The sequence below is a fragment of the Streptomyces sp. NPDC088812 genome, assembly GCF_044750285.1.
Classification (GTDB): domain Bacteria; phylum Actinomycetota; class Actinomycetes; order Streptomycetales; family Streptomycetaceae; genus Streptomyces.
In genome coordinates, this window is sequence record NZ_JBIVJP010000004.1 from 240,941 (window position 1) to 296,282 (window position 55,342).

At 73.3% G+C, this 55,342-nt stretch carries 52 protein-coding genes (1 of these 52 only partly in view); 24 read left to right on the top strand and 28 right to left on the bottom strand.

Annotated features, from left to right (window positions below):
- On the top strand, nt 1–187 hold the final stretch of the coding sequence (locus ACIP67_RS09435; RefSeq protein ID WP_401689853.1) for a hypothetical protein. The gene continues 299 nt to the left of window position 1, outside the view; the window shows 187 of its 486 coding nt (coding positions 300–486); the start codon falls outside the window, past its left edge; its stop codon occupies nt 185–187.
- Between the two features lie 153 nt (nt 188–340).
- Here ACIP67_RS09435 and ACIP67_RS09440 read toward each other — a convergent pair whose 3' ends face one another.
- Nucleotides 341–808 carry an ATP-binding protein gene (locus ACIP67_RS09440; RefSeq protein ID WP_401689856.1) on the bottom strand — a complete coding sequence of 156 codons (468 nt, stop codon included), beginning with the start codon at nt 806–808 and terminating at the stop codon, nt 341–343.
- A gap of 125 nt (nt 809–933) precedes the next feature.
- Here ACIP67_RS09440 and ACIP67_RS09445 point away from each other — a divergent pair, with 125 nt between their 5' ends.
- Complete coding sequence (locus ACIP67_RS09445) at nt 934–1,728, top strand: helix-turn-helix domain-containing protein (RefSeq protein WP_401689859.1); 795 nt, start codon at nt 934–936, stop codon at nt 1,726–1,728.
- On the top strand, nt 1,721–1,945 hold the full coding sequence (locus ACIP67_RS09450; RefSeq protein ID WP_401689862.1) for a DUF397 domain-containing protein: 225 nt from the start codon (nt 1,721–1,723) through the stop codon (nt 1,943–1,945). The genes ACIP67_RS09445 and ACIP67_RS09450 overlap by 8 nt, the downstream gene beginning before the upstream one ends.
- 3 nt (nt 1,946–1,948) lie before the next feature.
- Here the strand turns inward: ACIP67_RS09450 and ACIP67_RS09455 are convergent, their stop codons facing one another.
- A complete protein-coding gene (locus ACIP67_RS09455; RefSeq protein WP_401689865.1) occupies nt 1,949–2,296 on the bottom strand; it encodes a MazG-like family protein in 348 nt (115 codons plus the stop codon).
- A gap of 21 nt (nt 2,297–2,317) precedes the next feature.
- On the bottom strand, nt 2,318–2,863 hold the full coding sequence (locus ACIP67_RS09460; protein ID WP_401689868.1) for a DoxX family protein: 546 nt from the start codon (nt 2,861–2,863) through the stop codon (nt 2,318–2,320).
- 124 nt (nt 2,864–2,987) lie between these two features.
- Between ACIP67_RS09460 and ACIP67_RS09465 the strand changes: the two genes are divergently transcribed.
- A complete protein-coding gene (locus ACIP67_RS09465; protein ID WP_401689871.1) occupies nt 2,988–3,314 on the top strand; it encodes a nuclear transport factor 2 family protein in 327 nt (108 codons plus the stop codon).
- A gap of 156 nt (nt 3,315–3,470) precedes the next feature.
- Here ACIP67_RS09465 and ACIP67_RS09470 read toward each other — a convergent pair whose 3' ends face one another.
- From ACIP67_RS09470 to ACIP67_RS09480, 3 genes are all read right to left on the bottom strand, one after another.
- Entirely contained in the window at nt 3,471–4,157 is a 687-nt protein-coding gene (locus ACIP67_RS09470) for an ABC transporter ATP-binding protein (protein WP_401689874.1), read from the bottom strand.
- A gap of 44 nt (nt 4,158–4,201) precedes the next feature.
- The gene (locus tag ACIP67_RS09475) at nt 4,202–5,671 is read right to left on the bottom strand and encodes an ABC transporter permease (protein WP_401689876.1); all 1,470 of its coding nucleotides are present in this window, start codon (nt 5,669–5,671) and stop codon (nt 4,202–4,204) included.
- A gap of 561 nt (nt 5,672–6,232) precedes the next feature.
- Entirely contained in the window at nt 6,233–7,006 is a 774-nt protein-coding gene (locus ACIP67_RS09480; RefSeq protein WP_401689879.1) for an SDR family oxidoreductase, read from the bottom strand.
- A 145-nt stretch (nt 7,007–7,151) separates the two neighbouring features.
- Between ACIP67_RS09480 and ACIP67_RS09485 the strand changes: the two genes are divergently transcribed.
- Entirely contained in the window at nt 7,152–8,792 is a 1,641-nt protein-coding gene (locus ACIP67_RS09485; protein WP_401689882.1) for an alkaline phosphatase D family protein, read from the top strand.
- 92 nt (nt 8,793–8,884) lie between these two features.
- Here the strand turns inward: ACIP67_RS09485 and ACIP67_RS09490 are convergent, their stop codons facing one another.
- The 3 genes from ACIP67_RS09490 to ACIP67_RS09500 form a co-directional block, all read right to left on the bottom strand.
- Nucleotides 8,885–9,874 carry a small ribosomal subunit Rsm22 family protein gene (locus ACIP67_RS09490; protein WP_401689885.1) on the bottom strand — a complete coding sequence of 330 codons (990 nt, stop codon included), beginning with the start codon at nt 9,872–9,874 and terminating at the stop codon, nt 8,885–8,887.
- Between the two features lie 392 nt (nt 9,875–10,266).
- On the bottom strand, nt 10,267–11,331 hold the full coding sequence (locus tag ACIP67_RS09495; RefSeq protein WP_401689888.1) for a serine hydrolase domain-containing protein: 1,065 nt from the start codon (nt 11,329–11,331) through the stop codon (nt 10,267–10,269).
- A gap of 56 nt (nt 11,332–11,387) precedes the next feature.
- Complete coding sequence (locus ACIP67_RS09500) at nt 11,388–12,812, bottom strand: multidrug effflux MFS transporter (protein ID WP_401689891.1); 1,425 nt, start codon at nt 12,810–12,812, stop codon at nt 11,388–11,390.
- An 84-nt stretch (nt 12,813–12,896) separates the two neighbouring features.
- On the opposite strand from ACIP67_RS09500, the gene ACIP67_RS09505 reads away from it, so the two are divergent.
- The 3 genes from ACIP67_RS09505 to ACIP67_RS09515 all read left to right on the top strand — a co-directional run bounded on the left by ACIP67_RS09505 (nt 12,897) and on the right by ACIP67_RS09515 (nt 15,565).
- Nucleotides 12,897–13,898 carry a Gfo/Idh/MocA family protein gene (locus ACIP67_RS09505; RefSeq protein WP_401689894.1) on the top strand — a complete coding sequence of 334 codons (1,002 nt, stop codon included), beginning with the start codon at nt 12,897–12,899 and terminating at the stop codon, nt 13,896–13,898.
- A gap of 177 nt (nt 13,899–14,075) precedes the next feature.
- Complete coding sequence (locus ACIP67_RS09510; RefSeq protein WP_401689897.1) at nt 14,076–14,699, top strand: TetR/AcrR family transcriptional regulator; 624 nt, start codon at nt 14,076–14,078, stop codon at nt 14,697–14,699.
- A gap of 128 nt (nt 14,700–14,827) precedes the next feature.
- Complete coding sequence (locus tag ACIP67_RS09515) at nt 14,828–15,565, top strand: bifunctional DNA primase/polymerase (protein WP_401689900.1); 738 nt, start codon at nt 14,828–14,830, stop codon at nt 15,563–15,565.
- 17 nt (nt 15,566–15,582) lie between these two features.
- On the opposite strand, the gene ACIP67_RS09520 is transcribed toward ACIP67_RS09515, so the two are convergent.
- The 3 genes from ACIP67_RS09520 to ACIP67_RS09530 all read right to left on the bottom strand — a co-directional run bounded on the left by ACIP67_RS09520 (nt 15,583) and on the right by ACIP67_RS09530 (nt 19,063).
- Nucleotides 15,583–16,608, bottom strand: a complete 1,026-nt coding sequence (locus tag ACIP67_RS09520) for a hypothetical protein (protein ID WP_401689903.1) — start codon at nt 16,606–16,608, stop codon at nt 15,583–15,585.
- A gap of 158 nt (nt 16,609–16,766) precedes the next feature.
- The gene (locus ACIP67_RS09525) at nt 16,767–17,588 is read right to left on the bottom strand and encodes a heme ABC transporter ATP-binding protein (protein ID WP_401689906.1); all 822 of its coding nucleotides are present in this window, start codon (nt 17,586–17,588) and stop codon (nt 16,767–16,769) included.
- A 368-nt stretch (nt 17,589–17,956) separates the two neighbouring features.
- Nucleotides 17,957–19,063 (bottom strand): FecCD family ABC transporter permease, encoded by a 1,107-nt coding sequence (locus ACIP67_RS09530; protein WP_401689908.1) that lies wholly within the window; start codon nt 19,061–19,063, stop codon nt 17,957–17,959.
- A gap of 174 nt (nt 19,064–19,237) precedes the next feature.
- Here ACIP67_RS09530 and ACIP67_RS09535 point away from each other — a divergent pair, with 174 nt between their 5' ends.
- From ACIP67_RS09535 to ACIP67_RS09545, 3 genes are all read left to right on the top strand, one after another.
- Nucleotides 19,238–19,597, top strand: a complete 360-nt coding sequence (locus tag ACIP67_RS09535; protein WP_401689910.1) for a hypothetical protein — start codon at nt 19,238–19,240, stop codon at nt 19,595–19,597.
- A 52-nt stretch (nt 19,598–19,649) separates the two neighbouring features.
- Nucleotides 19,650–20,306, top strand: coding sequence for a PhzF family phenazine biosynthesis protein (locus ACIP67_RS09540; protein ID WP_401689913.1), 657 nt, complete (start codon nt 19,650–19,652; stop codon nt 20,304–20,306).
- A 279-nt stretch (nt 20,307–20,585) separates the two neighbouring features.
- Nucleotides 20,586–21,071 (top strand): hypothetical protein, encoded by a 486-nt coding sequence (locus ACIP67_RS09545; RefSeq protein ID WP_401689916.1) that lies wholly within the window; start codon nt 20,586–20,588, stop codon nt 21,069–21,071.
- Nucleotides 21,072–21,133: 62 nt separating this feature from the next.
- On the opposite strand, the gene ACIP67_RS09550 is transcribed toward ACIP67_RS09545, so the two are convergent.
- A complete protein-coding gene (locus tag ACIP67_RS09550; protein ID WP_401689918.1) occupies nt 21,134–21,781 on the bottom strand; it encodes a heme oxygenase (biliverdin-producing) in 648 nt (215 codons plus the stop codon).
- Between the two features lie 193 nt (nt 21,782–21,974).
- Nucleotides 21,975–22,832 (bottom strand): type I methionyl aminopeptidase, encoded by an 858-nt coding sequence (map, locus tag ACIP67_RS09555; RefSeq protein WP_401689921.1) that lies wholly within the window; start codon nt 22,830–22,832, stop codon nt 21,975–21,977.
- 57 nt (nt 22,833–22,889) lie between these two features.
- Here map and ACIP67_RS09560 point away from each other — a divergent pair, with 57 nt between their 5' ends.
- Nucleotides 22,890–23,123, top strand: coding sequence for a hypothetical protein (locus ACIP67_RS09560; RefSeq protein ID WP_401689924.1), 234 nt, complete (start codon nt 22,890–22,892; stop codon nt 23,121–23,123).
- 290 nt (nt 23,124–23,413) lie between these two features.
- On the opposite strand, the gene ACIP67_RS09565 is transcribed toward ACIP67_RS09560, so the two are convergent.
- Nucleotides 23,414–24,013, bottom strand: coding sequence for a hypothetical protein (locus tag ACIP67_RS09565; RefSeq protein ID WP_389511753.1), 600 nt, complete (start codon nt 24,011–24,013; stop codon nt 23,414–23,416).
- 175 nt (nt 24,014–24,188) lie between these two features.
- Between ACIP67_RS09565 and npdG the strand changes: the two genes are divergently transcribed.
- Nucleotides 24,189–24,917, top strand: a complete 729-nt coding sequence (gene npdG / locus ACIP67_RS09570; protein ID WP_401689927.1) for an NADPH-dependent F420 reductase — start codon at nt 24,189–24,191, stop codon at nt 24,915–24,917.
- Nucleotides 24,918–25,006: 89 nt separating this feature from the next.
- The gene (locus ACIP67_RS09575; protein ID WP_401689930.1) at nt 25,007–25,186 is read left to right on the top strand and encodes a hypothetical protein; all 180 of its coding nucleotides are present in this window, start codon (nt 25,007–25,009) and stop codon (nt 25,184–25,186) included.
- Here ACIP67_RS09575 and ACIP67_RS09580 read toward each other — a convergent pair.
- A complete protein-coding gene (locus tag ACIP67_RS09580; protein WP_401689932.1) occupies nt 25,176–25,976 on the bottom strand; it encodes a site-2 protease family protein in 801 nt (266 codons plus the stop codon). The two genes, ACIP67_RS09575 and ACIP67_RS09580, sit on opposite strands and share 11 nt — an antisense overlap.
- A gap of 198 nt (nt 25,977–26,174) precedes the next feature.
- Here ACIP67_RS09580 and ACIP67_RS09585 point away from each other — a divergent pair, with 198 nt between their 5' ends.
- Nucleotides 26,175–29,831, top strand: coding sequence for an AfsR/SARP family transcriptional regulator (locus ACIP67_RS09585; RefSeq protein WP_401689936.1), 3,657 nt, complete (start codon nt 26,175–26,177; stop codon nt 29,829–29,831).
- 62 nt (nt 29,832–29,893) lie between these two features.
- On the opposite strand, the gene ACIP67_RS09590 is transcribed toward ACIP67_RS09585, so the two are convergent.
- The 3 genes from ACIP67_RS09590 to panB all read right to left on the bottom strand — a co-directional run bounded on the left by ACIP67_RS09590 (nt 29,894) and on the right by panB (nt 33,013).
- Complete coding sequence (locus ACIP67_RS09590) at nt 29,894–30,724, bottom strand: ABC transporter permease (RefSeq protein ID WP_401689939.1); 831 nt, start codon at nt 30,722–30,724, stop codon at nt 29,894–29,896.
- Nucleotides 30,721–31,746 carry an ATP-binding cassette domain-containing protein gene (locus ACIP67_RS09595; protein ID WP_401689942.1) on the bottom strand — a complete coding sequence of 342 codons (1,026 nt, stop codon included), beginning with the start codon at nt 31,744–31,746 and terminating at the stop codon, nt 30,721–30,723. The genes ACIP67_RS09590 and ACIP67_RS09595 overlap by 4 nt, the downstream gene beginning before the upstream one ends.
- Before the next feature lie 400 nt (nt 31,747–32,146).
- Entirely contained in the window at nt 32,147–33,013 is an 867-nt protein-coding gene (gene panB / locus ACIP67_RS09600; RefSeq protein WP_401689945.1) for a 3-methyl-2-oxobutanoate hydroxymethyltransferase, read from the bottom strand.
- Between the two features lie 169 nt (nt 33,014–33,182).
- Between panB and ACIP67_RS09605 the strand changes: the two genes are divergently transcribed.
- The 4 genes from ACIP67_RS09605 to ACIP67_RS09620 all read left to right on the top strand — a co-directional run bounded on the left by ACIP67_RS09605 (nt 33,183) and on the right by ACIP67_RS09620 (nt 38,013).
- Entirely contained in the window at nt 33,183–34,775 is a 1,593-nt protein-coding gene (locus ACIP67_RS09605) for an MFS transporter (RefSeq protein ID WP_401689947.1), read from the top strand.
- Nucleotides 34,776–34,838: 63 nt separating this feature from the next.
- Entirely contained in the window at nt 34,839–35,474 is a 636-nt protein-coding gene (locus ACIP67_RS09610; protein ID WP_401689950.1) for a TetR/AcrR family transcriptional regulator, read from the top strand.
- A 174-nt stretch (nt 35,475–35,648) separates the two neighbouring features.
- A complete protein-coding gene (locus ACIP67_RS09615) occupies nt 35,649–36,695 on the top strand; it encodes an endonuclease/exonuclease/phosphatase family protein (protein ID WP_401689953.1) in 1,047 nt (348 codons plus the stop codon).
- Nucleotides 36,696–36,792: 97 nt separating this feature from the next.
- Entirely contained in the window at nt 36,793–38,013 is a 1,221-nt protein-coding gene (locus ACIP67_RS09620) for an MFS transporter (protein ID WP_401689956.1), read from the top strand.
- Nucleotides 38,014–38,350: 337 nt separating this feature from the next.
- Here the strand turns inward: ACIP67_RS09620 and ACIP67_RS09625 are convergent, their stop codons facing one another.
- From ACIP67_RS09625 to ACIP67_RS09635, 3 genes are all read right to left on the bottom strand, one after another.
- A complete protein-coding gene (locus ACIP67_RS09625) occupies nt 38,351–40,105 on the bottom strand; it encodes an NAD+ synthase (protein ID WP_401689959.1) in 1,755 nt (584 codons plus the stop codon).
- Between the two features lie 93 nt (nt 40,106–40,198).
- Complete coding sequence (locus tag ACIP67_RS09630) at nt 40,199–40,819, bottom strand: DUF305 domain-containing protein (RefSeq protein WP_401689962.1); 621 nt, start codon at nt 40,817–40,819, stop codon at nt 40,199–40,201.
- Entirely contained in the window at nt 40,816–41,484 is a 669-nt protein-coding gene (locus ACIP67_RS09635) for a DUF3105 domain-containing protein (RefSeq protein ID WP_401689965.1), read from the bottom strand. Before ACIP67_RS09635 ends, ACIP67_RS09630 begins: the two co-directional genes overlap by 4 nt.
- Nucleotides 41,485–41,648: 164 nt before the next feature.
- Here ACIP67_RS09635 and ACIP67_RS09640 point away from each other — a divergent pair, with 164 nt between their 5' ends.
- A complete protein-coding gene (locus ACIP67_RS09640) occupies nt 41,649–42,089 on the top strand; it encodes an RrF2 family transcriptional regulator (RefSeq protein WP_401689968.1) in 441 nt (146 codons plus the stop codon).
- A gap of 193 nt (nt 42,090–42,282) precedes the next feature.
- On the opposite strand, the gene ACIP67_RS09645 is transcribed toward ACIP67_RS09640, so the two are convergent.
- Nucleotides 42,283–43,470, bottom strand: coding sequence for a globin domain-containing protein (locus tag ACIP67_RS09645; protein ID WP_401689971.1), 1,188 nt, complete (start codon nt 43,468–43,470; stop codon nt 42,283–42,285).
- A 328-nt stretch (nt 43,471–43,798) separates the two neighbouring features.
- Here ACIP67_RS09645 and glnA point away from each other — a divergent pair, with 328 nt between their 5' ends.
- The gene (gene glnA / locus ACIP67_RS09650) at nt 43,799–45,160 is read left to right on the top strand and encodes a type I glutamate--ammonia ligase (RefSeq protein WP_385062255.1); all 1,362 of its coding nucleotides are present in this window, start codon (nt 43,799–43,801) and stop codon (nt 45,158–45,160) included.
- Between the two features lie 157 nt (nt 45,161–45,317).
- Here the strand turns inward: glnA and ACIP67_RS09655 are convergent, their stop codons facing one another.
- Genes ACIP67_RS09655 through ACIP67_RS09665 form a run of 3 tightly spaced genes read right to left on the bottom strand, consistent with a single transcriptional unit; the run spans nt 45,318 to nt 47,081 of the window.
- The gene (locus tag ACIP67_RS09655; RefSeq protein WP_401689975.1) at nt 45,318–45,995 is read right to left on the bottom strand and encodes a DUF3618 domain-containing protein; all 678 of its coding nucleotides are present in this window, start codon (nt 45,993–45,995) and stop codon (nt 45,318–45,320) included.
- Complete coding sequence (locus ACIP67_RS09660; RefSeq protein WP_401689977.1) at nt 45,971–46,393, bottom strand: phage holin family protein; 423 nt, start codon at nt 46,391–46,393, stop codon at nt 45,971–45,973. Before ACIP67_RS09660 ends, ACIP67_RS09655 begins: the two co-directional genes overlap by 25 nt.
- A gap of 1 nt (nt 46,394) precedes the next feature.
- The gene (locus tag ACIP67_RS09665; protein ID WP_401689980.1) at nt 46,395–47,081 is read right to left on the bottom strand and encodes a hypothetical protein; all 687 of its coding nucleotides are present in this window, start codon (nt 47,079–47,081) and stop codon (nt 46,395–46,397) included.
- A gap of 467 nt (nt 47,082–47,548) precedes the next feature.
- On the opposite strand from ACIP67_RS09665, the gene ACIP67_RS09670 reads away from it, so the two are divergent.
- Together ACIP67_RS09670 and ACIP67_RS09675 are read left to right on the top strand one after the other, a co-directional pair.
- A complete protein-coding gene (locus ACIP67_RS09670; protein ID WP_401689983.1) occupies nt 47,549–48,172 on the top strand; it encodes a lasso peptide biosynthesis B2 protein in 624 nt (207 codons plus the stop codon).
- Nucleotide 48,173: 1 nt separating this feature from the next.
- Complete coding sequence (locus ACIP67_RS09675; RefSeq protein ID WP_401689986.1) at nt 48,174–49,991, top strand: asparagine synthase-related protein; 1,818 nt, start codon at nt 48,174–48,176, stop codon at nt 49,989–49,991.
- Here the strand turns inward: ACIP67_RS09675 and ACIP67_RS09680 are convergent.
- Nucleotides 49,975–51,192, bottom strand: a complete 1,218-nt coding sequence (locus ACIP67_RS09680) for a hypothetical protein (RefSeq protein ID WP_401690315.1) — start codon at nt 51,190–51,192, stop codon at nt 49,975–49,977. The two genes, ACIP67_RS09675 and ACIP67_RS09680, sit on opposite strands and share 17 nt — an antisense overlap.
- Nucleotides 51,193–51,411: 219 nt before the next feature.
- Nucleotides 51,412–51,858 (bottom strand): VOC family protein, encoded by a 447-nt coding sequence (locus ACIP67_RS09685; protein ID WP_401689989.1) that lies wholly within the window; start codon nt 51,856–51,858, stop codon nt 51,412–51,414.
- A gap of 375 nt (nt 51,859–52,233) precedes the next feature.
- Between ACIP67_RS09685 and ACIP67_RS09690 the strand changes: the two genes are divergently transcribed.
- Entirely contained in the window at nt 52,234–55,230 is a 2,997-nt protein-coding gene (locus ACIP67_RS09690; RefSeq protein WP_401689992.1) for a bifunctional [glutamine synthetase] adenylyltransferase/[glutamine synthetase]-adenylyl-L-tyrosine phosphorylase, read from the top strand.
- Nucleotides 55,231–55,342 lie beyond the last annotated feature (112 nt).

Below are 55,342 nucleotides of genomic sequence, written 5' to 3' on the forward strand. Positions count from 1 at the left end.
GCGCATCGGCACCGCTCTGGGGCGGGCGGCCCTGCCGGCGAAGAAGCGGCCGGACGCGGTGGACGCCTGGGTGGCCCTGGCGGCCGCCCGGCACGGCAGCGCGGTGATCTTCACCACCGATCCGGGGGACATCCAGGCCTACCTGACGGTCCTCGCGCCGACGGACGTACACGTGGTTGCCGTCTGACGATGGCCGTGGGGCTGGAAGCGGGCACTCGTCGGTAGTTCAGCCGCCACCGACAACAGGCAATGATCACGAAGCGGCTGGTGTGATCAGGGCGTCAGAGCCGTCAGGAACAGTGTGCTGCCGTGCGGGCACCCCTCCTGGAGGCCGGCTTCGTCATCGGGACACGTCGGCCCACACGGTCTTGGTGAAGCCGTCGCCCGTCTCGCAACCCCAGCGCGTGGCGAAGGCGTCGACCAGGAGCAGGCCGCGGCCGTTCGTCGCCGTGTCCGGGGGTGGCGAGGCGGCAGGGGCCGTGCCGTCGGGGACCGGTGGCAGGCGGTCCGGGCGGGTGTCGCCGACCTCGACGCGGGCTCGCGCCGGGGAGAGGGAGAGGCATACCTCGAAGTCCCGGCCGGGGGTGCGGCCGTGCGTGACGGCGTTCGCGGCGAGTTCGGCGGTGATGGCGGCTACGGCCCGTGCGACGGGATCGGTGCGGGGGAGGCCCCACTCCTCGAACTGCCGCTCCACGAGGAGGCGTGCGAGACGCGCACCTCGACGGGTGGAGCTGAGCTGGGCCCTGAAATGGAGTTCGGGGGCGGGTGTGGGTGTGGGAGCGGAAGCGGTTGCGGGGGAGGGCAGCACGTTCGTCGGACTCCGGTCGGTCGGTGGGCATCGCTGTGTAGCGATCCGCTTACAGAGTGAGACGAAGCGGCTACGCTCGCCAGAGGTCAGCAGGTGACATCGCTTCTGTCGCGCGGGAGATGACGTTGAGCAACATCTACGGTGAGTGGTTGAAGGCCCAGCGGGAGGCGGCCGGACTGACGCAGCAGGAGCTCGCGGACCAGGCCATCATGACCCGTTCGCACATCTCGCACATCGAGGCCGGCCGCCGCATCCCGTCCAAGGAGGACGCGCGACGGCTGGACCGGGCACTGAACACCGGGGACGTGCTGAGCAGCTTCCTGCCGGACGGGGGCGCGGCGGTCGCGGAGTACTTCGAGGCGGCCCGGCTGCTCGAACAACAGGCGACCGAGATCCGCGAGTTCGCGCCGTCCTTCGTCCCGGGCATCCTCCAGACCGAGGCGTACGCGCGTGCGGTGCTGAGCACGTCCTACCCTTCCGTGAGCGACGAGGAGTGCGACAGGCTCGTCGTCACACGCCTCGACCGCGCCAAGATCCTCGACGACGAGGCCAGGCCGACCGTCTGGGCGCTGCTCGACGAGTCCGTGCTGCGTCGTGTCGTGGGCAGTCGCGAGATCATGGCCGAACAGATCACGCACCTGGTCCGGCTCGTGGAGCGCCGACGTGTGCGCGTGCACGTGATGCCCTACGACGTCGGGGCGTACCAGCTCCTCCAGAGCCTGCTCACCCTGATGTGGTTCGAGGACCAGCCGCCGGTCGCGTACTCGGAGGGCGTCCAGGTCGGCAAGGTGCACGACTCTCCGGCCGTGGTCACACGCCTTCAAGGCGTCTACGCTCTGGCACTGACCGACGCACTGTCGCTGAAGGAGTCGTTGGGCATGATGCGGGCGATAGCAGAGGACCACGGACGCCGTGACTGAGCACACCATCCCGGACAGCTCCGCGTTGCGAGGCTGGCGCACGTCGTCGTACAGCGGTCCCGAAGGCGGCAGTTGCGTCGAAGTGCTCGACGGTTACCGGGCGGGCGTCCCCGTCCGGGACTCCAAGTCGCCCGCCGGGCCCGCGCTGGTGTTCTCGGCAGCCGGTTGGTCGGCGTTCGTCATGGCGGTGGGGACCGGCGGCCTCCCGGGGGCCTGAGGTTCAGCCCAGCGACCTCTTCGCCACCCGGCGCAGATGCTGCCCGAACACCTCCCGGGCGTCCGGTGTCAGCGTTCGCAGGGCCACCAGGGCCGTGATGACGACGTCGCAGAGTTCGGCCTCGACGTCCTGCCAGGTGTGGCTGGTGCCCTTGCGGGGGTTCTGGCCGGTCGCGCCGATGACCGCCTGGGCTGCCTCGCCGACCTCCTCGGAGAGTTTCAGCATGCACAGCGTCAGGCCCTCCCGGCCGGTGAGCGGCTGATCGGCGTCCAGCCAGGCCCACAGGGCGTCGACGGTCGCCCAGAGGTCGGGGGGAACGGGCGCCGGTGCGTGCGGGGTGCTGTCGTTCATGCGTGCAGCCTGCCCCGGCGGTCACTCCTCGAACAACGTCTCCTGCTCGCCCTCCCGCCGGCGCCGCAGCCGTCGGGTGCGCAGGCCCACGACCACCGCTGTGGTCGCCGCCGCCACCGCGAGGGCCGTCGGGACCATCCAGCCGCGGTTGACGGCGTGGCCGAGGGCGTGGTCGAGGGAGAGGCGGCCGGGGCCGGTGATGGCGAGGGACGCGCCGGTGAGGCCGAGGGCCGCCGCGTACTCGTAGCCGCCCTCTTGGGCGAAGAAGCCGTTCGGTACGTGCACCGCGGCCGCGCCCGCCATCGCGCCGGCCGCCGCCGCGCCCGCCGCCGGGGTGGCCAGGCCCAGCGCCAGCAGCGCACCGCCGCCGGTCTCCGCCAGGCCCGACGCCGTCGCGCTCGCCCGGCCCGGTGCGTAGCCGACGGACTCCATGAACTGGCCTGTGCCCTCCAGGCCGTGTCCGCCGAACCAGCCGAACAGCTTCTGCGTGCCGTGGGCCATCAGCACTCCGCCGGTGCCCAGCCGGAGCAGCAGCAGGCCCAGATCACGTCGGTCGAGACAGGTCACAACAACTCCTGGAGCGGACGGAAGGGGTGATGGCCGTTCCACCGTCGCATTCCTCGGGCCGCACCGCCCCGTCCGGGCGCCGTTCGGGTGGCGGGGTGCGGAGGGCGGTGTGAAGGTGAGCCGTATGACGATCCAGACCGGAAGACTCACCGACCCGGCCGTCCGGGCCTTCGTCTCCGCGGTGAACGCGCATGACCGGGAGGCCTTCATGCGTCTGCTCACGGCCGACGCGACCATGGCGGACGACGGAGTGGACCACGACCTCGCCGAGTGGACCGAACGGGAGATCTTCTCCTCCCACGGTCACCTGGAGGTCGACAACGAGTCCGGTGGCGGCCGGGTCCTCCTCGCCCGCCACAGCAACGACACCTGGGGCGAGATGCGCACCAAGTGGCGGTTCGTGGTGGAGGACGACGGGCGGATCTCCCGGTTCGAGACCGGGCAGGCGTAGCCGCCGGGCCGGTGCGGCCTCCGGAGGGCGGGGACACGTGTGAACGCACGCGAACGCGCACGGGCCGCCCACGGCCCGGCAGTCGGCCGGGGTCGGCCGGCTGCTCGGGCGGTGAGCGGCCCGTGGTGAGGTCGTGTCAGGGACCGACCGGGAGGGTCAGCGGCTGACCGCCTGCTCCTTCAGCGTCAGCCGCCCGGCCTTGATGGTGGCCAGGCGCGGGGCGCGGCGGGCGATGGACGAGTCGTGGGTGACCATGATGAACGTCAGCCCGTACTCCTGCCACAGCCCTTCCAGCAGGGTCATGATGTCGTCGCGGGTGCCCTCGTCGAGGTTGCCGGTGGGCTCGTCGGCGAGGAGGACCTTCGGCTTCTTCACCAGCGCGCGGGCGATGGCCACGCGCTGCTGCTGGCCACCGGACATCTCGGACGGGACGTGCGACAGCCGCTCGCCCAGGCCGACCGACCGGAGCGCCTCCGCCGCGCGCTCGCGCCGCTCGGCCGGCTTCACGCCGAGCGGCACCAGGGCCGTCTCGACGTTCTCCTGGGCGGTCAGGGTGGGGATGAGGTTGAACGCCTGGAAGATGATGCCGATGTTCTCGGCGCGCACCCGGGTCAGCTTCGCCTCGCCGAGGCGGGCCAGGTCGACGCCGTCGAGTTCGACGCTTCCCTCGGACGGTCGGTCCAGGGCGCCGATCATCTGGAGCAGCGTGGACTTGCCGCCGCCGGTGGGACCCTGGATGACGAGCTGGTCGCCGTCCTCGATGGTGAGGTCGATGCCGCGCAGCGCCTCGACCGTCTCCTTGCCCCGCGTGTAGCGCTTGGTCACGCCGGTGAGCTTGTACATGGATTTCTCCGTGATCCGTAATCCGTGAGGGAGGTGGCGGCCGGTCAGGAAACGCTGCGCAGGGCGTCCGCCGGGCGCATCCGGGAGGCGCGCCAGCCGCCCATGGCACCGGCGATGAGACCGCCGGCGACCGCCAGGCCGACCGCGAGCGCGATGGTGGTGAGGGAGACGGGCGCGGAGAGCGCGATCTCCAGGGTGTTGGCGGCCGACTGGCCGCCGCCCCCGCCGCCCGGGCCGCCGCCCATGCCGCCGCCGCCCATGCCGCCACCGGTGTTGCCGAGCTCGGCCGTCAGCGTCGGGCTGATCGCCGTCACCGTGTACGCCGCCGCCAGGCCGAGGCCGATGCCGAGGACACCGCCGAGGAGGCCGTTGACGATGGACTCGCCGACCACCTGCCGGGTCACCCGGCGGCTCGTCCAGCCCAGCGCCTTCAGCGTGCCGAACTCGCGCACCCGGCGGGACACCGCGGAGGAGGTCAGCAGCGCGGCGACCAGGAACGCGGCCACGAGCACGGCGATGGACAGCCACTTGCCGACGCCGGCCGCCAGGTTCGAGGCGGTGGAGAGGGAGCCGGAGACCGTGTCCGCGAGGTCGGCGGAGGTCGTCACCGTCGTACCGGAGATGTTCTTCTGGATCGCCGCCTTGACGGTGTCGATCTTCTTCGAGTCGGTCGCCTTGACGTAGATCGTGGTGACCTGGTCGGCGGCGTCGGCGAGGGTCTGCGCCTGCTTCAGCGGCAGGTAGACGTCCGTGGTGGACTCGCTGCTGTCGGGCGTCGCGACGCCGATGACCTTGTACTTGGTGCCGGAGATGGTCAGCGTGGAGCCGACCTTGTAGGAGTTCTCCTTGGCGTACGAGGCGCTGACGAGCGCGACCGCGGCATTGGCCTGCGCCGACGTGAAGGTCTTGCCGGAGGTGATCTCCGTGCCGGCCAGCGGGCCGAGGTCCTGGTCGGTGACGTCGACACCCGCCACGGAGTACGAGTTGACGTCGAAGGAGGCGCCGCCGCCCTGGACCTGCGGGGCCGCGGTGCTGTTGCCGCCGCTGCCGCCCGGGCCGCCCTGGCCCTGCGACTGGCCGCCGGAGGAGCTCTGCGCCTCGCCCCGGGTGAAGGAGCCGTCGACCTTGGTGACGTTCAGGGTGAGCGCGCCGACCGCGGCCGCCACGCCCTTCTGCTTCGCGACCTTCGTCACGAGCGACGACTTCAGGGCCTGACCTCCCTGCGTCATCACGCGGTCCGAGCTCTGCTCCTCGTCCTCGTCGGAGGAGGCGTCGAACTCGAATCTGGGACCCTGGGAGCTGTTTCCGGTGGGCGCCGTTCGTGCCTTGGTGACGGTCATGTCGGTGCCGAGGCCGTACAGCGACTGCAGGACCTTGTCCTGTGCCTGCGTCATGCCGGCCGACACCGAGTTGACGGTGATGACCAGCGCGATACCGAGCGCCAGACCCAGTGCGATGACCAGGGCCGCCTTCTTGCGCCGACCCAGCTCGCGCTTGAGATAGATGCCAAACATCCCGTTCCTCATGAGGTTCTTGGCGCCCGCTGTGGGCGCGGCATCAAATTAGGGAGAAACCTTTGAGTCGGCATGGGTAAAGGATGTGCATGGCCTGGGAATACCGGGGTATGGGATGAGAATTCCCTGAGCGTGCCCGAAGTGCCCCGAGGGGGCCCGAAGTGCCCCTGTGGCGCGGGCGGGTGCCCCGGTGTGCGGCAGCCGTTCCACGGTCCGGTGCGTACCCCGCGGCTCCGCGCAGGGTCCACCCCCACCCGGCGCCGTGGAACGGCTGCCCCTCCCCCCTCGATGTGGCTCGGTGGAACGCTCGTGCCTCACATGTGAACGTTCGGTGGAGGTGGGTCGAGCATAAGTCCGCTACCGGGCGCAATGGGGTGGAAGGGGAAGATCCGCTTGTGCAGGTCGACGGGACGGGGTGACGGGACGGGTCGATGAGACGGGTCGATGAGACGGGTGAGAGGCGGGTCGACGGGACGGGGCGGTGAGGCGGGTCGACGGGACGGGTCGGTGAGGTGGGTCGACGAGGCAGGTCGGTGAGGTGACGGTCTGTCGGGCGAGCGGTCAGCCCCGGCCCACGTACGGCATCGCCGTCGCCAGGACCGTCGCGAACTGCACGTTCGCCTCCAGCGGCAGCTCCGCCATGTGCCGCACGGTGCGGGCCACGTCGGCGACGTCCATCACCGGCTCCGGCACGGTCCTCCCGTCGGCCTGGAGCGCGCCCGTCGCCATCCGGGCCGTCATGTCGGTCGCCGCGTTGCCGATGTCGATCTGCCCGACCGCGATGCGGTACGGCCGCCCGTCCAGCGACAGCGACTTGGTGAGGCCGGTCAGGGCGTGCTTGGTCGCCGTGTAGGCGACGGAGTGCGGACGGGGCGTGTGGGCCGAGATCGAGCCGTTGTTGATGATCCGTCCGCCCTGCGGTGCCTGCTCCTTCATCTGCCGGTACGCCGCCTGCGCGCACAGGAACGCCCCGTTGAGGTTGGTGTCCACCACGTGCCGCCAGGCGTCGTAGGGGAGGTCCTCGACGGGCACGCCGCCGGGGCCGAACGTGCCCGCGTTGTTGAACAGCAGGTCGAGCCGGCCGAACCGGGCGCGCACGGCGGCGAACAGGGCCGCCACGTCGTCGGGGCGCGAGACGTCCGTCCGTACGGTGAGCGGCTCGGTCTCGGGCGCGGCCAGTGCGGCCGTCTCCGCCAGGGTCTCGGCGCGGCGGCCCGTCAGGACCACCGACCAGCCCGTGCGCAGCAGTTCCACGGCCACGGCGCGGCCGATGCCGGAACCGGCGCCGGTGACCACGGCGATCTTCGACTGTACGTCAGTTCGCTCGGCGTTCATGGGCCCGCAGCGTACGGCAGGGCCCGCGACACGGAATGCTTCCGTCCGCCACCCGACTGTTGTCCACGCGCCCCTCCGGCGTCTTCCCCGGGTCGTCCCCGGCCACTCCAATGCCTCCTGCATCCATTTTTTGGGGAGGACCGGAATGACACCCGCAGCTCGCCCGTCCCAGCACGCCCCCGAACTCCGCGCCGCCGCCCGCCACATCGGCCGCCGCCGCTTCCTCACCGTCACCGGAGCGGCCGCCGCCCTCGCCTTCGCGGTCAACCTGCCCGCCGCAGGCGCGGCGGCCGCCGCCGAACTCGACCCCGCCCGGATCGCCGACGACCCCTTCACCCTCGGGGTGGCCTCCGGCGACCCGCTGCCCGGCTCCGTGCTCCTGTGGACCCGCCTCGCCCCGGCCCCCTACCAGCCCGACGGCGGCCTGCCCGCGGAACGCGTCACCGTCCGCTGGGAACTGGCCCACGACGAGCACTTCCGACGGGCCGTCAGACGCGGCACGGCCACCGCCCACCCCGAGTTCCACCACACCGTCCACGTCGAGGTCGGCCACCTGGACCCCGACCGCGTCTTCTACTACCGCTTCCGCGTGGGCGACTGGACCAGCCCGACCGGCCGCACCCGCACCGCGCCCGCCACCCGCTCCCGCGCCGCGGGCCTGAAACTCGCCGCCGTCTCCTGCCAGGCCTACGCCGACGGCTACTACACCGCGTACGGCCACCTCGCCCAGGACGACGTCGACGTCGTCTTCCACCTCGGCGACTACCTCTACGAGTACGCGGTCAACGCGGTCGGCAACTACCGCAACTACACCGACCGCACGCTTCCCGACCTGTTCAACCACGAGACGGTGACCCTGGAGGACTACCGCCTGCGGTACGCCCTCTACAAGTCCGACCCCGACCTGATGGCCGCGCACGCCGCGCACCCCTTCGTCGTCACCTGGGACGACCACGAGACCGAGAACAACTACGCCGGCGACACCCCCGAGAACACCGTCCCGCCGGAGGAGTTCCTGCTGCGCCGCGCCTCCGCCTACCGCGCCTACTGGGAGAACCAGCCGCTGCGCCGCCCCCAGCTCCCCGACGGCTCCGACATGCGGCTCTACCGCCGCCTCCACTGGGGCGACCTCGCCCAGTTCGACGTCCTCGACACCCGCCAGTACCGCTCCGACCAGGCCTACGGCGACGGCGCCCAGCTCCCCGGCCCCGACATCGACGACCCGTCCCGCACCATGACCGGCGCCACGCAGGAGCGCTGGCTGCTCGACGGCTGGAGCACGTCACGGGCGCTGTGGAACGTCGTACCGCAGCAGGTCACCTTCTCGCAGCGGAAGCTGGACCTGAACCCGGTCGCCAAGCTGTCGATGGACGCCTGGGACGGCTACCGCGCCTCCCGCCGCCGCGTCCTGGACGGCGCGGGGGCCGCCGGCGTCGACAACCTCATGGTCCTCACCGGTGACGTGCACGTCGGGTACGCCTTCGACATCAAGGACGACTTCGACGACCCGGCGTCCCGGACGCTGGGCACGGAGATCGTGGCCACCTCGATCGCCAGCGGCCGCGACGGCTCCGAGAAGCCCGCCAACTGGGCCACCTACACGGCCGCCAACCCGCACCTGAAGTTCTACAACGGGCGGCGCGGCTACGTCACCGTGGACCTCGGCCGCGACCTCGCCCGCGCCGACTTCAAGACCGTCCCCTACGTCACCCGCACGGGCGCGCCGCTCACCACCGCCGCGTCCTTCGTCACCGAGGTGGGCGACCAGGGACTCAAGCCGGCCTGACCCGGCCGGGACCCCCTAGGGACCGCCCTGCCCGGCCGGGACCGCCCTAGGGACCGCCCTGCCCGGCCGGAACCCCCTAGGGACCGCCCTGCCTACGGGGCCGGCGGCGGCCAGGCGTCGCCCCAGTCGGCGTCCCGCGCCGCCCGGTACAGCTCGCCGTGGCGTTTGGTCACCGTCGTCCGCTCCAGCCGCTCCTCGGCCCCGCACAGGTCGAGGAGCACCTGGCCCTTGCGGATCTGCGGCCGCCGGACCACCCGGGCGGACGCCGGGGCGACGGGGAAGCGGGCGGCGGCGACGTAGGAGAACTTCTCGTCCTCGTACGCCAGCGAACCGCCCTTGACCTGCCGGTGCAGCGAGGAGCGGCTGACCCGCGCCGAGAAGTGGCACCAGTCGGTGCCCGGCACGATCGGACAGGCGGCGCTGTGCGGGCAGGGCGCGGCGATGCGGAAACCGGCGGCGACGAGCCGGCCGCGGGCCTCGATGATCCGCGCGTAGCCGTCCGGGGTGCCCGGCTCGACGATCACCACGGCCTGCGCGGCGGCCGCGGCGGCGTCCACCAGGGCGGCGCGGTCGGCGGCGGACAGCTCGTTGAGGACGTAGGAGACGGTGACCAGGTCGGTGGCGTCCAGGGCGAGCGCCGCGCCGATGCGGGCGCGCTGCCAGCGGACGTCCCGCAGCGCCGGGTTCGCGTCCGCGATCTCCCGGCCCAGGGCCAGCGCGGGCTCCGCCCAGTCCAGGACGGTCACCGGGCGCTGCCCGCTCCAGGTCGCGCCGACCGCCCAGGTGGCCGCGCCGGTGCCGCCGCCGACGTCCACATGGCCGCCGGGCACCCACCCGGGCACGGCGTCCGCGAACGCCTCCAGCGCCGACCGGACCGCCTCGAAGGTCGCCGGCATGCGGTACGCGGCGTACGCGGCCACATCGGCGCGGTCGCGCAGGATGGGCGCGTCGGTGGGCGTGGCCCCCCGGTAGTTGGCGATCAACCGGTCCACGGCCTGCGCGGCCTGCTTGGGCGGGAGCCCGTCGAGGAGATCCGTGAGGGCGCCACGGAGCAGCTCGGAGGCGGATACGGAGACGTTCACCCCACGATTTTCTCAGGTCCCGCACCCGCCCCCGACCCGCCGGCCCCCACGGTGCGATCGGCGCCCGCCTGTCCCCGGGCCGCGGGGTTCCCCGTATCGGGCCGTCGGCCCCTATGGTGCGATCGGCGCCCGCCTGTCCCCGGGCCGCGGGGTTCCCCGTATCGGGCCGTCGGCCCCTATGGTGCGATCGGCGCCCGCCTGTCCCCGGGCCGCGGGGTTCCCCGTATCGGGCCGTCGGCCTCTGCGGTGCGGTCGGCACTCGCCTGTCCCCGGGCCGCGGGGTTCCCCGTATCGGGCCGTCGGCCCCTACGGGGCGAACGGCGCCCGCCTGTCCCCGGACCGCCGGGTTCCCCGTACCCGACCGGCGGGTTCCCCGCCTCAAGCCGCCGGGCTCACCGCATCGCCCTCGCCAGTCGCGTCCCCGCCCGGGCCCGTGGCGTGCTGTCCGGTGCCCGGCGCACCGGATGCACCGTGTTCGCCAGCAGGACGAGGAAACTGTCCGTCGCCGGGTCCAGCACCAGCGACGTCCCCGTGAACCCCGTGTGGCCCGCGGCACCCCGGCCGGCGAGCTCCCCCATGAACCACGGCTGGTCCACCGTGAACCCCAGCCCCGGCCGCGTCAGCAGCAGTTCCGCGAAGTCCGGCCCGAGGACGCGGGCGGGCCCGTACGCGCCGCCTGCGAGCAGGGCCCGGCAGAACACGGCCAGGTCGCGGCCCGTGGAGAACAGGCCCGCGTGACCGGCCACCCCGCCCAGCGCCCAGGCGTTCTCGTCGTGCACCACGCCCCGCAGCGGGCCCCGGTCGGCCTTGGCCCACGGGCGCCGCTGGTCCTCGGTGGCCGCCGCGCCGGGGCAGGGCCCGAAACCGGTCGACGTCATGCCCAGCGGCCCGGTGATCCCGTCGCGCACGAGGACGTCCAGGCCGCGCCCGGTCAGCCGCTCCAGGAGCTGCTGGAGCAGCAGCATGTTCAGGTCGGAGTACCGGTACGTGCCCGGCTCGTCCACCGGCGCCTCGGCACGCAGCAGCTCCAGGCGCTCCGTGTCGTCCGCGCAGTCGTACAGCGGCAGCTCGGGACGGAGGCCGGAGGTGTGGGTGAGCAACTGGCGGACGGTGACGCCGTGGGCGGCGGCCGCGCGGAAGTCCGGCAGGTAGGCGCCGATCCGCGTGTCGATGCCGAGCGTGCCCCGTTCGATCTGCTGGACCGCCGCGACCGACGTGAACAGCTTGGTGAGGGAGGCCAGGTCGAACGGCGTGTCCACGGTCATCGCGACGCGTCTGCCGGGCGGCAGCTCCACGCCCGCGCCGGCCTCGGGGTCGTACGCCGCGTAGCGCACCGCCCAGCCGGCCGCCCGCTGGACGGCGATCACCGGGCCGCGTCCGGCGACCACGACGGCGCCCGCAGCCCAGGGGCGGCCGCCACGGGTGAGGCCCTCGACGTCCCACGCGAGGTGCCGCATCTCCTCGGGGTCGAGCCCGGCCCGCTCCGGGGTGTCGACGCGCAGCCGCGGTGCGCTCAGCTGTCCGCTCCCCGGTGCCCGGCGCCGCCCGTGCGGGCGGCGCCTCCGCTCTCCACCGCCGCCGGGCCCCTCCGGGGACGGCACAGGCCGGCGAAACAGGCCAGCGCCACCAGCGTGGCCACCAACTGCACGACGGCCATCGGCACGGCGGTGTCCTCGCCGGCGATCCCGACCAGCGGCGAGGCGATCGCGCCGATGAGGAAGGACGACGTTCCCAGCAGGGCGGACGCCGAGCCCGCGGAGTGGCGGACCCGCATCAGGGCGAGCGTCTGGGCGTTGGGCAGGACGACGCCCATCGCGGACATCAGGACGAACAGGGCGGCGGCCACCGGGACCAGCCCCACCTCGCCGACCACGCCCGACGCCATCAGCAGCAGCGCCGACGCCGCCAGTACGACGACCACCAGACCGGCGACCAGCACCCGGTCCAGGCGGACCCGGCCCACCAGCACCTTGCCGTTGACCTGGCCGACCGCCACCAGCCCGATCGAGTTCAGGCCGAACAGCAGGCTGTACGTCTGCGGCGAGGCGCCGTAGAGCTCCTGGACGACGAACGGCGAGGCCGAGATGTAGGCGAACAGGGCGGCGAAGGCGAAGCCGCCGGTGAGGAGGTAGCCGGTGAAGGGCAGGTCGGCGAGGAGGGCGCGCATCGAGCGCAGGGCCTCGCCCACGCCGCCCGAGTGGCGTTGGGCGGGCGGCAGCGTCTCCGGGAGCCGCGCCGCCACCAGGCAGGCCAGCAGCGCCCCGACCACCGTCAGGACCACGAACACGCCCCGCCAGTCCGTCACCCGCAGGATCTGCCCGCCGATCAGCGGCGCCACCACCGGGGCCACCCCCGAGACCAGCATCAGGGTGGAGAAGAAGCGGGCCATCGCCACACCGTCGTACAGGTCCCGCACCACCGCCCGCGCGATCACGATGCCCGCCGCGCCCGCGAGGCCCTGCACCAGCCGGAACGCGATGAGCAGTCCGACGGTGGGCGCCAGCGCGCACAGGGCCGTGGCCAGGACGTACACGGCCAGTCCGCCGAGCAGGGGACGCCGGCGCCCCCAGCGGTCGCTCATCGGCCCGACCACCAGCTGCCCCAGGGCCATGCCGGCCAGACAGGCGGTCAGCGTGAGCTGGACGGTGGCGGCCGGCGCGTGCAGGGAGCGGGTGACCTCCGGGAGCGCCGGGAGGTACATGTCCATCGCCAGCGGGGGAGTGGCGGTCAGACCGCCCAGGAGGAGGACGACGAGCAGCCCGGTCCGCCGCTCGGCGGGCGACGGCCCCGCCGGGCGTCCCGAGGAGCCCGTCCGGCCCGCCCGGCCTGCCCGGTCGGCCCGTCCCGCCTGCCCTGTCCGTCCCGCCCGTCCCGCCCGTTCCGTCTCCGTGTCGACCGTGTCCGGCCCGCCCGTTATCGGCGCCCCACCCTCGGGCATCTGGCCGCCCCTCCCTCTCCGACGTCTTCGCGACCTATGCTCTCAGCTCGAACGCACCGATGGGACGGCACGAGGGTGGGCGGGATGACGACGGACAGCGTGCGGTGGGGGATCCTGGCGACCGGCGGGATCGCCGCCGCCTTCACTGCGGACCTGATCGACCTGCCCGACGCGGAGGTCGTGGCGGTCGCCTCGCGCACCGAGACCTCGGCGCGGGCCTTCGCCGAGCGCTTCGGGATACCCCGCGCGTACGGCGACTGGGAGTCGCTCGCCTGGGACGAGGACATCGATGTCGTCTACGTCGCCACCCCGCACTCCGCGCACCGGTCCGCCGCCGGCCTGTGCCTCAAGGCCGGGCGGAACGTGCTGTGCGAGAAGCCGTTCACGCTGAACGTGCGGGAGGCCGAGGAACTCGTCGCGCTCGCCCGCGACAACGGGCGCTTCCTCATGGAAGCCATGTGGATGAACTGCAACCCGCTGATCCGGCGCCTGAAGACGCTCGTCGACGACGGCGCGATCGGCGAGGTGCGGACCGTGCAGGCCGACTTCGGCCTCGAAGGCCCCTTCCCGCCCTCGCACCGGCTGCGCGACCCCGCCCAGGGCGGCGGCGCCCTCCTCGACCTCGGCGTCTACCCCGTCTCCTTCGCCCAGCTCCTGCTCGGCGAACCCTCGGGCGTCTCCGCCCGCGCCGTCCTCTCCGCCGAGGGCGTCGACCTCCAGACCGTCGCCGCCCTGTCCTGGGACTCCGGCGCGCTCGCCGCCCTGCACTGCTCCCTCGTCGGCGGCACCGGCACCTCCGCCTCCGTCACCGGCTCGCGCGGCCGCATCGACATCCCGTCCGGCTTCTTCCACCCCGACCGCCTCGTCCTGCACCGCGCCGGCCGGGACCCCGAGGAGTTCACCGCCGACCCGGCCGACGGGCCCCGCACCACCATGCGCCACGAGGCCCGCGAGGTCATGCGCGCGCTGCGCGCCCGGGAGACCGAGTCGCCCCTTGTGCCCCTCGACGGCACCCTCGCCGTCCTGCGCACCCTGGACACGATCCGCCGCGACATCGGCGTCCGCTACCCGGGAGAGCCCGCGTAGCCGAGTCGGCTACCCGGGAGAGCCCGTAGCCGAGTCGGCTACCCGGGAGAGCCCGCGTAGCCGGCGCCCGTCCCGCCCCGTGCCCCTTTCCCGGCGGGCACGGGGCGAGGCGCGGCGTCTCGTCCCGGCGGGCACGGGGCGAGACGGGGCGTCTCATGTGCTTGGTACCGTCGTCGCATGGTCACCCAGCCCGGAAAGCCGGCCCCCGACACCGCCCGCCGCAGTGAGAAGTCCCGGCGGGCCATCTACGAGGCCGCCCTCGCGCTCGTCGGGGAGGTCGGGTACCCGAGGACCACGATCGAGGGCATCGCCGCCCGCGCCGGCGTCGGCAAGCAGACCATCTACCGGTGGTGGGGCTCCAAGGCCGACGTGCTGCTGGAGGCGTTCCTCGACCTGGGCGAGCAGGCGGCCGAGGCGGCGGGGCAGGTGCCGTACGCCATCCCGGACAGCGGGGACCTGGCCGCCGACCTCAGGGCCGTCCTGCGGGCCACCGTCGACGAGCTCCTCGACCCCCGCTTCGAGGCCCCGTCCCGCGCGCTGACCGCCGAGGGCCTCGTCAACGAGCAGCTCGGCCGCGAGTTCGTCACCAAGCTCCTCGAACCCAGCCTCCGGCTGTACGCCGACCGCCTGCTCTCCGCCCAGGCCGCCGGGGACGTCCGCGCGGACGTCGACCCGCGCATCGCCCTGGAACTCTTCGTCTCCCCGCTCGCCCAGCGCTGGCTCCAGCGCACCGGCCCCCTGTCGTACGAGTACACCGACACCCTCGTCGACTACGCCCTCCACGGACTCGCACCGCGATGACTTCCCCGGGCCGGCCCCATCCGTCCCGCTGGTCCCACCTGCCCCGATTGGGTGCTCCGGACCCCCGATGCGCAAGATGGTGGGACCATAGGGCATGCTGTCCGCACCACGGCGAGGCAAGGGGATAGATGAGCGCGGAGTACGGCGGCCGCACCGGCCGGCAGGGCAAACTCTCCCAGTGGCTGCGCGGACGCCGCCCCAAGGAGGCCGCCGACGACGGCGGCCGTGAGGCCCTGCTGCTCGCCGCCGCCGGAGCGGGACTGCCGCTCGCGCCCGCCGCCCATCCGGCCCCCGGCTACCGCTGCTCCTGCGACCGGGTCGGCTGTCCCACCCCCGCCCGGCACCCCGTGTCGTTCGCCTGGCAGACGCAGTCCACCACCGACCGCGCCCAGATCGAGCGCTGGGCCCGCCATCAGCCGCTGGCCAACTTCATCACCGCGACCGGCATGGTGCACGACGTCCTCGACGTGCCGCTGGAGGCCGGCCGGGAAGCACTCGACCGGCTGCTCGACGCGGGCGTCGAGGTCGGCCCGGTCGCCGCGAGCGACGACGGCCGCATGCTCTTCTTCACCCTCACCCGCGGCACCCCCGAGGACGAGGACGAGTGGTGGCCCTGCGAGCTGGACTGCCACCCCGAGACCATGGACGAGCACCCCGGCCTGCGCTGGCACTGCCGCGGCTCCTACGTCCTCGTCCCGCCCGCCCGCCTCCCCGGCGACGACGACCGCGCGGTGCACTGGGTCCGCGGCCTCGAGCACGCGCTGCCCGACCCGCTCACCCTCCTCGAGGTCCTCACCGACGCCTGCGCCCGCCACGTCGGCCAGGAGACCGGGCACCCGTCCTCGGCCTGGCCGCTGCGCCACTGAGAAGCGCGCCGAGGGAGCTACTCGCCCTTCGCCGCCGTCAGCCCCTCCAGCCGGCTGAGCAGCGACACCTTGCCGTTCCCGGAGCCCTTCGCCGGGTCCAGGGCCACCTCGTTGGCGACGAACTCCATCGTCAGGGACTGCTTGACCTCCCCGGTCGTCAGCGCCTGGACGTTCTCGTTCTGCGTCGGCACCGTCGCCCCCGCCGCGGCCGTCTGCTTCACGTAGTGGTGCGTGGTGAAGAACACCAGCGCCCCGCCGTCCGCGGTGCGCAGCGCCAGCGGCGCGAAGTCACCGCTGGTCAGGGACTGGTCGACGTACTGCGTGGCCAGTCCCGGCTTGCTGGAGTTCTTCTCCCGCGTGGCGCGCAGCTCGCTGGTGTACGTGCCGTCCGCGAAGGCCTCCCCGCCGTCGTGCAGGTAGGTCGCGTAGTCCTTGCTCAGGTCCTCCGGGGAGCGCGTCAGTTCCCCGGAGCCGGCGGGCACCGCCTCGGCCCAGCCGTCCTTGTCCTTGCTGAACTCCGGCAGCGCCCCCGGCGCCACCAGCGTCAGGTAGGCCGCCTGCCAGGGGTCCGCCAGGCGGTTGCGGGTGAACACCAGCAGCCAGCGCACGTCACCGCCTTTGTTGGCCTGCGCGTCGGCGACGAACCAGCGCGGCCAGCCCGCTTTCTTGGGGATGGTGTACTGCACGTCCGTCAGCACCAGCGCCTTGTGCTGCGGGTTGCCGTCCGGGTGGTTGACCCGCCCCGCCTTCAGCCGCGCCGCGTCGATGGCGCCCAGCGCCCCGGTGGTGTGCTCGGCGTCGAGGGAAGCGTCGTACGCCGCGTCGGCCTTGTTGTACGCGGTCGTGAACTGCTCGACCGCCTTCGCGGCCTCGGCCCGGGTCGCCGCGGGGAGCACCACGCGCTCCCCGTGGACCACCACGCAGCCGCTCGCCGTCAGCGAGACGGCGGTGAGCGAGACCGCTATGACTGCGTTCCGGTCACGCCTGACGGGCCGTCGACGGCCGGTCGTCAGGCTGCGTTCCCCGGTGCGTTCCCTGGTCATCAGGTGTCTTCACCTTCCCCTTCCCGGAGGCGAACCCTACCGGGGCGGTGAACGGCGCGGACGCCGGGACCGGGTACAGCGGCCACACCGTGACCTGGCCGGCCACCGGGCCCGGCCGGCCGCCCGACTCGCCGCGGGGCAGGGGCGTGACGGCCGGCTCAGGGGCTCCGCCTGGGGTTGACGAGGAGGGCGCCCGTCTCCGGATGCGGCAGCACCTCGACCGGCTGGTCGTACACCTCGGTCAGCAGCGGCTCGGAGAAGACCTCGGCGGGCGGGCCGTCCGCCGCGACCCGCCCCGCGCGCAGCACCGCGACCCGGTGTGCGTAGGCCGCGGCGAGCCCCAGGTCGTGCAGGACGACGACCACCGCGTCGCCCGCCGCCGCCCGCTCCCGGCACAGCCGCAGCACCAGCTCCTGGTGCCGGAGGTCCAGGGCGGCGGTCGGCTCGTCGAGCAGCAGCAGCGGGGCGCGCTGGGCGAGGACCCGGGCGAGCGTGACACGGGCCCGCTCGCCGCCGCTGAGCGCGGAGAAGGGGCGCGCGGCGAAGGCGGTCACCTCGGTGGCGGCCATCGCCCCGGCCACCGCCAGGTCGTCCTCCGCGGGGGAGGAGGCGTGCGGCGCCCGTCCCATCCGGACCACGTCCGCCACGCAGAACGGGAAGGAGAGCGCCGCCGCCTGCGGCAACACCGCCCGCCGCACGGCAAGTTCGGGTGCCGTCCACTCCGTCGCCGGACGCCCGTGGATCCGTACGACACCCCGCGCGGCCGGCAGGTCGGCGGCGAGCGCGGCCAACAGGGTCGACTTGCCCGCGCCGTTGGGGCCGACGAGCGCGAGGACCTCACCGGCACGGACCCGTACGTCGACACCCCGCAGGACCTCACGGCCGCCCAGCCGGACATGGAGGGCGTCGGCCTCGGCGAGGACGTCGCCGGGGGCGGCGGGGGACGGTGGTGGGGTCGGCCGGGGGCGGAGGAGTCTCATACGGGGTTCCTCGGGGGTTCCTTGAGGGAAGCGGACGGGGACGGCGGAGCGGGACGACGGCCGACCGAACCGGCACGCGCACCTGCATCGGCATAGGCACGGGCACGGGCACGGGCATGGGCACTGGGGGTGGTGCCGGGACCAGCACGGGCACGGGCACGGGCACGGGCACTGGGGTGGTGCCGGGACCAGCACGGGCACGGGCACTGGGGTGGTGCCGGGACCAGCACGGGCACGGGCACTGGGGTGGTGCCGGGACCAGCACGGGCACGGGCACTGGGGTGGTGCCGGGACCAGCACGGGCACCGGCACCGGCACCGGCATCGGCGCCGCGGGCGGCGACGGGACCGGCGTGGGGCGGGCGGCCGTCAGGCCCACCCGCCCTGCTTGCGGCGGGTCCTGCGCAGCAGCCAGAAGAAGAAGGGGCTGCCGAGGAGGGCGGTGAGGACCCCTAGGGGGAGTTCCGCGGGGACGGCGACCGTGCGGGACACCAGGTCGGCGGCGAGCAGCACCAGAGCGCCGAGCAGGGCGCTGCCCGGGACCAGGAACCGGTGTCCCGGCCCCGCCGCCATCCGCAGCAGGTGCGGCACGACCAGGCCGACGAAGCCGATGATCCCGGACACGCTCACCGCGGCCGCGGTCAGCAGCGCGATGACGAGGATCAGCACGATCCGCAGCCGCTCCACGTCCACGCCCAGGTGCCTGGCCGGCCGTTCGCCGAGCGCCAGCAGGTCCAGGCGCCGGGAGTACAGGGGCGCGAGCGCCAGGCCGGTCACCGCGCACGGCAGCACCGCGAGCACCTTCGGCCAGGTCGCCTGGGAGAGGGAGCCGAGCTGCCAGAAGGTGATCTGCTGGATCGCCGCGGTGTCCGCGAAGAAGAGGCACAGCCCGATCAGCGCCCCCGCGAAGGCGTTCACCGCGATCCCGGTGAGGATCAGCGTCACCACCTCCGTGCGCCCACCGGACCGCGACATCACGTACACCAGCAGGACCGTGCCGAGACCGGCGGCGAAGGCGAAGGCGGACACCGTCCAGGTGCCGAGGAAGTTCACGCCGAACGCGATCGCGGCGACCGCGCCGACCGCCGCGCCGGAGGAGATGCCGATGACGCCCGGCTCGGCCAGGGGATTGCCGAACACGCCCTGCATCAACGCTCCCGCGCACCCCAGCGAGGCCCCGACGAGCAGCGCGAGGACGATCCTCGGGAACCGGACGTTCCACAGCACCGACTCCGCGACCCGGTCCAACTCCCCTCCACCGAGCCCGATCCGCTGCTGTACGGAGGACAACACGTCCCCGACGGGCACCGGATACGCCCCGAGTCCGGCGGCGACCGGCACGAGGACGAGCAGGCCCACGACCAGTCCGGCGGTCAGCAGTCCGGCCGTCCCGCGCCGCCCGCGCGGGGCCGTGGCCGTGCCCGGGGCCGCGGCGGCGGGCTCGACCGGCTCGACGGCCTCGTCCAGGACGGTCATACGGCACCCTCCGGGGCGTACCGCTGTCCGACGTCCGGTCTCGGTGAGCGTCGCACTGTCCTGTCCGTCCTTCCGGTCCGCCGATGGTCCCGGGCAGTGAAGAGCCGGGCAGGACAGAGCTTAGGTTAGCCTTACCTTTACTCGCTACCGGTTGTCGCCCCGGAGGACCCCCTCATGCCCGCGCACCCCCGCGCCCTGGTCACCGCCGTGACCACGGCCCTCGCCGTGTTCTGCGCGGCCCTGTCGGCGGTCCTGCTCCCGGCCGGCGCCTCCCGCGCCGCGACCCGCGCCCCGCAGGGTGTCCCCTCCTACGCCGTCACCGACGGCCTCCGCCGGACGCTCGCCGACGTCCGCGTCACCGTGCGGCGCGGCGGGGGCGGCGATGCCGGCGCGACGGGCGGCGCGATCGGCGGCGGCACGGGCCCCGCCGGTTCCGACGTTCCGGTCGGCGCCCTCGGAACGGCGTCCGCGGCGACGGTCCTCGCGGGCGCCGGGGTGGTGTTCGCGGTGCGCAGGCGCTCCTCGGACACCTGACCTGCTCCGACCTGGGGCGCCCCCGTAGCCCGCGCGATGCTTCAATTCCCCCGTGACTGACTACGACGTGCTCCGCGTCTTCTGCGCGCCCAACGGCGGATACGGCAACGAGCTGGGTGTCGTCCGTGACGGCTCCCGCGTGCCCGAGCGGAGCGACCGGCAGGAGATCGCGGCGAAACTCGGCTTCAGCGAGACCGTGTTCGTCGACGACCCCGAGCGCGGGATCATCGACATCTACACCCCCACCCTGCGCCTGCCCTTCGCCGGCCACCCCTGCGTCGGCACGGCCTGGCTGCTCGACGTACCCGAACTCGTCACTCCCGCCGGGGTCGCCGGCGTCCGTCTGGACGGCGAGTTCAGCTGGATCGAGGCGCGCGCGGAGTGGGCCCCGCCGCGCACCCTCCGCCAGTACGCCACCGCCGCCGAGGTGGACGACCTGCCCGTACCGCCGCCCGGCGAGTGGGTCTACGCCTGGGCGTGGGAGGACGAGGCGGCCGGGCGGATCCGCGCGCGGGCGTTCCCCGGCCGCGACGACGGCATCGAGGAGGACGAGGCGACCGGCGCGGCGGCCCTCCTCCTCACGGAACGGCTGGGCCGGGCCCTCAACATCACCCAGGGCGCGGGCTCACAGATCCTGACGGCCCCTCAGCCGCACGGCTGGGTCGAGATCGGCGGACGGGTCTACCTGGAGCGCTGTCCGGAACGCTGACCGGAGCACCGGACCGGGGCACCGGACCGGTGACGATACCGGTCCCGTGGCCGGTGCCGTGGCCGGTCCCGGTGCTGGTCGTGAGGTCGGTCCCGGCACCGGTCCGGCAGCGGTCGTGATGCCGGTCGTGAGGGCGGTCGTGATGCCGGCGCGGCCCGGAGGGCGGCCGCTCGGCGGTCCGTGGTCATTCGCACCTCCGTACGGGTGGTCCCGCGTGTGCGTGCCGTGGCGAGCGGGGACCGATGGGCGTGACCACTCAGCCTCCGTGAGAGGAGCATCATGCGTATCCGATCTGCCCTGGCCGCTGCCGCCCTGGGCGTCGCCCTGACCGCCGCGGGCGTCACGAGCGCCACCGCCGACGACGGGCACCGCACCTCGGACAAGGGCGACCACGCCTCCTGCAGCTCGTACATCGGCGGGATCGACACGGTCTCCAGCGACATCTTCTGGGCGGGCGTCAACTGCCACGACGGCCTCGGCTTCCTCCCCGGGAGCCGCCGCTCCGCCGACCACGAGCGCTCCTCGGACCACGAGCGCTCCTCGGACCACGACCGCTCCTCGGGCCACGACCGCTCCTCGGACCACGGCTACTCCTCGGACCACGACCCTCGTTCCGAGCACGGTCGTCACCCGGACGGCAAGCGTCCTTCGGGCCACGAGGGCTCCTCGGGTCACGAGGGCTCCTCGGGTCACGAGGGCTCCTCGGGTCACGACCGTCCCGCGGACCACGACGACTCCTCCGGCTACGGCCACCACCAGGACTGAGACGACATCGGGCCCGCCCCTCCCCCGTGGAGGTGCGGGCCCGGTCGTGTCCTCGCCGGCCCTCACGCCGACAGCGGGAACTCCTCGCCCAGCGCCCGGAACACCGCCGTGTTCAGGGCGAACGCCCGCTTGCACTCGGCCACGATCCGCTGCTTCTCCAGGTCGTCCGCGTCCACCGCGTCCAGCAGTTCCCGGTAACCCCGCTTGAACGCGGCCGGGTTGGCGACGTCCTCGAAGACGTAGAACCGGACGCCGTCGCCCTTCTTCTCGAAGCCCCAGGTCCGCTCCGCCCTGTCGCGGATGATCTGCCCACCGGAGAGGTCCCCGAGGTAACGGGTGTAGTGGTGGGCGATGTACCCGGCGGGCCACCGCTCGGCGCACTCGCGCACCCGCTCCGCGTACGCCCGTGTCGCCGGGAGCGCCGACAGGCCCGCCCGCCACCCGGGGCCCCGCAGATGCGCCAGGTCCCGCTCCAGCGCGGTGAGCCGGAACAGCTCCGGCTGGACGAACGGCCCGGCCACCGGGTCCGACGCCAGCCGCTCGGTCCCGGTCTCCAGCGCCTCGTAGACGAACCACAACTGCTCGGTGTAGCGCGCGTACGCGTCGACGCCGAGCCGGCCGCCGAGCAGATCGCCCATGAACGTCGAGGTCTCGGCCTCCACGTGCTGCTCGTGGGACGCGGTGCGGATAGCTGTCGAGAAGGAGTCCATACCCCAGATCTTCTATGGTTAGGCTTACCTAAGTCAACGTCTTGCCGACCTTCTGTCGGTAAGTTTACCGACGGTGGGTCGGTAAAAACCTCCGTCCCGAACTTACCCCGGCAACGCGGAACCCGCCCTCCGGGGGAGAGCGGGTTCGCACGAGGTCGGGTCGGGGGGCGGCGTCCGGTCCCCGCGGGGCGGGTCAGGGCAGCGTGAGGATCTCCGTGCCCGTCTCGGTCACGACCAGCGTGTGCTCGAACTGGGCCGTCCGCCTGCGGTCCTTCGTCACGACCGTCCAGCCGTCGTCCCACATGTCGTACTCGTGGGTGCCCAGCGTCAGCATGGGCTCGATGGTGAAGGTCATCCCGGGCTGGATCACGGTCGTGGCGTGCGGGCTGTCGTAGTGCGGGATGATCAGCCCGGAGTGGAACGACGAGTTGATGCCGTGGCCCGTGAAGTCCCGGACGACCCCGTACCCGAACCGCTTGGCGTACGACTCGATGACCCGGCCGATGATGTTGATCTGCCGGCCCGGCTTGACCGCCTTGATCGCGCGGTTCAGGGACTCCCGGGTCCGCTCCACCAGCAGCCGGCTCTCCTCGTCGACGTCCCCGACGAGGTAGGTGGCGTTGTTGTCGCCGTGCACCCCGCCGATGTACGCGGTCACGTCGAGGTTGACGATGTCGCCGTCGCGCAGCACCGTCGAGTCGGGGATGCCGTGGCAGATGACCTCGTTGACGCTCGTGCACAGCGACTTGGGGAAACCGCGGTAGCCGAGCGTCGAGGGGTAGGCGCCGTGGTCGCACATGTACGCGTGCGCCACCTTGTCCAGCTCGTCGGTGGTGACGCCCGGCGCGATCAGCTTCGCCGCCTCCGCCATGGCCCGCGCGGCGATCCGCCCGGCGACGCGCATGGCCTCGATCGTCTCGGGCGTCTGCACCTCCGGCCCGGTGTACGGGGTCGGCGCGGGCTTGCCGACGTACTCGGGGCGGCGGATGTTTCCGGGCACGGAACGGGTGGGGGACAGCTCCCCGGGGACGAGCAGCGACTGGGCGGACATGCCGCGAGTCTAACCAGCGGGCATGGGGGAACATGACGGTGGCGAGAGGAGCTGGTCATGCCCCTGTTCAAGAAGCGGACCGTCGGCAAGCCGGGCGAGTGGTACTACTGCCTGGAGCACAAGAAGGTCGAGGAGGGGCCGGACTGCCCGGCCAAGGACCGCTTCGGCCCGTACCCGACCCGCGGCGAGGCCGAGCACGCGATGGCGACCGCCCGCGACCGCAACCTCCAGTGGGAGAACGACCCCCGGTGGCACGACGCCCCGGCGGGCGGCACCACGGACGACGACTGACGCGTCCGCGCGGGTTCGGGCGTGGCGTTCACGCGGGTTCGTGCGTCGCGTTCGTGCGGGGCCGGCGAGGCGCGTCCGCACGGACCGTCCGGCAGGCGCGTCCGCGCCGTCCGGCAGACGCGTCCGCGCCATCCGGCAGGCGCGTCCGCGCGGGGGCGGCAGCGCGTCCGCGCGGGGGCGGCAGCGCGTCCGCGCCGGACCGGCAGCGCGTCCGCGCCGGACCGGCGACCGGCAGCGCGTCCGCGCGGGACTGGCGGAGAGCCTTGGAGCCCGGGACCGCCGCCCCGCGATCACCAGGAGGCGGGCGGTGGTGCGGTCAGGGACTCCGCCAGGCGGGAGAGGCGGTCCCGGAAGCGCCGGCGCCCGCGCGGGGAGGGCACCGTGTGCTCACCCGCCGCCGCGCTCACCAGGTGCTGCACGGTGTCCAGGTCGAGCTCCGCGCCGTCCGGCACGGCCAGCGCCTCGTGCGCCAGCGCCGTCAGCTCCGCCCCGCCCGGACCGAGGGCCAGCACGGTCACCCCGGCCCGCCGCGCGTCCGCCACCCGCTCCAGCAGCGGCGCGTCCCCCTCCGGCGACACCACCAGCAGGGTCTCGCCGCGCCGGGCGGCGTCGATCCGGCCCGGGCCGACCGCGAGGTGCGCCGGGTCCGTGGGCCGCGCGTCGAGCCGCACCAGGGTGGGGGCCAGCTCCGGCGTGCCCGACCAGGCGGCCTCGTCGACCAGATGGGCCGCCAGGTGCCACGGTTCGTACGCCGCGCTGCCCACCAGCAGCAGCCCGCCCCCGTGTTGCACCACGGACCCGCGCAGCACCGCGGCGAACCTGCGCGTGGCCCCCAGCCACTGCGTCCCGGCGAGCACCTCGCGCAGCAGCGCGACCCGTACGGCGTCCATGCGACCGCATGGTGCCGCAACCCGCGCGCCCCCGCCCGGTGTTCGCCGCGGATTCCCCCGACCCGGGGAACGTGACGGCCGCCACGCCCGGCGTGTCGCGGGGATCACCCCGGGGCCGCGCCCCCACCACGCCCCGCGCCCCGTCGGAGCGCCGCCGCGCACGTACAGTCGGCCCATGACCTCTACCGACAGCGCACAGACCGCCCCCGCGAAGGCCCCCGCGAAGGCTCCCGCCAAGGACCCGTGGGACCTCCCCGACGTCTCCGGGCTCGTCGTCGGGGTGCTCGGCGGGACCGGGCCGCAGGGCAAGGGCCTCGCGTACCGCCTCGCCAGGGCCGGACAGAAGGTGATCATCGGCTCCCGGGCCGCCGACCGCGCCCGGACCGCCGCCGACGAGCTCGGCCACGGTGTCGAGGGCGCCGACAACGCCGAGACCGCGCGCCGCAGCGACATCGTGATCGTCGCCGTGCCGTGGGACGGTCACGGCGCGACCCTCCAGGCCCTGCGCGAGGAGCTCACGGGCAAGCTCGTCGTCGACTGCGTCAACCCGCTCGGCTTCGACAAGAAGGGCGCCTACGCGCTGAAGCCGGAGGAGGGCAGCGCCGCCGAGCAGGCCGCCGCCCTGCTGCCCGGCTCCCGGGTCACCGCCGCCTTCCACCACCTGTCGGCCGTGCTGCTCCAGGACCCGGAGATCGACGAGATCGACACGGATGTCATGGTCCTCGGCGAGGACCGCGCCGACGTCGAGACCGTGCAGGCCCTCGCCGGCCGCATCCCCGGCATGCGCGGCATCTTCGCGGGCCGCCTGCGCAACGCCCACCAGGTCGAGTCGCTGGTCGCCAACCTGATCTCCGTCAACCGCCGCTACAAGGCGCACGCGGGGCTGCGCGTCACCGACGTGTGAGCCGCGCTCCCGCATGGGGGACACTGGACGGCACCAGCAGTGTCCCCCCACGGGACCTCCGACAGGACCCCGACAGGAGAACGACCCCCATGCCCCGCCTCGCCCTCTTCGCCCTCGTCGTCTGCCTCCTCGCCGTCGCCGCGGCGGTCGTCTCCTTCGCGAACGGCAGCTGGCTGGGCGTCGTCTGGGTGCTGCTGGCGGGGCTGTCGTCCAACATGACCTGGTACTACGCCAAGCGCGAGAAGCTCCGCAGGTCCGTCACGGGCTGACCGCGCAGATCTCCGCCGTCCCCTCCCAGAAGCGATACAGCGACTGACCGCAGTACGTCTCGAAGTCGCCCACGCCGAGACCGCGCAGCGCCGCGTCGACCACGTCGAAGAACGCGCCGTTGACCGCCGGCACCCACAGCAGCGCGAACACGAACAGCAGGCCGAACGGAGCGAACGGCTCCACCTGCCGCTTCACGCCGTACGGCAGCCAGGGCTCGATCACCCCGTAGCCGTCGAGGCCGGGCACCGGCAGGAAGTTCAGGATCGCCGCCGTGACCTGGAGCAGCGCCAGGAACGCCAGCGCGTACCGGAAGTCGGCGGGTACGCCGTCCAGCGCGTCCAGCCAGAAGGGGGCCGTGCACACCGCGGCGAACAGCACGTTCGTCAGCGGGCCGGCCGCCGAGATCAGGCTGTGCCGCCAGCGGCCCCGGATCCGCCCGCGCTCGATGAACACGGCGCCGCCCGGCAGGCCGATCCCGCCCATGATGACGAACAGGACCGGCAGCACCACGCTGAGCAGCGCGTGCGTGTACGCGAGCGGGTTCAGCGTGAGATACCCCTTGGCGCCCACCGAGATGTCCCCGCCGTGCAGGGCGGTGCGCGCGTGCGCGTACTCGTGCAGGCACAGCGACACCACCCACGCCGCCGTCACGAACAGGAACACGGCCACGCCGGGCTGCTCGGCGAACCCCGTCCAGGTCGCCCATCCCGTGACCGCCATGACGGCCACGATGCCGACGAAGACGGGGCTGACCCTCCGGTCGCTGCGGCGGGTGAGGGCGGTCGTCATGGTGCTCCCTGGGCTCGGTGCGGGGTGGAGTGCGGGGGTGGAGTGCGGGGGTGGAACCGCCCGACCGTACCGGGCGCAGGGGGAAAACGTCTCGCGGGTGGTCGTCGGTTCCTGCGAGGGTGGGCGGAGGGGAACGCGGGCGTCCCGGTCCGCCGCGCCGCCGGAACCCCGTGACCGGCCCCCGGCCCACCGGAGACAATGGACCCCGTGCGCTACCGCATCCTCGGCACCACCCAGGCACTCCGCCCCGACGGCACCCCCGTCGCCGTGGGCGGGGCACGGCTGCGTGCCCTGCTGACCGTACTGGCCCTGCGGGCCGGCCGGACCGTGCCCGCCGCTCTGCTGGTCGACGAGGTGTGGGCCGGGGACCCGCCCGCCGACGCGCCGGGCGCGCTCCAGGCGCTCGTCGGGCGGCTGCGCCGCGCCCTCGGCGCCCAGGAGGTCGCCTCCGTGGACGGCGGCTACCGGCTCACCGCCCCGCCCGACACGGTCGACCTGCACCGCTTCGAGCGGCTGACCGGCGACGGACTGCGCGCCCTCGCCGACGACGACCCCGCCAAGGCGTCCGTCCTCCTCGACGACGCCCTCGCCCTGTGGCAGGGCCCGGCCCTCGCCGACCTGCCCGACCGCACCGCCGAGGCGGCCCGCCGGGAGGCCCGCCGCCTCGACGCCGTGCGCGCCCGCCACACCGCCGCCCTCGCCCTCGGCCATGCCGGACAGTCGTTGCCCGAGCTGACCGCCCTGTGCGACGCGCACCCCTTCGACGAGCCCCTCCAGGCGCTGCGCCTGCGCGCCCTGCGCGACACCGGCCGCACCGCCGAGGCGCTCGCCGCCTACGAGGACGTCCGCCGGCTCCTCGCCGACCGGCTGGGCTCGGACCCGGGCCCCGAACTGCGCACCCTGCACGGCGAACTGCTGACCCCGGCCGAGCTGCCGGCCCCGGCCCCGCGCCACGACGGCCCGCGCACCTCCGCCGGGGGTGCCGGCCGCACCGGGGGCGCCGGCCGCAGCGGGGACGCCGGCCGCAGCGGGGACGCCGCGTCCCCGGCCCGTGGCACGCCCGGCATACCCGGCGCGCCCGGCTCCCCGCCCCTCCCGGGCACCCCGGCGGCCACCCCGGGGCACGGCCCGGCGGCCACCCCGGCAAGAGCCGTCCGGGCGGCGGGTGGCGGTCCGATCCCGCCGGTGGACGGCTGGGTCCCGCCGGTGGACGGTTCCGCCCGGCCGGTTGGTGGCTCGGTCCGGCCGGTGGACGGCTGGGTCCCGCCGGTGGACGGTTCCGCCCGGCCGGTTGGCGGCTCGGTCCCGCCGGTGGACGGCTTCGCCCCGCCGGCGGACGGCTCCGCCCCGGCTCCCGGCAACCTCCGCGCCCGGCTGACCTCCTTCGTCGGACGGGAGGCCGACATCGAGGCCCTCCGGGGCGACCTCGCCGACGCCCGGCTCGTCACGCTGCTCGGACCCGGCGGCGCGGGCAAGACCCGGCTGTCGCAGGAGGCCGCCGAGACCGTACGGGACACCACCCGCGACGGCGTCTGGCTGGCCGAGCTGGCGCCCGTCGCCGACCCGGACGCCGTACCGCAGGCCGTCCTCACCGCCGTGGGAGCCCGCGAGACCGTGCTGTACGGCGCCGGCGCCGAGGAGATGCGGGTCGCCGGCGAACGCCACGACGACCCCGTGGAACGCCTCGTCGAGCACTGCGCCCGGCGCCGCATGCTGATCGTCCTCGACAACTGCGAGCACGTCGTCGAGGCCGCCGCCCGGCTCGCCGAGGAACTGCTCGGCCGCTGTCCCGGCCTGACGGTCCTCGCCACCAGCCGGGAACCGCTCGGTGTGCCCGGCGAGGTGCTGCGCCCGGTGGAACCGCTGCCGGAGCCGGTCGCGCTGTGTCTGCTCGCCGACCGGGGAGCCGCCGCCCGGCCCGGCTTCCGCGTCGGCGACGACCCCGAGGCCTGCGCCGAGATCTGCCGCAGGCTGGACGGCCTGCCCCTCGCCATCGAGCTGGCCGCCGCACGCCTGCGCATGCTGACCCCCCGTCAGATAGCCGACCGGCTCGACGACCGCTTCCGTCTCCTCACCTCCGGCAGCCGTACCGTCCTGCCCCGCCAGCAGACCCTGCGCGCCGTCGTCGACTGGTCCTGGGACCTGCTCGACGCCGACGAACGCGAGGTCCTCGGCCGGTTGTCGGTGTTCGCCCGGGGCTGCGACCTCGCCGCCGCCGAGGCCGTGTGCGGCCCGGCCGCCATCGACGCGCTCGGCTCCCTCGTCGACAAGTCGCTCGTGGTGGCCGCCCCCGCCGCCGACGGCGCGATGCGCTACCGGCTCCTGGAGACCGTCGCCGAGTACGCGGGCGAACGCCTCGACGAGTCCGGCGACCGCCCCTCGGCCGAGCGGGCCCATCTGACGTACTACCGCGAACTCGCCCGCGCCACCGACGTGCTGCTGCGCGGCCCCACACAGCGCGCCGCCGTCGACCTCTTCCAGCTGGAGTACGAGAACCTGCGCACCGCGCTGCGCCGGGCCGTCGCCGCGCGCGACGAGCAGGAGGCGCTGTGCCTCACGCTCTCCCTGGCCGTCTACTGGCACATGCGCGATCTGCGCATCGAGGCCCGCACCTGGTGCAGCGAGGTCATGGCCCTGGGCCCCGACCCGTTCACCGAGCCCGTCCGCCCCGCCGCCCCGTTGTGGCAGTCCTGCACCGCCGCCCCGCCGCCGATGACCGGCGAGGTCCTCGCCGAGGCCCGGCGCGGTGTCCACCTGGCCCATCTCGCCTGCATGGACACCGAACTGGACGCCTGGCAGAACCCGGCGGCCCAGGCCAAGCTGCGCGTCATCGCCCAGACCTACGAGCCCGGCCTCCCGCAGACCTGCCGGTCCCCCGGACTGCTCTGGTTCTACGCCGTGATGCTCACCGGCGACATGGACCGCATCCGCGCCATCATCGACGCCAACGTCCGTACCTGCCGGGAGACCCCCGGATTCGAGTGGGAGCTCGCCAACTGCCTCCACATGCGGGCCAACCTGCTCGCCAACCGCTCCGACTGGGCGGGCGACGCGGGCCGGGACGCCGACGAGTCCCTGGAGATCTTCCGTCGGCTGGACGACGCCTGGGGCACCGCCGAGGCCCTCTCCGCCCGCGCCGAGGCCCGCGAGCGGCTGGGCGCCTACCGGGAGGCCGCCGCCGACTACGAGGAGGCCATGGAGCACGCCGAACGGCTCGGCGCCCGCGCCCAGCTGGCGGTCCTCGGTGCCCGGCTGGGCAGCACGCTGGTGGAGGCCGGCGAGGAGGAGCGCGGCGAACGCGTGCTGCGCGAGGTCATCGACGGCACGGACGGCGCGGCCAACGAGGCCATGCCCGCCGCGCGCCTCTTCCTGGCCGGCCGGCTCGGCCTGGACGGCCGCCGCGCCGAGGCCCGCGAACAGCTCCGGCTGCTGCGCGAGGAGTTCACCATCGCGCACTTCGCCGTCTTCGACGCCTTCATCCTCAGCGCCGAGGCCTGGCTGGACGCGGCCGACGAACGGTACGAGGAGTCGCTGGTCACCGTCCGCAAGGCGTTGGAGCGGGGCGGCGACCCGCTGTCCGTGGCCATCGCCCCGTACATGCGGTCGCACTTCCTGACCGTCGCCGCGATCGTCCTGGCCGGTGCCGACGGCGGCAGCCGCGCCTCGGCGGGCGCCCGCTGCCTCGGCGCCGCCGACAGCCTGCTCCCGCCCGGCCACATCGCCCCGCGCCTGGAACGCCACACCCGCGACCTGGCCGAGACACGCGCCCGCGCCGCGCTCGGCGAGGAGGCGTACGAGGCGGCGTACGCCGAGGGCGGCGGCCTCTCCTACGAGGAGGCCACCGCCCTGGTGTGAACGACCAGCTGCGCGATCGTCCAGTGATCTCCAGTGATCTCCAGCGATCGTCCAGCGACCGCTCAGTGCTTCGTACGGAACTTGTGGACCGCGACCGGCGCCATCACCGCGGTGAGCGCCGCCGACCAGCCCAGCGTCACCCACAGGTCGTGTGCGACGGGGCCGCCGATCATCAGCCCGCGCGCGGCGTCCGCCAGCGCGGACAGCGGGTTGTAGTCGGTGAAGGCGCGCAGCCAGCCCGGCATCGAGGACGTCGGCGCGAAGATCGACGAGCCGAACTGCAACGGCATCAGTACCAGGAACCCCATCGCCTGCACCGACTGCGCGCTCTTCATCACCACGCCGAGCGTGAGGAACACCCACATCAGGGCCGACCCGAACACGGCGGACAGCCCTATGGAGGCCAGCAGACCGGCCCAGTCGGTGATGTCGAAGCCCACCAGCAGCGCGACGACCAGCAGCACCACCGTCGCGAACAGCATCCGCATCAGCTCCACCGCGATCTTCGCGAAGAGCACGGAGCCGCGCCCGATGGGCAGGGACCGGAAGCGGTCCATCACACCGGAGTTGAAGTCCTGGTTGAAGCCGGTGCCCACGCCCTGCGCCATGTTCATCCCCATCATGGCCATCAGCCCGGGCACGACGTACTGGACGTACGCCTGCTGCCCGCCGCCCAGCGACTGGCCGATGGAGCCGCCGAAGACGTACACGAACAGCAGTGTGAAGACGACCGGGAAGAGGACGGCGTCGAACATCGACTCCGGGTCCTGCCGGATCCACAGCAGGTTGCGCCGCACGAGCGCGCCGGTGTGCCGCAGATGGGCCCGGAGCGGAATGGGCGAGTCGACGGCCTTCGCGGCGGCCGGGCTCGGGGTGACGGTGGCGGCGCTCATACGGCGACCTCCTCGCGGGTGTCGGCGGGCACGGCGTCCTGCGGGGCACTGGCACGGTGGCCGGTGAGGGACAGGAACACCTCGTCCAGGCTGGGGAGTTCGGTGGTGAGGGAGGCGAGCGTGACACCGCGCGCGGTGACCGCGCCGACCACCGCGGTGAGCTGCTCGTCGCTGAGCACCGGCACCAGCACCGAGCCGCGCTCGGCGTCGACGACGGTGCCGGCCAGGCCGGTGATGCCCAGGTCGTCCAGGGCGCGGGCCAGGGGCCGCAGCTGCGCCGGATCGGCGGGCCGTACGCGCAGTGTCCGGCCGCCCACCCGCGCCTTCAGCTCGTCGATGCCCCCGGTGGCGATGACCTTGCCCCGGTCGACGACGGTGAGCTCGGAGGCGAGCTGCTCGGCCTCCTCCATGTACTGCGTGGTCAGCAGGACCGTCACCCCGTCCCCGACCATCGCCTTGACCTCGTCCCACACCTCGTTGCGGGTGCGCGGGTCGAGGCCGGTGGTCGGCTCGTCCAGGTACAGCACCGCCGGCCGGCCGATCATCGACGCGGCCAGGTCGAGCCGGCGCCGCATGCCGCCGGAGTAGGTGCTCGCGGGCCGCCGGGCCGCCTCCGTCAGGGAGAACCGCTCCAGCAACTCGTCGGCGCGGGCCCGCGCGTCCTTGCGGGACAGGTCGAGGAGCCGCCCGATGAGGTACAGGTTCTCCCAGCCCGGGAGCTTCTCGTCCACGGAGGCGTACTGGCCCGTGAGACCGATCACCCGGCGCAGCTGCCGGGGCTGGCGCACCACGTCGTAGCCCACCACGGTCGCCCGGCCGGCGTCGGGGGCCAGCAGGGTGGACAGGATCCGCACGAGGGTCGTCTTCCCGGCGCCGTTCGGCCCGAGGACCCCCATCACGGTGCCCTCCCGCACGTCCAGGTCGACCCCGTCCAGCGCCTTGGTCTCGCCGTAGTGCTTGACCAGTCCCCTTACGGTGACGGCGCTGCCCGCGCCGCCGGGGTTGTCGTCGATTCGCGTCATGTCCCCGACGATGTCAACGGCCACCGACAAACGGCCGACAAGTCACCGACAGCCGCCGGCACCCGCCGACAGCCCGCCGACGGGGCCGCGGTCCAGGGGTGTCCGCCCCCGCCGCCCCTTCCCGTCCCCGGGGGCTGCCGCCCCCGGACCCCGCTTCGGCCCTGGACGGGCCTCGTCCTCAAACGCCGGACGGGCTGGTGGTGGCGCGCCTCTCGACTCACCGAGTCGGGTGGTGGGTGGGCACAGGCCGGGGGTCCGGGGGCGGAGCCCCCGGGGGACGGGGACGGGAAGGGGCGGCGGGGGCGACCCACCGCCCGTACGGGCGCCCCGCCCCGAGCCGCGAAAAGACGGCAGCCCGCCGACGGGGGAAGATCGACGGGCTGCCGTGTGCGGAGTTGGCTCAGTGGACGCTGTGCTCCTCCAGCGGGAACGTTCCGCCGACGACGTCCTCCGCGAACGCCTTCGCCGCGCCGCTCATGACCGCGCGCAGATCGGCGTACTGCTTCACGAACTTCGGGACCCGGCCGCCGGTCAGCCCCAGCATGTCCGTCCACACCAGCACCTGCGCGTCCGTCTCCGGGCCGGCCCCGATCCCCACGGTGGGGATGTGCAGCACACGGGTGACCTCGGCCGCCAGCTCCGCCGGGACCAGCTCCAGCACGACCGCGAACGCGCCCGCGTCCTGCACCGCCTTGGCGTCCCGCAGCAGCTGTGCCGCCGCCTCCTCGCCGCGCCCCTGGACGCGGTAGCCCATGGCGTTCACGGACTGCGGGGTCAGGCCGATGTGCGCCATGACCGGGATGCCGGACTCCACCAGCAGCTCGATCTGCCGGTGGGAGCGCTCGCCGCCCTCCAGCTTCACGGCCCCGACACCGGCCTCCTTGACCAGCCGGGTCGCGCTGCGCAGCGCCTGGACCGGGCCCTCCTGGTACGAGCCGAACGGCAGGTCGCCCACGATCAGGGCGCGCCGGGTGCCGCGTACGACCGCGGCCGACAGCATGGTCATCTCGTCGAGGGTGACGGGCACGGTCGTCTCGTACCCCAGGTGGCAGTTGCCCGCCGAGTCGCCGACGAGCATCACCGGGATGCCGGCCTCGTCGAACACGGACGCGGTCATCGCGTCGTAGGCGGTGAGCATCGGCCACTTCTCGCCGCGCTCCTTGGCGGCGGCGATGTCGCGGACGGTGATGCGGCGGGTGCCCTTGCCCCCGTACAGCGCGTTGCTGCCGTCGGTGGGCCTCTTCTGGGCAGCCGAAAGCTGCGTCATGGGAACGGCTCCTCACGTCATCTCGAGGCGCCCTCACGGCGTCCCCGGACCACCTCCATGGTGGCACCTCGTGCCAGGCGGGACCAGAGCGCCCCCCGCGGGTAAAACCTGAGTAAGAGAGTTCCGATACGAGACGGTCTCGTATCGGAATTCTTCTAGGCTCGACGACATGACCTCTCCGTCCGTCACCACCGCCCCGCGCATACCCGAAGCGGTGCACCGACGCCGCTGGGCGATCCTCGGCGTGCTGATGCTGAGCCTGCTGATCGTCGTCCTCGACAACTCGATCCTGAACGTCGCCGTCAAGACGATCTCCACCCCCGCCCCCACCGGCCTGGGCGCCACCCAGAGCGAGCTGGAGTGGGCGATCAACTCGTACACGCTCGTCTTCGCGGGCCTGCTGTTCTCCGCCGGTCTCCTGGGCGACCGCGTCGGCCGCAAGAAGGTCCTGCTCGGCGGCCTCGTCGTCTTCGGCATCGGCTCCGCGCTCGCCGCCGAGTCCGGCTCGCCCGCCCAGCTCATCGCCTTCCGCGCGGTGATGGCCCTCGGCGCCGCGTTCGTGATGCCCGCCACCCTCGCCGTCCTCATGAACGTCTTCGAGCGCGAGGAACAGCCCAAGGCGATCGGCATCTGGGCCGGCGGCGTGGGGCTCGCCATCGCCATCGGCCCCATCACCGGCGGCCTCCTGCTGGACCACTTCTGGTGGGGCTCGGTCTTCCTGATCAACGTGCCGATCGTGATCGTCGCCGTCGCGCTGATGCTGTGGCTGGTGCCCGACTCCCGCGACCCGAACCCCGGCCGGATCGACCCCCTCGGCGTCGTCCTGTCCGTCGTCGGGCTGGTGCTCCTCGTCTACGGCATCATCAAGGGCGGCGAGCTCGCCGACTTCACCGACCCGACCGTGCTGGCGACGACCGCCGCGGGCCTCGCGGTCCTCGTCGCGTTCGTCGTCCTGGAGAAGCGCAGCGACCACCCGTCCATCGACGTCAGCCACTTCCGCAACAAGGTCTTCTCGGCCGCGATCGCGGTCATCGCCCTGGTCTTCTTCGCGCTGATGGGCGTCACCTTCTTCTCCGTCTTCTACACCCAGAGCGTGCGCGGCTACTCGCCCCTGCAGACCGGCCTGCTGATGCTGCCGCTGGCCGCCGCCCAGATGATCTTCGCGCCGCGGGCCCGGCTCGTCGTCGACCGCTTCGGCATCAAGGCCACGACGACGACCGCCATGCTCGTCATCACCGCGACGCTGGTGGCGTTCGCCACGCTCGACGAGGACACGCCGATCTGGGCCCTGGAGGTCGTCTTCTTCCTCATGGGCACCGGGATGGCCCACATCATGACCCCGACGAGCGTCGTCATCATGCAGGCCCTGCCCCGCGAGAAGGCCGGCTCCGCCTCCGCCCTCAGCAACACCTTCCGCCAGGTCGGCGGCGCCCTCGGCATCGCCGTCCTCGGCTCCGTGCTGTCGACGTCGTACCGGCACGGCATCGAGGACCATCTCGGCGTGCTGCCCGCCGGGCTGCGCGAGACGGCCGGGGAGTCCATCGAGGCGACCCTGGGCGTGGCGGCCGGGCTCGGCGAGCGGGGCAGGGCGCTGGTCGACCCGGCCAACGCCGCGTTCCTGCACGCGATGCACGTCACCGCGCTGTGGGGCGCCGGAGTGGCGCTGGTCGGCGCGGTGGTCGTGGGGCTCTTCCTGCCCGGCCGGCCGAAGGCGGCCGAGGACACGGCGAAGGACGCCGACCTGGCGGGCACGGCCTCGTAGGAACGGCCCGCGGGCCGTGAGCTGCGGGAGAATCTCCCCAGGGCGACGAAGGGACGGACGGACGTGAGTCTCGTGGACAGCGGCACCGGTGTGGAGCAGCCCGGACGCGGGCGGCCGCGCAGCGAGGCGGTGGAGCGGGCCATCGTCCAGGGCACGCTGAAGCTGCTGGAGGAGGGCATTCCGCTCGGTGACGTGTCCATCGAGCGGATCGCCCGCACCGCCGGCGTCGGCAAGGCGACCATCTACCGCCGCTGGAGCGGCAAGGAGGAACTCCTCGTCGACGTCCTGCGGGCCGTCGAACCGGAGGACCTGGAACTGCCCGGCACCTCCCTGCGCGACGACCTGGTCGTGGTGCTGGAGTCGCTGCGCCTGCGCGGACTGGCCAACCGGTCCTCGGCGATCCTGCACAACGTCCGCGTACAGATGAAGACCAGCCCCCGGATCTGGACGGCCTACCACAACGCGGTCGTCGCCCCCCGCCGCCGGATCGGCCTCGAGGTCCTGCGCCGCGGCCAGGAGAACGGCGAACTGCGCACCGACCTCGACCGCGAGCTGATCTACGACATCCTCGTCGGCCCCATGCTCGTCCGCTCCGTCCTGCACCCCGACGCCGACCTCGGCGAGGGACTCGCCGAACAGATGGTCGACGCGCTGCTGACCGGCCTACGGCCCGTCAGTTCCCCCACCGACCCGCTGTAATGTGCACGTTCCGTCACAGAGCGGTCCCGGTGACCGCCGACCGGAACCCGTGACACCGGCCCGTACGTCATCGAGCCCGTACGGTCGTCATGGGACGGCAGGATCGAAGCCGATCATCCCCTAGGGTCGTACCCGGGGGACGAACGGTTGCACGGCAGGCAGTGAGGCGACGGTATGGCGCAGCAGGCGTACATGACGGAGACGGACAACGGCGGCTCGGGACCCGAGCGCCGGGGAACCCGGATTCGGCGCCTGGCGGAACGTCTGACCGCGGGCTGGCGCGGCGACCCGCGCGTCTGGCGCCGCGGCGTCGTCGTCGCCGTGCTCGCACTGCTCCTCTCCCTCGTGATGGTGGCGCACTCGTACATCCCCAACCGCTACGGCAACCTCGGCAGCCTGACGGAGACGTTCCTGCCCTGGCTGGGGCTGTTCGTCCCGCTGCTGCTCCTGCTCGCGCTGGTGCGCAGGTCGGCGACGGCGCTGATCGCGGTGGTGGTGGCGACCGTCGTCTGGCTGAACCTCTTCGGCGGTCAGCTCACCGACAAGACCGGCAGCGGCGGCGACCTCACGGTCGCCACGCACAACGTCAACGCCGAGAACGCCGATCCGTCCGGCACCGCCCGTGCCGTCGCCGCGTCCGGCGCGGACGTGCTGGCCCTGGAGGAGCTGACCTCCTCGGCGGTCCCGGTGTACGAGAAGGCGCTGGCGGCGACGTACGCGTACCACTCGGTGCAGGGCACGGTCGGGCTGTGGAGCAAGTACCCGATCAGCGACGTGGCGGACGTCGACATCAAGCTGGGCTGGGTCCGCGCGATGCGGGCGACGGTCACGACGCCTGAGGGGCCGGTCGGGTTCTACGTCGCCCACCTGCCGTCCGTGCGCGTCAAGCTCCAGGCCGGGTTCACCGCCCGGCAGCGCGACAAGAGCGCCGACGCGCTCGGCGAGTCGATCGCCGCCGACCCGCTGAGCCGCAAGATCCTGCTCGGCGACCTCAACGGCACGATGAACGACCGCTCCCTCAACGCCGTCACCTCCCAGATGCGCTCGACGCAGGGCGCGGCGGGCAGCGGCATGGGCTTCAGCTGGCCGGCGTCGTTCCCGATGGCGCGGATCGACCAGATCATGGTGACGGGCGTCCAGCCGGTCACCTCGTGGACCCTGCCGGAGACCGGCAGCGACCACCTGCCGGTCGCCGCCCGTGTGAAGGTCACCACACCGTAACCCGCCGGAATACCGAGCCGGGAAGGGTTTGTTCCGTACGTGAACATACCGCCCCGTGGGGGACGGATCCCCTTTCCGGAAAGGCACAGGCTTCCTCATGCCCCTGGCCCTGCTCGCCCTGGCCGTGGGTGCCTTCGGCATCGGCACCACCGAGTTCGTGATGATGGGCCTGCTGCCCGACGTCGCCGACGACCTGCACATCTCGATCCCCTCCGCCGGACACCTCGTCTCCGCCTACGCCCTCGGCGTCGTCCTCGGCGCCCCTCTGCTCGCGGCGGTGACGGCACGCCTGTCCCGCCGCACGGTCCTCATCGCCCTGATGGTGCTGTTCGTGGCGGGCAACGCCCTGTCGGCGTTCGCCCCCGACCACCACTGGCTGCTCGCCGCCCGCTTCCTCGCCGGCCTGCCGCACGGCGCCTTCTTCGGCGTCGGCGCGGTCGTGGCCACCACCCTGGTCGCGCCCGAGCGCAAGGCCCGCTCGGTGTCGCTGATGTTCCTCGGCCTGACGGTGGCCAACATCGCCGGCGTCCCGGCGGCCACGCTGATGGGCCAGCACCTCGGCTGGCGGGCCACCTTCCTCGGCGTCTCCGCGATCGGCCTCGCGGCCATCACGGCGCTGGCCGCGCTGATCCCGCACGACCACACCCACGCGCCCACGACCGGCCTGCGCGGCGAGCTGGCGGCCCTGCGCTCCCTGCCCGTGTGGCTGGCGCTCGGCACGACGGTCGCCGGCTTCGGGGCGCTGTTCTCCGCGTACAGCTACATCACCCCGATGCTGACGGACGCCGCCGGCTACGCCGACTCCAGCGTGACCCTGCTGCTGGCCCTGTTCGGCGTCGGCGCGACGATCGGCAACCTGCTGGGCGGCCGCCTCGCCGACCACGCGATGCGCGGCACCCTGTTCGCCGGCCTGGCCTCGCTGGCCGCCGTCCTGGCGCTGTTCCCGCTGCTCATGAGCGCCCCGTGGAGCGCGGCCCTGGCGGTGACCCTGCTGGGCGTCGCCTCCTTCGTCACCGGCTCCCCGCTCCAGCTGATGGTGATGGAGAAGGCGTCCACCGCCCCGTCCCTGGCCTCCTCCGCCAACCAGGCCGCCTTCAACCTGGCCAACGCCGGCGGCGCCTGGATCGGCGGCCTCACCCTCGCCGCCGGCCTCGGCGTCACCTCACCGGCGGTGGCGGGCGCGGCCCTGGCCGTCCTGGGCCTGGCGGTGGCGGGCGTGGCGTTCGCGGTGGACCGCCGCAGGTCCCCCGACCGGACGCCCCGAGCCCTGATCGTCGCCACCAACGACCCCCGCCGTCCGGAACCCCTGCCCCGCTGACCCTCCCCACCCCTGCCACCCACCCGAAGCCCCGGGCGGCAGGGGTGTGCGATGCCGGGCGCCGATGCTGCTGGGGCGACGCCCGTCGGCCGTGCGGGGGCGCGGGGAACTGCGCGATCGGCCACAGCGCACCCGCGCCCGCGCACTGGCGGTGGGCGGTACGGCGGGTGTGCGTGGGGGTGGTGCCGCAGGGTGCCGATGCTGCTGGGGCGATGCCCGTCGGCCGTGCGGGGGCGCGGGGAACTGCGCGATCGGCCACAGCGCACCCGCGCCCGCGCACTGGCGGTGGGCGGTACGGCGCGAGGGCGCGCACGGGCGGCCCGGCGGGGGGCCGGTGTCACACCGACTCCCGCCAGCCGTTGGTGATCGGCAGCCGCCGGTCCTTCCCGAAGCCCTTCGGTGAGATCTTCGTACCCGGCGGGTACTGCCGCCGCTTGTACTCCGCGGTGTCCACCATCCGCAGGGTCCTGACGACCAGCTCCCGGTCGTGGCCCGCCGCGACGATCGCGTCGGCGCCCTGGTCCCGGTCGACGTACATCTCGAGGATCGCGTCGAGGACGGGATAGTCGGGCAGCGAGTCCGTGTCGACCTGGTCGGGCCGCAGCTCTGCGCTCGGGGGCTTGCTGATCGAGTTCTCCGGGATCGGCGGGGTCTGGCCCCGCTCGGCCGCCGCCCGGTTGCGCCACTCGGCGAGCCGGAAGATCGACGTCTTGTACACGTCCTTGATGGGCCCGTACGCGCCCACCGAGTCGCCGTACAGCGTCGAGTAGCCCACCGCGAGCTCCGACTTGTTGCCCGGCGCGAGGACGATGTGGCCCTCCTGGTTGGAGATGGCCATCAGCAGGGTGCCCCGCAGACGCGACTGGAGGTTCTCCTCCGCCAGCCCGGTCAGCTCCGTCGCCCCCATGTAGGCGTCGAACATCGGTGCGATCGGTACGGTGCGGAAGTTCAGCCCCGTCCGCCGCGCCAGCTCCGCCGCGTCCCCCTTCGAGTGCTCGGAGGAGTACTTCGACGGCATCGACACGCCGTACACGTTCTCCGCGCCGACCGCGTCGCAGGCGATCGCCGCGACCAGGGCGGAGTCGATGCCGCCCGACAGACCGATCAGTACGGAGCGGAAGCCGTTCTTGGCGACGTACGCCCGCAGCCCCACCACCAGCGCCGAGTACACCTCCTCGTCGTCGTCCAGCCGCTCCGCGTACCCGCCGGCCGACTGCGGCTCGTACGCGGGCAGCGGGTCCTCGGACAGGACCACCCGGTCGATGCGCAGGCCGTCGTCGACGACCCCCGTCGGCGCGTCCGCGGACGCCGCGGGCAGGTCGAGGTCCAGGACCACGCACCCCTCGGCGAACTGCGGCGCCCGCGCGATCACCTCGCCGTCGCGGTCCACGACGATCGAGTCGCCGTCGAAGACCAGCTCGTCCTGGCCGCCGATCATGGCGAGGTAGGCGGTGGTGCAGCCCGCCTCCTGGGCGCGCTTGCGCACCAGCTCCAGACGGGTGTCGTCCTTGTCGCGCTCGTAAGGGGAAGCGTTGACGGACAGCAGCAGGCCGGCCCCGGCGGAGCGCGCCGCGGGCACCCGGCCGCCGTCCTGCCAGAGGTCCTCGCAGATGGCGAGGGCCACGTCGACGCCGTGCACGCGCAGCACCGGCATGGTGTCGCCGGGCACGAAGTAGCGGAACTCGTCGAAGACGCCGTAGTTCGGCAGGTGGTGCTTGGCGTAGGCGAGGACCACCTCACCGCCGTACAGCACCGCCGCCGCGTTCTGCGGGGCGCCGGCGGGCTGGCCGTACTTCGGCTGGGCGGTCCCGCAGCGGTCGAGGTAGCCGACGACCACCGGCAGCTCGCCGAAGCCCTCGTCGGCGAGGCGCGCGGCGAGCGTGCGCAGGGCCGCGCGGGAGGCCTCGACGAAGGACGAGCGCAGGGCGAGGTCCTCGACGGGATACCCGGTCAGCACCATCTCGGGGAACGCCACGAGATGCGCTCCCTGTTCGGCGGAGTGCCGGGTCCAGCGGAGGATCGTTTCGGTGTTGCCGGCGAGGTCGCCGACGCGCGAGTCGATCTGGTTCAGGGCGAGGCGAAGTTGAGGCACGGGCACCAGTGTAATCGTCAAAGCGACGCGATGGGGTGGCGTGAGGTGTGGGTCACCCCACGCCACGCGGGGGACCGGGCCGCCGCACCGCCGTTACGGCCGGGCCCGCGCCCCCCGCTCCTCCAGCAGATCCGCCATCAGCTGGATGTCCGACCGCTGCCCGTCCACCATGCCCTGCGCGAGCCGCTTCTCCGCCCCCACGGTGCACCGGGCGGCACAGCCCTGCGCCATGTGGATGCCGCCCTGGTGATGGTCCGTCATGAGCTGGAGGTAGAACACCTCGGCCTGCTCGCCCTCCAGGGTGCCGAGCTTCTCCATCTCGGCGTCGGTGGCCATGCCCGGCATCAGCGCGCCGTCCTCGCCGGAGGCCATGCCGCTCATGCCCATCCAGGCCATCGGCTCCGCCGACGACACCTTCGGCAGCCCCCACAGGTCCAGCCAGCCCAGCAGCATGCCGCGCTGGTTGGCCTGCGTCTGCGCGATGTCGTAGGCGAGCCGCCGCACGTCCTCGTCCGTCGTGCGGTCGCGCACGATGTACGACATCTCGACGGCCTGCTGGTGGTGCACGGCCATGTCCCGGGCGAAGCCGGCGTCCGCCGAGCCGGCGGCGGGGACCTCGGTGCCGTCGCCGCCCGCGACGGAGCGGCCGACGGCCCCGGCCGCGACCAGCACTCCGGCCACGGCCACGGACACGGCGACCCGGGCGAACCTCACTGCGACAGGCCACCCGTGCACGCGGCGCCCGGCTCCGGCGTCTGCTCGCCCTGCACGAACGTCTCGAGGAACGTGTCCACGTCCGGGTCGCTCGCGCCGGTCACCGTCCGCTGGTGCCCCCAGGCGGTGAGCATGATCGGGTCGGGCTGCCCCTCGTACGGGCTCATGAACGTGTAGGGCGTCTTCCCGACCCTCGCCGCCAGCGCCTCGACGTCCGCTGTCGGGGCCTTGCTGCTGTACGTCACCCAGACCGCGCCGTGCTCCAGGGAGTGCACGGCGTTCATGTCGTTCAGCGCCTTGGCGTAGACGTCGCCGTCGCAGTTCATCCACGCCTGGGCGTGGTCGCCGCCGACGGGCGGCTCGGTCGGGTACGTCACGGTCCTGGTGACGTGGGTGCGCCCGAGCGTCCCCTTCCACGTGCGCACACCGTCCGAGCCGGTGACGAACTTCCCGTTCCCCGAGGCCTTCGCGTCGGTGGGGGCGGAGGTGTCGTCCGACCGCGACTGCACGACGAACACGGTGCCCGCGACGAGCCCGGCGACCACGACCGCGGCGGCCGCGACGGTGACGACGCGGTTGCGCCGCTCACGCGTCCGGTCGGCTTGCCGTATCTCCTCTATGCGCGCCTTGCGCGCCGCGCTGGTGCTGTTCTCGGCGGAACCCATGGGTCTGTCCTTCACGGAAGGGAGCGGAGGGCGGGACGGTGCACGCGAGTCAGCTGATCGTAAGGGGGAAGGGGGGAAGTGCGTAGGCGCGTCACGGCCAAGACGCCGGAGATGACCCCGGAGATAAGTTGAAGGTCAGATGCGTATTATCTACGCTTCCTCTCATGCGGCTCTTGCGCTCCACCGACCTGGCACTGCGCGTGCTCATGCGGCTCGCGGTGGCCGGTGAGACCACCCCGACGACCCGTGACGTGGCCGCCGCGATGGAGGTCCCCTACACCCACGCGGCCAAGGTGGTGGCCGAACTCCAGCACATGGGCCTGCTGGAGGCCCGGCGCGGCCGCGGCGGCGGCCTCGCGCTGACCGAGAAGGGCCGTACGGCGTCGGTGGGCGCGGTCGTCCGGGCCTTCGAGGGCGACGGCGACGTCGTGGACTGCGAGGGCGGTACGTCGACCCCCTGCCCCCTGAGCTCCGGCTGCCGCCTGCGCGGGGCCCTGCGCAGGGCCCAGGAGGCCTTCTTCGCGTCCCTCGACCCGCTGACGATCACCGACATGATCGCGGAGCCGACGGGACCCCTGCTGCTGGGCATCCCCCGGCTCGCCTGATCCCGCCCACCCGCCCACCCGCCCGGCCGCCCGACGGCTGGTGGGCAGACGGCGTCCGGCGGCGTCCGACGGCGGCTGTCGCCTCGGACGCCGTCGGACGCCGTCAGCCATCGTCGGACGCGGATGCCTTCAGCCGCCTTCAGCCGCCGTCAGCCGCCGTAGGACTCCGTGGGCCGACGGTGGTCCACGGGTGTCACGCCCCCGCCAGCCACAGGTCCGGCCCGAACACCTCGTAGTGCACGTCCGCCGGTGACACGCCCTGCTCGATCAGCTGGGCGCGTACGGCGCGCATGAAGGGGAGCGGGCCGCACAGGTACGCGCGCGTGCCGGGGTGGACGGTGACGCCGGTGAGGTCGGCGCGGCCGGTGTGGGCGCCGGTGGGGGCGTCCTGCTCGTACCAGAGGTGGACGGCCGCGGCGGGGAGCTTCCCGGCGTACGTCTCGTGGTCGGCGCGCAGGGCGTGGTCGGCGGGGGAGCGGTCGGCGTGGACGACCGTGACCGGGGCGGGGTGGCCGGTGGCCGCGAGCTGGGCCAGCATCGGGATCATCGGGGTGACGCCGATCCCGGCCGAGGCCAGGAGCACCGGGGTGCTGCCCGGGACCTCGTCCAGGACGAGGTCGCCGTACGGTTCCGACAGCTCCAGCACGCTGCGCTCGTGCACGCGCGCGTGGAGGTGGTTGGAGACCTCGCCCTCCGGGGTCGTGCCGCCGGGGACGCGCTTGACGCTGATCTGGCGCTCGGACGTGCCCGGCGCCCCGGACAGGCTGTACTGCCGGATCTGGCGGGCGCCGTCGGAGAGCGCGGTGCGGACCGAGACGTACTGGCCGGGGCGGAAGTCGCGGACCGGGCCGCCGTCGAGCGGGCGGAGCCGGAAGGTGACGACGTCAGGGGTCTCCTGGACGCGTTCGACGACCTCCCAGAGCCGCCAGGAGAGGCCGCCCTGCTCGTCGTACAGCCGCTTCTCGATCGCGATGAGGGCGTTGGCCATCAGCCAGTACACCTCGTCCCAGGCGGCCGCGACCTCGTCGGTCACCGCCTCGCCGAGGACCTCGACGATGGCGGCGAAGAGGTGCTCGTGGACGAGGGCGTACTGCTCGGGGGCGATGCCGAGGGAGGCGTGCTTGTGGGCGATGCGGGTGAGCATCGCGTCGGGGCGGGTGTCCGGGTGCTCGACGAGGTGCGTGGCGAAGGCGGCCACGGAGCCGGCCAGGGCCTGGCGCTGGGTGCCGGCGGCCTGGTTGCCGCGGTTGAACAGGTCGCGCAGCAGCTCGGGACGGGCGGCGAACAGACCGTCGTAGAAGCGCTCGGTGATCTGGCCGATGGCCGCTCCGACGACGGGGAGCGTGGCGCGGACGGTGGCTGCGGACTGTTCGGACAGCATGAGTCCTCCTTCGGACGAGTGCCGGTCCGGTCCGGTCCGGCGGTCGATGGTCGGTGCTCGGCACCGTAATAAAACTTGCATCTGAGATGCAAATTTAGAGGGGTGGGGGAGGGCGGAGGGGACGGGCATTACGGATGTCAGTCCGAACAGGCAAGATGGGCGACGAAGCGGTACACCTGCCGTACGCGAGCGTTCAGGCCGGGGTCGCCGTGGCGATCAAGGTCCGCAACGCGCGTGAAATGCTGTTGTGGTGGGATGCTCAGGTGCCCGACCGCCTCCCGCGGGACGGAGACAGGCGGCCTGACCAGCAAGGATGGGGAAGCGGAAGATGGACAAGCAGCAGGAGTTCGTGCTCCGGACGTTGGAGGAGCGCGACATCCGGTTCGTACGCCTGTGGTTCACGGACGTGCTGGGCTTCCTCAAGTCCGTCGCCGTGGCCCCGGCCGAGCTCGAGCAGGCGTTCGACGAGGGCATCGGTTTCGACGGTTCCGCGATCGAGGGGTTCGCCCGCGTCTACGAGTCCGACATGATCGCCAAGCCGGACCCCTCCACGTTCCAGGTCCTGCCCTGGCGTGCCGAGGCCCCCGGCACCGCGCGCATGTTCTGCGACATCCTCATGCCGGACGGCTCCCCGTCCTTCGCGGACCCGCGGTACGTCCTCAAGCGCGCCCTCGCCCGCGCCTCCGACCTGGGCTTCACGTTCTACACGCACCCCGAGATCGAGTTCTTCCTGCTGAAGGACCGCCCCCTCGACGGCTCGCGGCCCACCCCCGCCGACAACTCCGGCTACTTCGACCACACCCCGCAGAACATCGGCATGGACTTCCGCCGCCAGGCGATCACCATGCTGGAGTCGATGGGCATCTCGGTCGAGTTCTCCCACCACGAGGGCGCCCCCGGCCAGCAGGAGATCGACCTGCGCTACGCCGACGCGCTGTCGACCGCCGACAACATCATGACCTTCCGCCTGGTCATGAAGCAGGTGGCGCTGGAGCAGGGGGTCCAGGCGACCTTCATGCCGAAGCCGTTCTCCGAGCACCCCGGCAGCGGCATGCACACCCACCTCTCCCTCTTCGAGGGCGACCGCAACGCGTTCTACGAGTCCGGCTCCGAGTACCAGCTGTCCAAGGTCGGCCGGTCCTTCATCGCCGGCCTGCTCAAGCACGCCGCCGAGATCTCCGCCGTCACCAACCAGTGGGTCAACTCCTACAAGCGCATCTGGGGCGGCACCGAGCGCACCGCCGGCGCCGGCGGCGAGGCACCCTCCTACATCTGCTGGGGCCACAACAACCGCTCCGCGCTCGTCCGCGTGCCGATGTACAAGCCCGGCAAGACCGGCTCCGCCCGCATCGAGGTCCGCTCCCTCGACTCCGGCGCCAACCCGTACCTGGCCTACGCCATGCTGCTGGCCGCCGGCCTCAAGGGCGTCGAGGAGGGCTACGAACTCCCGCCGGGCGCCGAGGACGACGTCTGGGCGCTGTCCGACGCCGAGCGCCGGGCGATGGGCATCGAGCCCCTGCCGCAGAACCTCGGCGAGGCGCTGACCCTGATGGACCGCAGCGACCTCGTCGCCGAGACGCTCGGCGAGCACGTCTTCGACTTCTTCTTGCGCAACAAGCGCCAGGAGTGGGAGGAGTACCGCTCCGAGGTGACGGCGTTCGAGCTGCGGAAGAACCTGCCGGTGCTGTAGGCGCGAATCGGAGCGGGTTTCTCGCCGCACCGTCGGCCCGCGCACCCTCCGGGCGTGCGGGCGCTTCGCTGCCGGGCCGTCGCGCACCGGGCCCTGACGCGCCCGGTGCGCGACGGCTGCCAGGTGCGCGGCGGACGGCCGGGTGCTGCGGAGGACCTCAGCCGGGCCCGGAGCGTTGCCGGGCCTCGTCCGCGATCTGCCGGCCGGAGTCGCGCGCCTGCTCGGTGACCTGGCCGCTCCGGTCGCGTGCCTCGTCCTGTGTGGTGCGGGCGGCTTGCGCCGCGGTTCCCTTCACTTCCTCGGCCGCGCTCTGCGTCACCTCCTTGGCGCCTTCCTTCAGATGCCGCGCGGACTCGGCGGCGGCCTCCTTCACCGGCTCCAGCGCCTCGCCGCCGCGTTCCATCAGGTCGGAGGCCTTCTCCCGCTCCGCCTGGGAGGCGGGCAGGAGCGAGGAGGCCAGTACGCCGATGCCGAAGGTGACCAGGCCGGCGACCAGCGGGTTGCCCTGAGTCCGGCGGCGGGCCGCGGCGGGGGCCTGCTGGACGGCCTGGCCCGCCTGGCCGACCGCGTCGCGTGCGGTGTCGGCCGCCCGTCCGGTGCTTTCCTGCAGCGATCCGGCCGCCGACTGCGCGGTGTCCGTCACACTGTGGGCGGTGTCCGACGCGGTACCCATGATCCGTTCGCGGAGGCCGGACACCGCGCCTCGCATCCTCTCCGTGCGGCGGCGGACCACTCGTCGTGGACTGGTCCGGTCGGTGAGCCGGTCCACGTCCGCGGACAGCCGGTCACGCGTGGCCTCTATCTCGGCCCTCACTTGGTCGGGTGACGTGCCCATTCCGCGTTCTCCTTCATGGTTTCGACGGTCTGCTCGGGCTTCGGGGAGACGGTGCGCATCCGTGTACGGCCCTTCTGGTAGAGCACGGCTGCGACGACGCCCCACACCGCGCTGACGATCAGGGCGGCCCAGCCCCCGTCCATCACGTTGGCCAGGCCCAGCACGGCGGCCAGGGACAGGAACAGGAGCACCATGTAGCCGGCGAAGCCGGCTCCGCCGTACATGCCGGCGGCCTTGCCCGCCCTGGTCGCCTCCTCCCTGATCTCGGCCTTGGCCAGCTCGACCTCCTGGCGGAAGAGGGACTGGATGTCCGAGGTCACGACGGACAGCAGCCGGCCCACGGAGGGGTCCTGCCCCTGCGGCTCGCTCGGGCCGGGTGTGGAGGGGAGCGAGGACATCTCAGACCTCCGGGTAGGGACGGCCCGGTGTGCCGGCCGGCGGCGAACCGACGGCCGGCGGCACCTGCGGAGGCGCCGGTGACGGGGTCACCGGTGCGGCTGCTGACGGGGGACCGGCCGGCAGAGGCGGGGAGGCCGGCGCGTCCGGTCCGCCGCGGCCGGTCGTCCCGGGGGTTCGCCCTGGCCCGGCCCCCTCCGACCGGGAGGCCGATCCCGCCGCCTTGGCCAGGCGCCCGACGGCCAGTCCGGCCAGCAGGGCGCCGCCCAGAAAGGTTCCGGGACGTCGTCGGGCGAAGCGCTGGACGTCGGCCACGAGCCCCTCGAGTCCCTGCTCCTCCAGGTAGTCGGCCGCCCGCTGCCCCTTGGCGGCGGCCTGGGCCGCCAGACTGCGGGCGGGCGAGTCGTCCTCGGCGTTGTCGGCGAGGCCGGAGAGGTCCTTCGCCCACTGCCGCAGCGCGTCGGCCGCGCGCCTGGTCTGCCCTTCGGCCTCGTCCATCGCACGGCTCCGCAGGTCGTCGATGGCCGTGCCGGCCTGCTGCCGTGCCTCGCCCACTACGGTTCGGGCCTGTTCCGCCGCTGTCCCCGCGACCTGGGTCGCGGCCTGTTTGGCCTGCTCCGCCGTCGCGGAGGCCTCTGCCTTGACCTTCTCCTCGGTGGTCCCGGTTCCGGTCTGTACGGACTCAGTCATCGAAGACTTCTCCTCGTCGCATGTCCTGCCTGCGGTCCCGTGCCGTGGATGCCCCGGTGCGCGCCGGAGGCTGTGCGCCGGGCTGCACACGTGACCGTCCGTCTCGCCCCGAGTGGCCAATTGTCCATGTTTGACACGCTTTGCCGACGAGGGTTCGGGCTGAATTCTTTCCGGTCCGCGTGATGACTGTGCGGGAACGGCGGTCCGATTGCGGGCAATCCGCGGCAGAGTAGCCTGGAATTGACCGACGGCTACCTGATTCTGGAGGTAGGTCATGTTTCTCCGACTGCTGCGCCGTCGTCTGCCCTGCGGGCTCGTGCTGCTCGGCAACGGCCGTCTGATCCGGGGCTACAGCGGCGGCTACTACGACGGCTACGGGTACCAGGCCTGACACCGTCCACACCGTTCCCAGGAAGAACCGGGCTGCCGCGCAGTCGCCGTGGCAGCCCGAGTCTGGAGGCTGTGCGGTGGCAGAGGACACCGACGACCTGGTAGCCCTGACGCGGTTTCTGTCACCGCACTGCCGTGTCACCAGGATGTCGAGCGGAGCGCTGATCGCGGACTGGAAGCGGACGCGTTTTCTCGGCATGGCGACGGAGGACATCCGGGCGTTCGCCCGCGGAAGCCCCGAGGAACGCGCGGAGTTCGTCACCACCCTCCTGCGCGCCGGGTGTACCACGGCCCGCCCGCCGGAGCACTCGGACCGCGAGGTCGGGCTCTGGCTGAGCGGGGTGCACCTGCTGATCCGGACCATGGGGTTCGGGCGCGTCCTGCGGCTGTTGTCCGTGGCGGCCCCGGACTACGTCCGGGCGGACACCCCCTCCGCGGCCGACGTCGCACGGCTGAAACGAGCGGTGCAATCACACGGCAGCGGCAGCTGGTGGGTCGGCGACGACTGCAAGACCGAGGCCGTGACGGCGTTCGTCCTGCTACGGCGGCGCGGCCTGAAGGCCGTGCTCCATGTCGGCGTGCGCGAGCACCCGTTCGCCCTGCACGCCTGGACGTCGTCGGCGGGCCTGTGCATCCCCGACGCCGATCCGCGCGGGCACCCGTTCGCGCCGGTTCTCTCGATCGACGGCGGAGGGCGGTGACATGGAGGCGATCGGCCTCACCTGGAGCGGGGGCGTGCCGAAGCTCTGGGCGGACGGGGCGATGGCGCGGCAGGGACTCGTGACGGCCGTCACCTCACGGGCCGGTACCGCGGCGGTCGTCGGCTGGGTCGGCTCGTTCCGGGACCGCGTGGCGGGCGCGCACCGCCTCCTCGACGACTTCGGCCGGCCGGGGGCCGCACCCCCGCTGCCGGCCGGTGACTACGCGGCGGTGCTGGTGTGCCGTGACCGCGTCCTGCTGATGAGGGACGAGCAGGCGCGCATCCCCCTCTTCTACCGGGAGTCGGCCGGCCGGGTGAGCGCGGTGAGTACCTCCGCGCGCCACCTGGGCGGCACGGCGGAGCTGGAACGCCGTTACTTCTGCCGGTACCTGACGGGCAACATGGCCCAACCGCACTCGCCCCTCACCCCTTTCACCGGGGTGCACCGCGTCCTCGGCGGTGAGGTGGTCGAACTCTCCGTCACGGGGCAGCTGTCCGGCCGCGTGCCGCGACGCGTCCCCCAGGCCGAAGCCCCGCCGTCCCCGACGGCGGACGGACGCCGTGCGAGCGAGGCCGCGCAGGACCTGCGCCGCGCACTGGAGAACGCCGTCGGGCGCCGTACGGGCGAGACGACGGCATGCCACGTCTCCGGCGGCACCGACTCCACCAGCGTCGCGCTGCTCGCGGCGCGCCCCGCGGCGGGACGGCGCCACGCCGGTGAACTCGTCCTGCTCGCCGGACGCTTCAGCGGCGGAGAACTGGCCCAGGAACAGCCGTACCTCGATGAGGCGATGGCGGAGATCCGCCGCCACGCACCCGCGGCGCGCCCGGTCGTCGTCGACGTCGACGACGTGGCCGACTTCGACGACTTCCGGGATCACGCGGGCGACCCGGACGAGCCCTATGCGCACGCCTTCCGCGCCCCGTTCTGGAGCAGGCTGCACGCGGCCGCGGCGGAACTGGGCTGTGACACACTCCTGACCGGCTGCGGAGCCGATCCGATCGTGGACGCCAACCCGTTCCACCTGCACGGGCTGGCCCGCACCGGACAGTTCCGTCGGATGACCGCGCAGGCACGCGCCTGGGCCGCGGGCAGCGAGCGGGGTGTGCGGGACGTCGTCTCGGCCCACGTCGTGCAGCCCGCTCTTCCGCTGGCGGCCGAACGGATCACCACGCTCGTCCGCCGGCACGGAACGGTGCTCGGCGGCCTCGGCCACTTCGCCCGCCCCCCATGGCTGCGCCCCGGGTTCGCTCGGTCCCACGGCTACCGTGAGGCCAGCGTCGCGGAGAGCCGCTTCCGCTACGGACGCAGGCCCGAACAGTCCCTCTACGACGCGGCCAACTACCTCTCCGCACCGGACCCGTTGTCCTGGTGCCAGGCACGGCGGAACGGCTTCTTCCTCACCCATCCCTTCCTCGACCCGGAGGTCGTCGCCACGATGCGCCGTCTGCCCGCCGACGTCACGCTCCGGCCGGGCCGGCCCAAGGCGGTCCTGCGCGACGCCATGGCCGATCTGCTCCCGCCGCGGATCCACGGCCGGACGGTCAAGGTCCCCTTCGACCAGGTCTACGCCCGCGGGCTGCGGGCCCACGGCGAGCAGCTCGTCGACCTCTGCCGTTCCGCCGGACACCCGCTGATCGCGGAGATGTTCGACGTCGAGACGCTGTGCCGGGCCGTGCGGGAGGCGCAGTTCGGCATCGGGGACGCCTACTCCTGGGACCGGATGAACAGCTCCCTGGCCCTTGTGGTGTGGCTGGAGAGGTGGGGCCGGCGGCCGCGCGCGCGGGGTAGTGCCGTACCGGTCATTGCTGGGCCTTGATGTCCCACAGCGTCCGTTCGTACGGGCCCGTCTGGACCTTGACGAGACCGTACCGTTCCGCCAGCCGACGGTCTTTCTCCCTGCTGAACACGAGGTCTTCCTCGCCGTCCCGTCTGATGAAGCCCAGAACGTCTGCCCCGTGCGGGCCGAACCGCCAGAAGACGGTGACGTAGCGCGGGTCCATCGTGTGGGCGTCGATCACGTTGTTCTCGTACACCCTTCCGCGGAAGATGACGGAGTCGAGGTCCTTCTGTATCCACTTGGGCACCTTGCTCCCGTGGGACCAGGAGTTCCCCCGCCAGGCAACTTGCTCCAGACCGAGCCGGTCCTTGCGCGCCAGGCTCACGCTGGCGTACAACGCCAACTGGTCGTACGGAGTGTCGATGGGGAGCTGCACGACCGTTCGGGTGGAGAACTCGTCATGCGCCTCGACATAGATTCCAGCCGGCATCCACGGCTGGGCCGCCACCAACTCGCCGGGCTGGTGGATCTCCCTGCGGGAGAGCGGGTGTGTCTCCTGGAACTGGGCTTTGCCCCACTGCTCGGCGTCAGCGCGCCACTGCTTGCGGAGCCGGTCCCTGGGGCTCAGCGGCACCCGTTCCCCCATGGCGTGGAACTCGGCGCCGAGCACGTAGAAGCCCACGTCGCTGCGGTTTTCGAGCTTGATGTCGACCGGTACGGAGAACGCCTTGCGGTTCTGACCCAGCAGAGGCTTCCCGACGGTCACCTTGATGAGAGGCCTGGCCCCGCGCTGGTTGGGCTGATAGAGGTGCTGATAGCTCCAATTGCCCACTGCGACGAGCGTCGTGATGAGCGCCACCGCGGCCACCTGCTTGGGAGCGGGGATGACGACCGATGTCCGCCACACCGCGATGACAGCCCACAGGGAACCCGCCGTGAGCAGGGACCACAGCACCCGGTAGCCGATGGAATCACCGTCGAGCGTCTCGTACAGAAGCATCAGGTTGGCGAGGAGGGCCGCGACCGTTCCGGCCAGCGCGAGCAGTCCCGAGCGCTCGAAGCTGTTCCGGTACCAGTGGTCCACCACCGCCCATGCGCCCAAGAACGCGATGAGCGCGGACCCGACGAGGAAGGCACCGGTGACGCGCCCCGGGTAGGTCAGGGCGGACCTTATGTTCCCGATGCCGAACCCGCCCAGCAGCAACGCCGACAGGACGAGGACCAGCAGGATTCCCACCATCACCGCGAAGGACCCTCTGGGGCTCTTCGGGACGCGTGGAAGCCGCAGGCGCCGACCTCCGCCGGACTCGGCGGGCTTCCGCATCTGATCACCGCCGTCAGGACACACGGGGATCTCCTTCGACCGTCACGGGGCACTCACGAGGGCACTGCGCACCATCGTCCGGCGCGACCCGGAGGATCACCATCCGGATGCCTCCCGACGGCCCAAGGGACTCCCTCAGGACGCCGCATCCGCCTCCCTCGCCAGCACCCGGTGCAGCGGTTCCGTCGCGCGCCGGCGGTACTCCTGGACCGACCAGCCGTTGCCGTCCGGGTCGGTGAAGTACAGGAAGGTGGCGCCGTCGTCGGGGGCGTAGCGGACCGGCTCGGAGACGTCCAGGCCGCGCTCCAGGAGTTCCGCGCGGGCGGCCTCGATGTCGGCCACGCACAGTTGCAGGCCCTGGTAGGAGCCGGGGGCCGGGCGGGGGCCCCGGGACAACTCCCAGATGCTGTCGCCGAGGGCGATCGAGCAGCCCGAGCCCGGCGGGGTCAGCTGGACGATCCGCAGGCCGGGCATGACCTCCTGGTCGATGTCCACGTGGAAGCCGGCCTTGTCGCGGTAGAAGTCGCGGGCCCGGTCGATGTCGCTGACGGGCAGCGGGATCACTTCGAGCGTGTACTGCATCGGTCCTCCCGGTACTGCATCGGCGCCTCCCGGTAGCCGGTGGCGGGGTCCTACCGACCCTGGCACATCCCGGCCGGACCGCCACCGCCACCGCCACCGCGTCCGGCGGAACGGCCGGGGTGGCGCGGCGGCCGTCCCGGACCCGCGGCGCGCGTGGCGTGGCGGCGGGTCCGGGGCGGGGAGGTGAGTCAGCGCGTGGGGCGGTGCCTGCCCCCCTGACGTCGCCCCTCCCCGGGGCGGACCGGTCGCACGGCGGCGGGAACTGATCGCCCCGGCGGCATCCCATGGCCCCCGGCCCGGCGCTTCCCCCACGGGCTCCGGCTACGCTCGGGACCGTACGACCTTGATCGGAGTCGACGAGTCGAGGAGGCCGGGATGACGGGGCCGGGGCGCAGGAGCAGTACCTTCACCCGCCTGCTGCGGCACGGATTCACCGATGCCTCCGCCGCCGAGCGGCTGCTGGACAGCGCCGAGCTCGCCCCGGTCCGCAGCGACCCCGTGCTGCTGGAGGCCCTGGGCCGGACCGCCGATCCCGATCTCGCCCTGCGGGGGCTGGTGCGGCTGCTGGAGGCGCAGCCGGGCGCCACGGCGCGCCGCGGACTCCTCGACACGGTCATAGCGGCCAAGCCGCTGCGGGACCGGCTGCTCGGGGTGCTCGGGGCGTCCGCCGCGCTCGCCGACCACCTGGCCCGGCATCCGCGGGACTGGGAGGCGCTCGTCATGTACGAGCCGCACGATCTGCATCCCGGGGTGGACGAGTTCGAGCGGGGGCTCGCCGAGGCCGACGACCCGGTGTCGCTGCGGGTGGCCTACCGGCGGTGCCTGCTGGCCATCGCGGCGCGCGACGTCTGCGGGACCACCGACGTCGCCGACGCCGCGGCCGAACTCGCGGACCTCGCCACGGCCACGCTGCGGGCCGCGGTGGGCCTCGCGGCCGCCGCGGCGCCCGCGGACGCCGCGCTGTGCCGGCTCGCCGTCGTCGCGATGGGCAAGTGCGGGGGGCACGAGCTCAACTACGTCTCCGACGTCGACGTCATCTTCGTCGCGGAGCCCGTCGAGGGGGCCGACGAGGGCAAGGCCCTGCGGGCCGCCACCAAGCTCGCCTCGCACATGATGCGGATCTGCTCGGAGACCACCGTCGAGGGTTCCATCTGGCCCGTCGACGCCAACCTGCGGCCCGAGGGGCGCAACGGGCCGCTGGTGCGGACCCTGAGCAGCCATCTGGCCTACTACCAGCGGTGGGCCAAGACCTGGGAGTTCCAGGCCCTGCTGAAGGCCCGGCCGGTCGCCGGTGACCTCGCGCTGGGGGAGGCGTACGTCGCCGCCGTCGAACCGCTCGTCTGGCAGGCCGCCGAGCGGGAGAACTTCGTCACCGACGTGCAGAAGATGCGCCGGCGGGTCGTCGAGAACATCCCCGCCGCCGAGGTGGAGCGCGAGCTGAAGCTCGGGCCGGGCGGGCTGCGGGACGTCGAGTTCGCCGTGCAGCTGCTGCAACTGGTGCACGGGCGGGCCGACGCCTCCCTGCGCAGCGGTACGACGCTGGACGCGTTGCGGGCGCTGGCCGCCGGGGGCTACGTGGGGCGGGCCGACGCCGAGCAGCTCGACGCCGCCTACCGGTTCCTGCGGTCGATGGAGCACCGCATCCAGCTGTACCGGCTGCGGCGCACCCACCTCGTCCCGGAGGGCGAGGAGGACCAGCGGCGGCTCGGACGGTCGCTGGGGCTGCGGGCCGATCCCGTGGGCGAGCTGAACCGGGAATGGAAGCGGTACGCCGCCGTGGTGCGGCGGCTGCACGAGAAGCTGTTCTACCGCCCGCTGCTCGACGCGGTCGCCCAGCTCCCGTCGGGCGAGGCACGGCTGAGCAGCGAGGCGGCCCGGGAGCGGCTGGTGGCGCTCGGGTACGCCGATCCCGCGGCGGCGCTGCGGCACCTGGAGGCGCTCGCCTCCGGGGTCACCCGGAAGGCGGCCATCCAGCGGACGCTGCTGCCGGTGCTGCTGGGATGGTTCGCGGACTCCGCCGACCCGGACGCCGGGCTGCTCAACTTCCGGAAGGTCTCCGACGCGCTGGGGAAGACGCCCTGGTACCTGCGGCTGCTCCGGGACGAGGGTGCGGCGGCGGAGAACCTCGCGCGGGTCCTGTCCGCCGGGCGGCTCGCCCCCGACCTGCTGATGCGCGCCCCCGAGGCGGTCGCCCTGCTCGGGGACGGCGACGGGGGCGGACTGGAGCCGCGCGGGCGGATGGCGCTGGAGCAGGAGATCCTCGCCGCGGTCGGGCGGGCGGAGAGCGCGGTCCAGGCGGTCACCGCCGCGCGGGGGGTGCGGCGGCGGGAGCTGTTCCGTACGGCCGCCGTGGACATCGTGGGGTCGTACGGCACGGAGGCGCAGCCCGCCGAGGCTGACCAGGGGGCGCTCGTCGACCTCGTGGGCGGGGCCGTGTCGGACCTGACGGCCGCGACGCTCGCCGGCACCCTGCGGGCGGTGGTGCGGGAGGGCTGGGGGGACACGCTGCCCACCCGGTTCGCCATCATCGGCATGGGCCGCTTCGGCGGCCACGAGCTGGGCTACGGCTCCGACGCGGACGTGCTGTTCGTGCACGAGCCGCGGGACGGCGTCGACGAGCAGGAGGCCGCCCGCGCGGCGAACGCGGTGGTGGCGGAGGTACGGCGGCTGCTCCAGGTGCCCAGCGCCGATCCGCCGCTCCTGGTCGACGCGGATCTGCGGCCCGAGGGGAAGTCGGGGCCGCTGGTGCGGACGCTGAAGTCGTACGAGGCGTACTACCGGCGGTGGTCGCTGGTGTGGGAGTCGCAGGCGCTGCTGCGGGCCGAGCCCGTCGCCGGGGACGAGGAACTGGGCCGGCGGTTCGTCCGTCTGATCGACCCCCTGCGCTACCCGGAGGCGGGACTGGGAGCGGACGCCGTGCGGGAGATCCGGCGTCTGAAGGCGCGGATGGAGTCGGAGCGGCTGCCCCGGGGCGCCGACCCGAAGCTGCACACCAAGCTGGGGCCCGGGGGCCTGTCCGACGTGGAGTGGACCGTGCAGTTGCTGCAGCTGCGGCACGGGGCTCAGGTGGCGGGACTGCGGACCACCCGGACCCGGGGTGCCCTCGCCGCGGCCCGGGAGGCCGGACTGCTGACGCAGGAGGACGCCGTCGTCCTCGACGAGGCCTGGGTGCTGGCCACGCGGGTGCGCAACGCGGTGATGCTGGTCCGGGGCCGGGCGGGCGACACGTTCCCGTCCGACGCGCGGGAGGCGGCCGCCGTGGGGCGGTACCTCGGGTACGGGCCCGGACACGTGGGGGACATGCTGGACGACTACCGGCGCAGCGCCCGGCGGGCGCGGGCGGTCGTCGACACCCTGTTCTACGGGGGGTAGCGGACGCCGTTCCACGGGGGTAGCGGGCGCCGTTCCACGGGGGTAGCGGACGCCGCTCCACGGAGGGTGGCGGACGCGCCGTCCCGGGAGCGGAACGGGGCGGCGGGCGGCC

Coding starts and splice junctions, on each gene's coding strand:
- ACIP67_RS09455 (WP_401689865.1), bottom strand. CDS start 2,296: ATGAACGACAGCACCCCGCACGCACCGGCGCCCGTTCCCCCCGACCTC.
- ACIP67_RS09465 (WP_401689871.1), top strand. CDS start 2,988: ATGACGATCCAGACCGGAAGACTCACCGACCCGGCCGTCCGGGCCTTC.
- ACIP67_RS09470 (WP_401689874.1), bottom strand. CDS start 4,157: ATGTACAAGCTCACCGGCGTGACCAAGCGCTACACGCGGGGCAAGGAG.
- ACIP67_RS09475 (WP_401689876.1), bottom strand. CDS start 5,671: ATGTTTGGCATCTATCTCAAGCGCGAGCTGGGTCGGCGCAAGAAGGCG.
- ACIP67_RS09480 (WP_401689879.1), bottom strand. CDS start 7,006: ATGAACGCCGAGCGAACTGACGTACAGTCGAAGATCGCCGTGGTCACC.
- ACIP67_RS09485 (WP_401689882.1), top strand. CDS start 7,152: ATGACACCCGCAGCTCGCCCGTCCCAGCACGCCCCCGAACTCCGCGCC.
- ACIP67_RS09495 (WP_401689888.1), bottom strand. CDS start 11,331: ATGCGGCACCTCGCGTGGGACGTCGAGGGCCTCACCCGTGGCGGCCGC.
- ACIP67_RS09500 (WP_401689891.1), bottom strand. CDS start 12,812: ATGCCCGAGGGTGGGGCGCCGATAACGGGCGGGCCGGACACGGTCGAC.
- ACIP67_RS09505 (WP_401689894.1), top strand. CDS start 12,897: ATGACGACGGACAGCGTGCGGTGGGGGATCCTGGCGACCGGCGGGATC.
- ACIP67_RS09510 (WP_401689897.1), top strand. CDS start 14,076: ATGGTCACCCAGCCCGGAAAGCCGGCCCCCGACACCGCCCGCCGCAGT.
- ACIP67_RS09515 (WP_401689900.1), top strand. CDS start 14,828: ATGAGCGCGGAGTACGGCGGCCGCACCGGCCGGCAGGGCAAACTCTCC.
- ACIP67_RS09520 (WP_401689903.1), bottom strand. CDS start 16,608: ATGACCAGGGAACGCACCGGGGAACGCAGCCTGACGACCGGCCGTCGA.
- ACIP67_RS09525 (WP_401689906.1), bottom strand. CDS start 17,588: ATGAGACTCCTCCGCCCCCGGCCGACCCCACCACCGTCCCCCGCCGCC.
- ACIP67_RS09530 (WP_401689908.1), bottom strand. CDS start 19,063: ATGACCGTCCTGGACGAGGCCGTCGAGCCGGTCGAGCCCGCCGCCGCG.
- ACIP67_RS09535 (WP_401689910.1), top strand. CDS start 19,238: ATGCCCGCGCACCCCCGCGCCCTGGTCACCGCCGTGACCACGGCCCTC.
- ACIP67_RS09545 (WP_401689916.1), top strand. CDS start 20,586: ATGCGTATCCGATCTGCCCTGGCCGCTGCCGCCCTGGGCGTCGCCCTG.
- ACIP67_RS09550 (WP_401689918.1), bottom strand. CDS start 21,781: ATGGACTCCTTCTCGACAGCTATCCGCACCGCGTCCCACGAGCAGCAC.
- map (WP_401689921.1), bottom strand. CDS start 22,832: ATGTCCGCCCAGTCGCTGCTCGTCCCCGGGGAGCTGTCCCCCACCCGT.
- ACIP67_RS09560 (WP_401689924.1), top strand. CDS start 22,890: ATGCCCCTGTTCAAGAAGCGGACCGTCGGCAAGCCGGGCGAGTGGTAC.
- ACIP67_RS09565 (WP_389511753.1), bottom strand. CDS start 24,013: ATGGACGCCGTACGGGTCGCGCTGCTGCGCGAGGTGCTCGCCGGGACG.
- npdG (WP_401689927.1), top strand. CDS start 24,189: ATGACCTCTACCGACAGCGCACAGACCGCCCCCGCGAAGGCCCCCGCG.
- ACIP67_RS09575 (WP_401689930.1), top strand. CDS start 25,007: ATGCCCCGCCTCGCCCTCTTCGCCCTCGTCGTCTGCCTCCTCGCCGTC.
- ACIP67_RS09580 (WP_401689932.1), bottom strand. CDS start 25,976: ATGACGACCGCCCTCACCCGCCGCAGCGACCGGAGGGTCAGCCCCGTC.
- ACIP67_RS09585 (WP_401689936.1), top strand. CDS start 26,175: ATGGACCCCGTGCGCTACCGCATCCTCGGCACCACCCAGGCACTCCGC.
- ACIP67_RS09590 (WP_401689939.1), bottom strand. CDS start 30,724: ATGAGCGCCGCCACCGTCACCCCGAGCCCGGCCGCCGCGAAGGCCGTC.
- ACIP67_RS09595 (WP_401689942.1), bottom strand. CDS start 31,746: ATGACGCGAATCGACGACAACCCCGGCGGCGCGGGCAGCGCCGTCACC.
- panB (WP_401689945.1), bottom strand. CDS start 33,013: ATGACGCAGCTTTCGGCTGCCCAGAAGAGGCCCACCGACGGCAGCAAC.
- ACIP67_RS09605 (WP_401689947.1), top strand. CDS start 33,183: ATGACCTCTCCGTCCGTCACCACCGCCCCGCGCATACCCGAAGCGGTG.
- ACIP67_RS09615 (WP_401689953.1), top strand. CDS start 35,649: ATGGCGCAGCAGGCGTACATGACGGAGACGGACAACGGCGGCTCGGGA.
- ACIP67_RS09620 (WP_401689956.1), top strand. CDS start 36,793: ATGCCCCTGGCCCTGCTCGCCCTGGCCGTGGGTGCCTTCGGCATCGGC.
- ACIP67_RS09635 (WP_401689965.1), bottom strand. CDS start 41,484: ATGGGTTCCGCCGAGAACAGCACCAGCGCGGCGCGCAAGGCGCGCATA.
- ACIP67_RS09640 (WP_401689968.1), top strand. CDS start 41,649: ATGCGGCTCTTGCGCTCCACCGACCTGGCACTGCGCGTGCTCATGCGG.
- ACIP67_RS09645 (WP_401689971.1), bottom strand. CDS start 43,470: ATGCTGTCCGAACAGTCCGCAGCCACCGTCCGCGCCACGCTCCCCGTC.
- glnA (WP_385062255.1), top strand. CDS start 43,799: ATGGACAAGCAGCAGGAGTTCGTGCTCCGGACGTTGGAGGAGCGCGAC.
- ACIP67_RS09655 (WP_401689975.1), bottom strand. CDS start 45,995: ATGGGCACGTCACCCGACCAAGTGAGGGCCGAGATAGAGGCCACGCGT.
- ACIP67_RS09660 (WP_401689977.1), bottom strand. CDS start 46,393: ATGTCCTCGCTCCCCTCCACACCCGGCCCGAGCGAGCCGCAGGGGCAG.
- ACIP67_RS09665 (WP_401689980.1), bottom strand. CDS start 47,081: ATGACTGAGTCCGTACAGACCGGAACCGGGACCACCGAGGAGAAGGTC.
- ACIP67_RS09675 (WP_401689986.1), top strand. CDS start 48,174: ATGGAGGCGATCGGCCTCACCTGGAGCGGGGGCGTGCCGAAGCTCTGG.
- ACIP67_RS09680 (WP_401690315.1), bottom strand. CDS start 51,192: ATGGTGGGAATCCTGCTGGTCCTCGTCCTGTCGGCGTTGCTGCTGGGC.
- ACIP67_RS09685 (WP_401689989.1), bottom strand. CDS start 51,858: ATGCAGTACACGCTCGAAGTGATCCCGCTGCCCGTCAGCGACATCGAC.
- ACIP67_RS09690 (WP_401689992.1), top strand. CDS start 52,234: ATGACGGGGCCGGGGCGCAGGAGCAGTACCTTCACCCGCCTGCTGCGG.